Below are 56,792 nucleotides of genomic sequence, written 5' to 3' on the forward strand. Positions count from 1 at the left end.
CTGAACGTCGGCACCGAGGAGGAGCCGGAGTACAGCGAGTTCGCCGGCGTCACCTTCTCGCCCGACGGCAAGACCCTTTACGCCAACATCCAGGACCCGGGCATCCTGCTGGCCATCACCGGTCCCTGGAAGCGCCAGAAGAAGTAATTAATCGCTCGCAGTTCCGGTGCGGCCCCTCCTACAGTGAGATCACAACGTCACGCACCTCCCGGTGCGATGGCAGCGGCTACTTCTCTTCCAAAGAATCCGACGCCGCCGCCGACTTGATCTCGGGAGGCGCAGCATGGGGTGGGTGCCCGGTGCGCAGGCAACGGTTACTTCCTTTGATCGGACGGTTGCGGGTTCGAGTCCCGTCAGCGACTTCGGGTCGCTGTAGCTCAATCGGCAGAGCATCCGGATAAGTCCGTCGCCGAATTCTGTCCTCGGGCACCCACCTTTCTCATGCGCGCTTCCCTCGGAAATCTGCAAAGAATTCGGGGGAATTCACCATGGCGCGATTCAACGGCAAGGCGGCACGGGCGCGTCCCGTCTCGTGGGTGACGTCCACCGGGCGTCTGCTGCGGACGTACGAGGGCGGCCGCGGCCGCGAGCGCGACGCGCGCTCCGAGCTGTTCCTGCTCGCCGTGTCGAACTTCGTCGCGCAGCGGACCCTCTACGAGTCCGGCGCCGACCGCGACGACCGCTTCGCGAAGCTCGTGCGCGAACTCGCCGTCACCGACCCGGAGTGGACGGCCGGCCTCCTCGGCTGGCTGCGCGGCGCGGGCAACCTGCGCACCGCCTCGGTCGTGGGCGCCGCCGAGTACGTCAAGGCCCGCCTGGACGCGGGCGCGACCGGCGGCCCGTCCAACCGGCAGGTCGTCGCCTCCGTGCTCCAGCGGCCCGATGAGCCCGGCGAACTGCTCGCCTACTGGACCGCGACGTACGGCCGCGGCGTGCCCAAGCCGGTCAAGCGCGGCATCGCCGACGCCGTACGCCGTCTCTACCACGGCAAGGCGCTGCTGAAGTACGACAGCGCCACCAGGGGCTACCGCTTCGGCGACGTCCTCAACCTCGTGCACGCGGCACCCGACCCGGACAAGCCGTGGCAGGGCGAGCTGTTCCGGTACGCCCTCGACCGCCGGCACCACCCGGACACCGCGGTACCGCCCGCGTCGGACCGCGTCCTCACCGCGCACCACGCGCTCATGGCGCTGCCGGTCGAACAGCGGCGGGCGGTCGTGACGGGCGCGGACGGTGCCGAGCGGCTGGCCGAGGCCGGGATGACGTGGGAGATGCTGGCGGGCTGGCTCCAGGGGCCGATGGACAAGGCGGCCTGGGAGGCCGTGATCCCGTCCATGGGGGCCATGGCGCTCGGGCGCAACCTGCGGAACTTCGACGAGGCGGGTGTCTCGGACGAGGTCGCCGAGCGGGTCGCCGCGCGGATCAGCGACCCGGCGGAGGTCGCGCGCTCGCGGCAGTTCCCCTTCCGGTACCTCGCCGCGTACCGGCACGCGCCGTCGCTGCGCTGGTCGTACGCCCTAGAGCGGGCCCTCGGTCACTCGCTGGCCAACGTGCCCGCGCTGCCCGGCCGGACGCTGGTGCTTGTGGACCGCTCGGGCTCGATGTTCTGGTCGCGGCTGTCCGACCGCTCGCAGCTCACCTGGGCCGACGCGGCGGCGGTCTTCGGCACGGCGCTCGCGCTGCGGGCCGAACGCGCGGACCTGGTCCAGTTCGGCACGACGAGTGACCGTGTGGCGTTCCGCGAGGGCGAGTCGGTGCTGAAGGTCCTCGACCGCTTCGGCGACCTGGGCGGCACCGACACGACGGAGGCGGTGCGCCGCCACTACCGCAAGCACGACCGGGTGCTGATCGTCACCGACGAGCAGTACACACGCCACCACCGGGGCGATCCCACCGAGCAGATCCCGGCCGACGTGCCGGTCTACACCTGGAACCTCGCCGGACACCGGGCGGGCCACGGCCCGTCGGGCACCGGCAACCGGCACACCTTCGGCGGCCTGTCGGACGCCGCCTTCCGGATGGTCCCGCTGATCGAGGCCTCCCGGGACGCCGACTGGCCCTGGGCGGCCTGAGACACCGTGGCCCGCACCACGTGGGGAGTGCGGGCCACGGTCATGCCCGGACTCTTGTTGAAGGGCGAACTGACATCTAACATTTCAATTCATGGAAGCCATCCGGCCCGTGCCCCGCACCCTGCTCAGGGACCGGGCGTACGCGGCGATCCGGGACGCCATCGTGGCCGGGGAGATCGAACCCGGTGCGGTGGTGCGGGACGCCGAGCTCGCCGAGCGGCTCGGGCTGTCCCGGGCCCCCGTGCGGGAGGCGTTCTCCCGGCTCGTGGACGAGGGGCTGCTGGAGAGCAAGCCGCAGAGCTACACCCGGGTGACCCCGCTCGTGGCCGCCGACGTCCGGGACGCCGCCGCCGTGGTCGGCGCCCTGCACGAACTCGTCACGCGGGTCGCCGTGCCCCGGCTCTCCGCAGCGGACGTCGCGGCGATGAGCGCCGCGAACGAGCGGTTCGCCGCGGCCGTGCGAGCTGGAGACGTGGACACGGCCCTGCGCGCCGACGACGAACTGCACGACGTCCTCGTCCGGGTCAGCGGCAACCGGGCGGCCGCCGCGACCATCGCCCGCTACACCCCGCTCATCCGCCGCCTGGAGCGCCGGCGCTTCGGCGAGGGCGGCAACTGCCGCTCGGCCGGGCTGCACGAGCGGCTGATCGACGCCTGCGCCGCCGGTGACGCGGCCGAGGCGGTCCGCGTCACCGCGGAGATCTGGCGGGGGCTCGAAGAGCTCGCCGACTGAGACGACCCCCGACCCAGGGAGGACCCATGTCCCTTGCCTCGTACGCGCGTTACCCCCTCCTGTTCGGGCCCTCGCCCGTCCACCCCCTGGAGCGCCTGACCGCGCACCTCGGCGGTGCCTCCCTCTGGGCCAAGCGGGAGGACTGCAACTCCGGTGTCGCCTACGGCGGGAACAAGACCCGCAAGCTGGAGTACCTGGTCGCCGACGCGCTCGCCCAGGGCTGCGACACGCTCGTGTCGATCGGCGGGGTGCAGTCCAACCACACCCGCCAGGTCGCGGCGGTCGCCGCCCGCGCCGGGCTCAAGTGTGTGCTGGTCCAGGAGAGTTGGGTGGACTGGCCCGACGCCGTGTACGACAAGGTCGGCAACATCCTGATCAGCCGGCTCGCCGGGGCCGACGTACGGCTGGTGCGGGCCGGGTTCGGGATCGGGTTCAAGGAGAGCTGGGAGCAGGCGCTCCGGGAGGTCGAGGAGGCGGGCGGGAAGCCCTACGCCATCCCGGCCGGGGCCTCCGACCATCCGCTCGGCGGCCTCGGCTTCGCCGGGTGGGCGTACGAAGTGGCCGAGCAGGAGCGGGAGCTGGGCGTCTTCTTCGACACCGTCGTCGTGTGCTCGGTGACCGGGTCGACCCAGGCCGGCATGGTCGCCGGGTTCGCCGCGCTGGAGCAGGCGGGCGGGCGGCCCCGGCGCGTGCTCGGCATCGACGCCTCCGCGAAACCGGCCGCCACCCGGGCCCAGATCGCCCGGATCGCCCACGGCACCGGGCAGCTCATCGGCGTCGAACGCGAGCTGACCGAGGCCGACGTCGAACTCGACGAGCGGTACCACGCGGGCGTGTACGGCATCCCCGACGAGACCACCCTGGCGGCGATGCGGCTCGCGGCCCGCACGGAGGGGATGGTCACCGACCCCGTCTACGAGGGGAAGTCCATGGCCGGGCTCATCGACCTGGTGTCCCGGGGCGAGATCGGCCGGGACGCCACGGTGCTCTACGCCCACCTGGGCGGGCAGCCCGCCCTGAACGCGTACAGCGCGCTGTTCTAGGCCGGTCCGCACAGCGGCTGTGGTAGCCCCTTCGTCAGTAGTACCCCTTCGTCAGTAGTACCCCTTCGTCCCGTCCAGCAGCTCGCGCACGATGTCCGCGTGGCCGGCGTGCCGTCCGGTCTCCTCGATGAGGTGGATGAGCATCCAGCGGAGGTTGGCCTTGCCGGAGGCGTACCCGGGGTGGCGGCCGACGTCGTCCAGGGACGCCGCGGCCACGATCTCGTTGCTGCGGGCGCACTGGGCCTCGTACTCCGCGAGCACCTGCTGCAGGGTGACGGAGTCGGTGCGCCACTCGGCGTCCTCGACCGTCTCGTCGAAGGACGGGTTCCGGGACTCGTCTCCGCCGAGGAACAGCACCTCGAGCCAGGTGTGCTCGACCCACCGCATATGGCTGACGAGCCCGGCCATCGTCATCGCCGGCGAGGTCGGGACGACAGAGCGGTGCGCGTCCGCCTCGCTGAGACCCTCGCACTTCCAGCGCAGGATGTTCCGTTGCAGGTCCAGCCATCCGATGAGCGCGGTGCGTTCGTCTGCCTGGAAGGGGGGATGTTCGAGCGAAGGGGTCATGTCAGCGGACCGTAGCGTGCCCCGCTCCGCGCTGTCGCCGCATTTTCGCTGGCCGCCGCGGCCGGGTCCACGGCGGCCAGCGGCACTGACAGGGCGTCCGGGAATCAACCGCCCGGCCGGCGGGTTGTCAGCCGTGACCCGACGTCAGCGAGGAGCCGCCATGACCGACAAGTCAGCCGTCCGAGAACTCCGCTTGGTGGTGACGGCGGACGACTACGACGCCGCGCTGCACTTCTACCGGGACGTGCTCGGGCTGACCGAGCGGGGCGCGTTCGCCTCGGAGGACGGGCGGGTGACGATCCTGGAGGCGGGACGGGCCACGCTGGAGCTGACCGACCCGAACCACGCCGCGTTCATCGACGACGTCGAGGTGGGGCGGCGAGTGGCCGGGCACGTCCGGGTCGCCTTCCAGGTGGACGACTCCACCGCCACCACGGCGAAGCTGGCCGCCGCCGGAGCCGAGGTGATCGCCGAGCCGACCCGCACTCCCTGGAACTCCCTGAACTCCCGGCTCGAAGCCCCTGGGGCCCTGCAGCTGACCCTGTTCACGGAGCTGGACGGCTGAGGGGCCCCGCCCGGCTGCCCCTGCCGGGCGGCCTCCGGTGCCGGATACAGTGCTCAGCGTGTGGACGGACAATCAGCGCGCGGAGCCGGGTGCCGAGCGGCCCGACGGTGCGCGGCGCCGGGCCACGATCCACGACGTCGCACGACTGGCCGGGGTGTCACGCCAGACGGTCTCCCGCGCGGTCAACGACAAGGGTGAGATCGACCCGGCCACCAAGGAGCGGGTCCTGGAGGCGGCGCGGCTCCTGGACTACCGGCCGAGCCGGTTCGCGCGCGGACTCGTCCAGAAGGGCGCGGTGACGGCGGGCCTGGTCATCCCGGACCTGCGCAACCCCTTCTTCCCCGAGGTGGCCGCGGGCGTACTGGAGGCGGCCGAGCAGCGCGGCTGGCAGGTCGTGGTGTGGGACTCCCGCATCGACGAGGCCAGGGAGCGGCAGGCCCTCGACGTGCTCTCCCACCAGGCGGACGCGGTCGTGGGCTACTTCAAGGACCCGGACGACGTGCTCACCCGGCATCTCGGGGGAGTGCCGCTGGTGCTGCTGGAGCGGGGTCCGCAGCAGACCCGGTTCGCGGCCGTCGGCATCGACGCCGCCACCGGTGTCGAGCAGGGCATGGCCCACCTGTTCCGCGCGGGGCATCGCAGGATCGGCATGCTGGACGGCGTGCACGGCCCCGGCCCCCGCAGGCTGGCCTTCCTGGAGCAGGTGCGGCGGCTCGGCCTGCCGGTCGACGAGGAGTGGGTCGTGATGTGCCCCGAGCACAGCGTGGCGGGCGGCGAGGCCGGCATGGAACGGCTGCTCGAGAAGCGGCCCGGCATGACCGCGGTCTTCGGCTTCAACGACCTGATCGCGGTCGGGGCGATGCGCACGGCCCGCCGCCATGGCCGGCGCGTGCCGGACGACCTGGCCGTACTGGGCTTCGACGGTCTCTCCCTGGGCGAGCTGGTGGAGCCCGGCCTGACCACGCTGCACATCGACAAGCGGCGCCTGGGACGGCTGGCCGTGGAGCAGGTGGCCCGGCTGCGCGCCGGTGAGGAGCCGCTGCGGGGCGCGGACGCGTGGGTGACGCCCGAGCTGGTGGTCCGCGAGTCCGCCTGACCGCCGTATCCGTCGGCGGCGCGACCACCAGCCACCCGCCGACATCCCTCTGGAACGACTACATCTGGCCCCTGGTCGTGATGATCGACCCCGAGGTGGTGTTCCTGATCGGGGCGCGGCACTTCCTGCGGGACCTCGCGGCCGGGGCGATGAAGATGTGAGGGGCCGGGTCCGCGGGGCTCCGTCTCGGTAGGGTGCGGAGAGGGTCCCCGGTTGGTGAGGAGTGGCTGCATGGCCCAGGTCAGGCCCATGCGGGCGGATGCTCGGCGCAACTACGAGCGGTTGCTGAAGGTGGCCGTGGAGGCGTTCGCCGAGCACGGGGAGGGCGCGTCGCTCGACGACATCGCCAAGCGGGCCGGGGTGGGCTCCGGCACGCTGTACCGGCACTTCCCGACGCGGCAGGCGCTGCTGGAGGCGGCCTATCTCGACCGGATCGAGGCGCTCGCGGCGCGGGCCGACACGCTCGCGGCCGAACGGCCGCCGGGTGAGGCGCTGGGGGAGTGGCTGTACGAACTCGGTGTCGGCATGATCCGGATGCGTGGCCTGAGGGCGCTCCTCGGCCCGGCCGTCACCGAGGGCGACGCGGCCGTGGCCACGGCCTGCGGCGACTCGGTGAGGAACGCGGCGGACCGGCTGGTCCGTGCGGCCCGGCAGGAGGGCACGCTACGCCCGGACGTGGAGCCGATGGACGTCCTGCGACTGGCCCACGGCGTGACGACGGCGTCGGAACTGGCGGACGCGGAGGGCCGGCAGATCCGCCGGTATCTGGGACTGCTGATGGAGGGGTTGGGACCGAGGGACCGCTGAGCCGTCTGGGCAGAGGGGGTTGCGGAGGTCTCGACAGGGCGTGCCCCCGGCAGGCGGGTGTGTGGGGCGTGGAGGGTGTGGGCCTGGGCCGGGGGCGGTTTCTGGGGCGGGCGTGTGGGGTCAGAGTGCCTGGGCCGCCGGCTTCACCATGCCCCTCACCGTGCGGGACTTCACGAAGTCGCCCATCGCCGTCATCTCCCACTCGCCGGAGAACTGGCGGATCAGCTTGGCCATCATCACGCCGGTCTGCGGCTCGGCGCTGGTGAGGTCGAAGCGGACAAGTTCCTCGCCGGACGTGCCGTCCAGGAGGCGGCAGTACGCCTTGGCGACCTCCGTGAACTTCTGGCCGGAGAAGGAGTTGACCGTGAAGACCAGGCCGGTGACCTCCTGGGGGAGGCGGCCGAGGTCGACCGTGATGACCTCGTCGTCACCGCCGCCCTCGCCCGTGAGGTTGTCACCGGAGTGCCGGATCGCGCCGCCGATGATCTGCAGCTTGCCGAAGTAGCAGCTGTCGAGGTGGTTGCGCTGCGGCCCGTAGGCGATGACCGAGGCGTCCAGGTCGATGTCCTTGCCGCGGTAGGCCGGCTCCCAGCCGAGGCCCATCTTGACCTGGGAGAGCAGCGGGCGGCCGCCCTTGATCAGGGAGACGGTCTGGTTCTTCTGGAGGCTGACGCGGCCCTTGTCGAGGTTGATCTTCCCGGCGCCGGGCGCGGGCGGCGGGGGCGTGGCCGGGGCGACCGGGGGCGCGGCGGGCGTGGTGACGGGCGGGGCAGGCGGCCGCACGGGAGCGGCAGGCGGCTGCACGGGAGCCGGCGGCGGGGTCATCGGCTGGGCCGGGGCGGCGGCGGCCGGTTCCTCCACCGTGACACCGAAGTCCGTGGCGATGCCCGCGAGGCCGTTGGCGTAGCCCTGGCCGACGGCGCGGGCCTTCCACTGGCCGTTGCGCAGATAGATCTCCACGATCACCAGGGCCGTCTCGCTGCCGAGCTGCGGGGGCGTGAACGTGGCCAGGACGGAGCTGTCGTCCGCGTTGCGGATCGTCGCCGTCGGCTCGATGCCCTGGAAGGTCTGGCCCGCGGCGTCCGGGCTGGCCGTCACGACGATCTTCTCGATGCCCGGGGGGAGGGCGGTCGTGTCGACCGTGATCGCGTCGGGTGCGGTGCCGCCGCCCGAGCGGTACGTCACGCCGGGGCCCGACGGCTGGTTGTAGAAGATGAAGTCGTCGTCGGAGCGCACCTTGCCGTCGGCGGTGAGCAGCAGGCCCGATACGTCGAGCCGCACGGGCGCGGCGACGTCCACCGTCACGCGGGCGGCGGAGAGGGGGATGTTCGAGCCGGGGGTCATAGCTGTCATGCCTGGTGAACGACCGGCACCGCTTTACCGTTCCCTTACCGGACCGCCAATCGGGCGGCCGTCGCCGGAGAGGAACGCACGGCGCCTGTCTTGCGCCGCCGTCCTTGCCTCGTGCAGGCTGACCCCGCAAGCACAGCCCTGGCCTGAACCGAATATCAGGGGGAATCGGTGGCCTTACCGGAGCGGCATGCCTCACGCAGAGCACGAATTGCCCATGCGTACAACACCCTGAACGAACAGGGTTACTTCACGGACGGGATCGGCGGCAACGACGCCTATCTCGGGTCGTTGATGGCCCACTACGTTCCCAGGGACGCGTCCAGCATCCTGGAAGTCGGGGCAGCCACCGGACTGTGGATGCGGCGGGTGCTGCACAAGCGGCCCGCCCTGCGCGAGGTGACCGTCGTGGAGATTTCCGACGCGGCCGAGGAGTGCCGCCGCCGGCTCACCCCGCTGCTGGAGGGAAGGCCCGGCGCGCGCCTCGACGTCGTGCAGGACGACTTTCTCGAAGCGGCCGCCAGGCTGCGGCCCGCACAGGTGGTCGCCAGCAGCTTCGTGGCCGATTACATGGGGAATCCGTCCGACTATCTCAGGCGCCTGCACGACCTCGCCGAACCCGGCGGGCGAGTCATCGCCGTGGAAGTGCTGACCAGCGGCCGGGCCCCCGTGGGAAGCGTTTCTCCGGCAATGCTCGCCGGGAGTTTCCTGCGTCTGTGCCTGGCCCACGCAAAGGTGCGCAAGCTTCCCCCGGTCCGGGGCGTCGCACGGTCCATGGGCCTGTACCGGCTGCCCGAGGAGCCGGCGTTCAAGGACCTCCAGCGCTATACCGCGGACTACACGTTTCCGCGCGGCCTGTGGCGGGCGGAAGCGCGAAAATATCCGGGTGCCGTGTTCCACGACCTGGGAATGGTCGGCATGCTCGTTCTGCCGAAGTGAGCATGGTCAGCACGATCATCTGCCGCTGGGAAATCACGCTGATGATCGTTCTTCAGGCGCTGGCGCTGTACCTCTTCGGTGAATGGGCCGTCGACGCGTCGCCGGCGGTGTCCGAGGTGATCGCGGTCGGGCTCTTCGGCCTGTTCGCGCAGGGCTTCTGCAGCGTTCTGAACGACATCAACGACGTGGAAGCGGACCGGATCAACCACCCGGAGCGGCCGTTCCCCTCCGGCAGGGTCTCGATCGCCCAGGGGTGGGCCGTGGTCGCGGGCTGCTTCGCGGGCTCCGTGCTGTGCGCGCTCGCGCTCGCCCCGCCCGCGTTCGGCGCCGTCATGTTCGCCCTGCACCTGCTGTTCTCCCTGCTGTACTCCTTCCCCGGCGTGCGGTTCGGACGGCAGTGGCTGCTCGGGCCGCTGACCCTCGTCACCTCGACGGTGTGCGGTGTGCTGGCCGTGCTGAGCTGCACGTCGCTCCACGCCTCGGCCGGCGCGGGCAAGGGCGTGATCCTGCTCGTGGGCCTGGTCTGCTTCCTCCACCACCTGTTCGTGATCCCGCTCAAGGACATCAAGGACCTGGCGGGCGACGCGCACGTCGGCGGCAGTTCGCTCGCCATGAAGATCCCGAGGCGGGGGGTGCACGCGATCGGCGTGGCCGGCTACACGGTGCCGTGGATCGTCCTGTACGCGGGGGTGGGCCTGCTCGACGGCAGGGGAGACATTCCCGGTCTGGTGGCGCCGCTGCGGACCCTGGCCGTCCTCTGCCTCGTCATCGGAGCCGTGATGTCCTGGCTCGTGGTCTTCCGGCCCGTGCTGCTGGAGCGCAGCCAGCGGTTCTGCTGGTTCGCCGAACTCGGCCTGCTCTTCCTGTTCCAGCTGTTCCTGCCCGTCGTCGTTCGCGTGGTGAGGGGATGACGCCCGTGGATCCCGCGTCCGTGTCCTCGGTCCGGTCCGGCCTGCTCGCCGCGGTCGAGGAACGCCTGGCAGGAGTCCTCAAGGAGGAGCTGAACCGCTGGTCGGCGCACGGGGAGCGCGCCGTCGTGCCCGTCGGTGAGGTGGCCTCCCTCGTCAGAGCGGGCGGAAAACGCCTCCGGCCCCTGTTCTGCGTGAGCGGCTACCTCGCGGCGGGCGGCGCCCCCGACGCCCCGGAGATCGTCGACGCCGCCGCGGCCCTGGAGTTCCTGCACACCTGCGCCCTGCTCCACGACGACGTGGCCGACGGCGCCCGGCTCCGCCGCGGTCTCCCGACGGCTCACGCACGCCATGCCGAGGAGCACCGGGCGCAGGGCTGGAACGGCGAACCGCGGCGCTTCGGCGAGAGTGTCGCCGTACTCGCCGGTGATCTGGCGCTGGCCTACGCCGACCGCCTCATGGCGGGTCTGCCGCCGGAGGTGAAACCCATCTGGGACGAACTGCGCATAGAGCTGATCGTCGGTGAATACCTGGATGTGGACACGGCGGTCAGAGGCGAGGTGACCCCGGAACTCGCCCGCTGGATCGCCGTGTGGAAGTCCGGGAGCTATACCGTTCGCCGCCCCCTCGAAATAGGCGCGGCCGTGGCCGGCCGGTCCGATCTCGCCCCGGCCTTCGAGACGTACGGCGAGAAACTGGGCGAGGCCTTCCAACTGCGCGACGACCTCATCGGCGTGGCCGACGACAGTGAACGCAGCGGAAAGAGCGCCGGGCACGGCTGGGACGCCGCGGCGCTGCGCGGACGCATGGCGGCGAACGGCGGGGCGGCGGAAGTGGAGCGGCGGATCGAGCAGTTGACCGAGGAAGCCTGCGCGGCGGTCCGGACATCCTCACTGGACCCGGTCTGGCAGCGGGAATTCGCAGACATGGCGTTCCGCGCGGCCTATCGCGACCGCTGACCCACCCATGACTCGCCGAGGAGGGGAAACGGCACATGACGGCCACCGCACTGTCCCTTGTCGCCGGAATCGCCTGGACGACGGCCTATGTCGCCATCATTGTGCGGGGATTCAGGGACCGGACCTACGGAATGCCTTTCGTGGCCCTGGCGCTGAACATCACCTGGGAGTTCACCTACGCCTTTGTGGAACCCAGCCCGTACGCGCTCCAGATCGCGATCAACATCGTCTGGTTCCTCTTCGACATCGCGATCCTGGTCGCGTACTTCAAGTACGGGCGACCGGAGTTCTCACTCCGGTACGACGAGAGGTACTTCGTTCCCTGGAGCGTCGCCTTCCTCGCGGGCTGCCTCGCGGTGAACTACCTGGTCGCGCGGGAATTCGACGGCCATCCGGTCGACGCCTACTCCGCGCTTTTCAGCAACGTGGTCATGTCGCTGGCCTTCCTCGGCATGCTCGGGCAGCGGGGGAACGCGGCGGGCCAGTCCCTGACGATCGCCGTGTCGAAGGGGATCGGTACGGCCGCCGCGACCGTCGTCGTCGTGGAGGACACCAGGAGCGTGCTCGCGCTGGCGCTGGGGGTGTGCGCCGCCGTTCTGGACACGGCCTACGCCCTGCTGCTCCGGCGGCACACCCGGGCCGCTACGGCTGCGGCACCACCACGATCTTCCTCCCCACCCCCGCCGCGAACTGCTCCAGCGCCTGCGGATACCGCTCCAGAGGAATCCGGTCGCTGATGAAGACCCCGGGGTCCAGGACGCCGCCCGCGAACAGCTCCGCCGCCCGTTCGAAGCTGTGCAGCACCGCCATCGACCCGGTGATGGTGATCTCCTGGTTGTAGATGCGGTAGGGGTCGATGGTCACGCGGGTCGCGTAGTCGGCGACGCCGAACTGGAGGAAGGTGCCGGCCTTGGCGACCCGGTCCAGGCCGTCCTGGATCGCCGCCGCGTTGCCGGTGGCGTCGACGACCAGGTCCCAGCCCTGCGGGCGGTCCAGCTCGTCCGGGTTGGCCGCCGTGGCGGAGACGCCCAGGGTGCGGGCCGTTTCCAGGCGGGCCGGGTTCACGTCGACGACGTCCACGCTCGCCGCGCCGGTCCGCTTGGCCAGCTCCAGCATCATCAGACCCATGGTGCCGGAGCCGTAGATCAGCACGTGCGCGCCGAGGCGCGACTGGAGCACGTCGTAACCGCGTACCGCGCAGGACAGCGGCTCCACCAGGGCCGCGTCCTCCGTGCGGACGTGGTCCGGGAGCTTCACGCAGTTCGCCACCGGGGCCACCGCGTACTGCGCCGCGCCGCCGGCCGTCGTCACGCCGATCGCCGCCCAGCGTTCGCAGAGGTTGTTGTGGCCGGTACGGCAGTAGCGGCACTCGTAGCAGTACAGCGACGGGTCGACCGCGACCCGGTCGCCCACCGACACCTCCGTGACCTGGGTGCCGACCCCGACGACCTCGCCCGCGAACTCGTGCCCGGGCACGATCGGCAGCTTCGGGGCGAACTCGCCCTGGAGGATGTGCAGGTCCGTGCCGCACAGCCCGCAGGCCGCGACCTCGACGACGACCTCGCGCGGCCCTGGCGTCGGGTCCGGGACCTCGGCGACGACGGCCCTGCCCACGGACTCGATGACGGCGGCCTTCATTTGACGGCTCCCAACGACAGGCCCTGGACCAGTTTGTCCTGGGCGGCGAACCCCGCGGCGAGCACCGGCAGGGAGATGACGAGCGACGCGGCGCACACCTTCGCCAGGAACAGGCCCTGGCTGGTGATGAAGCCGGTCAGGAAGACGGGGGCGGTCTCGGCGACCACGCCCGTCAGCACCCGGGCGAAGAGCAGTTCGTTCCAGCTGAAGATGAAGCAGATCAGCGCCGTGGCGGCGATGCCCGGCAGGGCGATCGGGGCCACCACCCGGGCCAGGACCGTCGGCAGCCGGGCGCCGTCCACCCGGGCCGCCTCGATCACCGCGACCGGGATCTCGGCGAGGAAGGACTGCATCATCCACACCGCGATCGGCAGGTTCATGGAGGTGTAGAGGAGGACCAGCAACCAGATGTTGTCGAGCATCCCGGCGTTCTTGGCGAACAGGTAGATCGGCAGCAGGCCCGCCACGGCCGGCAGCATCTTCGTGGAGAGGAAGAAGAACAGGACGTCCGTCCACTTGCGGACGCGGTTGATGGACAGCGCGTAGGCCGCCGGGAAGGCCAGCAGGAGGACGAGGAGGGTCGACGCCACGGACGCGACCGTGGAGTTGATCAGGGCGGGCCAGGGGCTCGCGCCGCCGCCCGCGCCGAAGAACTCGCGGTAGCCGTCCAGGGTCAGGGCGGCGGCGAAGGACGGCGGGTTGGTGGCCGCGTCCGCCTCCGAGTGGAAGGACGTCAGCGCCATCCACGCGATGGGCAGGAAGAACGCGATGCCGAGCAGCCAGGCCAGCAGGCCCAGGCCCGCTCCCTTGCCACGGACCCGGCGGGCTCGCAGGGCGGTCGTGCTCATGCGCGGGACACCTCCTCGCGGAACAGGGACGACACCACGCGCAGGGCGAAGGTCGCGATGACGATCGAGCCGATGACGACCAGGACGCCCGCGGCCGAGGCGAGGCCGTTCTCGTGGGCCTGGTAGAAGCTCTGGTAGACGGTGTAGGGGAGGTTGGCGGTGCCGAGGCCGCCGGACGTGATGGTGAAGACCGCGTCGAAGTTCTGCACGATGTAGATCGAGCCCAGCAGGGCGCCGAGTTCGAGGTAGCGGCGCAGGTGCGGCAGCGTCAGGTGCACGAAGATCTGCCAGTCACTCGCGCCGTCGACCCGGGCCGCCTCGATCTGCTCGTGGTCACGGCTCTGCAGTCCGGCGAGCAGGATCAGCATCATGAAGGGCGTCCACTGCCAGACGAGCGCCGCTTCGACCGCGAGCAGCGGGGTGTTGGAGATCCAGTCGGGCTGTGGGCCGCCCACATAGTGCAACAGCCCATTGAACAGGCCGTATTCAGGGTTGTAGAGCACATGCTTCCAGAGCAGGGCCGCCGCGACCGGCACCACCAGGAAGGGCGCGATCAGCAGGGTCCGTACGATGCCCCGGCCGCGGAACCTGCGGTCCAGCAGCAGCGCCAGGACGAGCCCCAGCACCAGGCTGGCCAGCACGACCGCGACCGTCAGCAGCACGGTCGTCCACACCGAGTGGCGCAGGTCCGCGTCGGTGAGGACCTCCTGGTAGTTGGCGAGGCCCGCGAACCGGCGGGCGTCGGGGTAGAGGCTGTTCCAGTCGAAGAAGGAGATCACCAGCGTGGCCACGAAGGGCAGCTGGGTGACGACGATCATGAAGATCAGGGCGGGGAGCAGCGGGGCGCGGGTCGCCCAGGCGCGCAGCCGGGCGGAGGGCCGGCGGACCGGGGTGCGTGTCTCGGAAGCGGCCACGGGGGCCGTGGTCATGGCGGTCATCGTCCCTCGTACTCCTCGGAGATCTTCTCGGCGAGCGCCTGCGACTTCCGCAGGGCCGACTCGACGGACTGGCGTCCGGCGATGGCCGCGCTGATCTCCTGGGAGACCTTGGTGCCGAGGTCGGTGAACTCGGGGATGCCGACGAACTGGATGCCGGGCGCGGGCCGCGGCTGCACGCCGGGGTCATTGGGCCGGGCCTGCTCGATGGCCTCCTTGGTCATCTCCTGGAAGGCGGCGGCCTCCTCGCGGTAGGCGGGGTTGGCGTAGGTGGACGCCCGCTTGCCGGCCGGGACGTTGGACCAGCCGATCCGGTCGCCGACCAGCTGCTCGTACTCCTTGCCGGACGCCCAGGAGACGAACTTCCAGGCGTGGTCGGGGTTGCGGGAGGCCTGCTGGATGCCCCAGGCCCAGGTGTAGAGCCAGCCGGAGGACTCCGTCTTCTCGACGGGGGCGGGGGCGTAGCCGACCTTGCCCTTGACGGGGGAGTTCGCCGCCTCCAGGGATCCGGCCGCGGAGGTGGCGTCGTACCACATGGCGACCTTGCCCTGCGTCATGTTGTTCAGGCACTCGGCGAAGCCGGACTGGGCGGCGCCGGACTCGCCGTGCTCGCGCACCAGGTCGACGTAGAACTTCGTGGCCTTCTCGAACTCGGGGGAGTCGAGCCGTGCCTTCCAGTCCTTGTCGAACCAGGTGCCGCCGAAGGTGTTCACGACGGTGGTCAGGGGGGCCATCACCTCGCCCCAGCCGGGCAGGCCGCGCAGGCAGATGCCCTTCATGCCGGGTTCGGCGCCGTCCGCCTTCGCCGCGAGGTCCGCCACCTGCTGCCAGGTGGGGTGTGCGGGCATCGTCAGGCCCTGCTTCTCGAACACGTCCTTGCGGTACATCAGGAACGACGACTCGCCGTAGAAGGGCTGGCCGTAGAGCTTGCCGTCCTCCGCGGTGAGGGATTGGCGCATCGGCTTGAGGACGTCCTGCTCGTCGTAGCCCGGGTCCTTCGCCACATAGCTGTTCATCTCGTGGAGCCAGCCGTTGCGGGCGTAGATCGGTATCTCGTAGTTGGACAGCGTGGCGACGTCGTACTGGCCGGCCTGGTTGGCGAAGTCCTGGCTGATCTTGTCGCGGACGTCGTTCTCCGGCAGGACGGTGAAGTTGACCTTGATGCCCGTCTCCTTGGTGAAGTGGGCGCGGGTCAGCTTCTGCAACTCGACCATCTGCGGGTTGTTGACCATCAGGACGTTGATGGCGTCGCCGCCTGATCCGGCCCCGCCCGCCCCGACCCAGCAGCCGGAGAGCAGCGGGGCGAGCAGCGTCCCTGCGGCGGCCAGGGCGAGCGTGGCTCGCGGAGGCCGTCGTCGGCTCTGGGTTCGCATGGATCGCTCCTGGAATGAATGGGGAGATTGGGGAGATATGGGGCAGCGTGAGGGTGTGGCTGCGCCCGGTGGGTGCGGAGGGGGGTGGGTCAGACGCGGATGACCTGCGGTCCGAGCAGGGAGTAGCGGTGGGCCTCGGCCGCCGGCAGCAGCGTGCTCGTCACGATCGTCTCCAGCGTGCCGATCTCGGCGAACCGGCAGAAGCTGACCGCTCCGAACTTGGTGTGCACGCCCGCGAACACGGTGCGGCGGGCGGCCCGGATCGCCTGGGTCTTGACCTCGCTGACGGCCGGGTCGGGCGTGGTGAGGCCGTGTTCGCGGGAGATGCCGTTGGCGCCGATGAACGCCAGGTCGACGACGAAGCCGGACAGCATCTTCGTCGTCCAGTGGTCGACGGTGGCGAGGGTGCCGGAGCGGACCCGTCCGCCCAGCAGCAGGACGGAGACGGTGTCGGTCCCGGCGAGGGCGCCCGCGACCGGCAGGGACGCGGTGACCACGGTCAGCGGCCGGTCCCGGGGGAGTGCCTCGGCGATGAGCTGCGGGGTGTAGCCCTCGTCGACGAAGACGGTCTCCGCGTCCCCGAGCAGCTCGGCCGCCGCGGCCGCGATCCGGCGCTTCTCGGGGACGTGGCTGGTGGCGCGGAAGGCGAGCGTCGTCTCGAACCCGGCGCTCTCCACGGGATAGGCGCCGCCGTGGGTGCGGCGGAGCAGGCCGTGGTCCTCCAGGACGCGCAGGTCGCGCCGTACGGTCTCCTTGGCCACGCCCAGGTCGGCGGCGAGGGCGGTGACGTCGACCGAGCCGTCACGCCGTGCGGTCAGCACGATCTCGCGCTGGCGTTCTTCCGCGGTTCTGTTCATGGCCGTCACCCGCCTTCCTGCTGTGCTGCCCGTTCGGGCCCTCGGTCGGGCCATGGGGGAAGTTCTACAGCGGGTGCATCGCGGTGGCCAGGTCTGTTGCGGGCGGGATCCTGCCCGTGTGTGCCCGTTCGGTCTTGCGGATGTGGACGGGGTGGCGGGGGTGCCATGCCCGTATGCGGCTGCGTTGTGGCTGGTCGCGCAGTTCCCCGCGCCCCTGAGGGCGCTGCCCTGCCGCTTCGGAGACGTGCCCGAATGCCCGAGCGGGCGGGTCCGTTCTCTGCCCGCCCGCTCTTGTGGGTGATGTGTTTTCGGTCAGTACGGCCAGATCGGCGGGTCCGTCGGGAAGTGGCCGCCGAGGTAGGCGTGTGCCTCGTTCTCCGGGTCCAGCTCGCCCTGCTCGGCGATGAGCTTCTCGGCCCAGGGCTCGGAGTCGTCCTGCGGCTCGTAGCCGAGCGCCCGGGCGGAGGTGAGGTCCCACCACAGGCGGGTGTTGGCGGAGGAGCCGTAGACGACGGTGTGGCCGACGTGCTCGGCGGTCAGGGCCGCGTGGAAGAGCCGGGCGCCGTCGGCGGGGCTCATCCACACCGAGAGCATGCGCACGCTGGTCGGCTCCGGGAAGCAGGAGCCGATCCGCACCGACACCGTCTCCAGACCGTGCTTGTCCCAGTAGAGCTGCGCCAGGTCCTCGCCGAAGCACTTGGACAGGCCGTAGAAGGTGTCCGGGCGGCGCGGGGTGTCGATCGGGATCAGGGGGTCGTCGCCCTGGGGGCGCGGGGTGTAGCCGACGGCGTGGTTGGAGGAGGCGAAGACGATCCGGCCGACGCCCTCCTCGCGGGCGGCCTCGTACAGGTGGTAGGTGCCCTCGATGTTCGCCTTGAGGATCTTCTCGAAGGGGGCTTCCAGGGAGATGCCCGCGAGGTGGATGATCGCGTCGACGCCCCGGACCGCCTCGCGCACGGCGTCCCGGTCGGCGAGGTCGGCGGTGATCGCGTCGGGCGCGCCCTCGACCGGGCGCAGGTCGAACAGGCGCAGCTCGTAGCCGTACTGGGGGAGCAGGTCCCGCATCAGGGTGCCGAGGCCGCCGGCGGCGCCGGTGAGCAGGACGGTGCGGGGAGCGGGCATCCTCGGGTCTCCTTGATCGCCAACCGTGCACATGGGCGCACGGCATTCATATGCGTGGACACGCTAGGGAGGTGAGGCGGAACCCGTCAAGTGTGCCGCGGAGGGGGTGAATCCGCTGGTGCGACGCGCGTGCGCGCGCTTGACCGGCACCAAGGCTGCACCCTAGCGTGGAGGTGTTCAGAAATATAGACGCCAATCATGAATATGGAACCGGGAGAGCTCGTGACGTCAGCCCCTCTCGCCGCTCGACTCAACGTCCCCAGCGGGCCGCTGTTCTTCCCGGTCACCGCCTACGGACCCGACGGCTCCGTGGACCTCGACGCCTACCGCACGCATGTCCGTCGCGGGGTGGAGGCCGGAGCCGCCGCCGTGTTCGCCTGCTGCGGCACCGGCGAGTTCCACGCGCTGACGCCCGAGGAGTTCGAGGCCTGCGTACGGGTCGCCGTCGAGGCAGCCGAGGGACGGGTGCCGGTCGTCGCGGGCGCCGGGTACGGCACCGCCCTCGCCGTGCGCTACGCCCGGCTCGCGGAGGCGGCCGGGGCGGACGGGCTGCTCGCCATGCCGCCGTACCTCGTCGTCGCCGGGCAGGAGGGGCTGCTGCGGCACTACCGGGAGGTCGCCGCCGCGACCGCCCTGCCGGTCGTCGTCTACCAGCGCGACAACGCCGTCTTCACCCCGGAGACGGTCGTCGAACTGGCCCGCACCGACGGCATCATCGGCCTGAAGGACGGGCTCGGCGACCTCGACCTCATGCAGCGCGTCATCAGCGCCGTCCGCTCCGAGGTCCCGGGCGACTTCCTCTACTTCAACGGCCTGCCGACGGCCGAGCAGACCCAGCTCGCCTACCGCGCCCTCGGCGTCACGCTCTACTCGTCCGCCGTGTTCTGCTTCGCGCCCGAACTCGCCCTCGCCTTCCACCAGGCCCTCAGGAGCGGCGACGACGCCACCGTGCGGAAGCTGCTGGACGGCTTCTTCCGCCCGTTCGTCGAACTCCGCGCCCGGGGCCGGGGCTACGCCGTCGCCCTGGTCAAGGCCGGCGTACGGCTGCGCGGACTGGACGTGGGGGAGGTCCGGCCCCCGCTGCACGAGCCGACGGAGGATCATGTCAAGCAGCTCGCCGAACTGATCGAACGCGGCTACGCGCTGCTGGAGGAGGCCAAGTGAAGGCGTCGGCATTCGTCTACCCCTGGGACGTCAACGGCGACCCGGAGGCGCCCGCGCGGATCGCCGCGCTCGGCGTGGCACAGGTGACCCTCGCCGCGGCCTACCACTCCACCCGCGCGCTCACGCCCCGCCACCCGCGCCACCGCATCGTCACCGCCGAACACGCCGCCGTGCTCTACCCGGCGGGCGACCGCTGGCACGGGCGGGAACTGCGCCCCTACGCGGCCGGCGACTGGGCCCCCGGCGACGCCTTCGGCCAGGCCGCCGCCGCGCTCGCCGACGCCGGCCTGGAGGTGCACACCTGGGTCGTCCTCGCCCACAACTCCCGCATGGGCGCCGAACATCCGGACACCTCGGTGGTCAACGCCTACGGCGACCGCTACCCCTGGGCACCCTGCATCGCGCAGCCCGCCACGCGCGCGTACCTGACCGACCTGGCGGCGGAGGCGGCCGTCCGGCCCGGGGCGCGCGGCACCGAGCTGGAGTCCCTCGGCTGGTACGGGCTCCAGCATCTGCACGCCCACGACAAGACCGGCGGCGTCGGCCTCGGGGACGCCGGGCAGTACCTGATGGCGCTCTGCTTCTGCCGGTCCTGCCGGGAGGGCTACGGCCGGCACGGCCTGGACGCGGACCGGCTGGCCGCCGCCGTCCGGACCGCGCTGGAGCCGGTCTGGCAGGGGGCGCCGTCCGACGGGGGCTGGCCGGGTGTCGAGAAGCTCCTCGGGGAGACGCTCGCGAACACCACGCGCGCGTACCGCGACGAAACCGCCCGCACGCTCCAGGAGGAGGCCGTCGCGGCGGTCCGGGCGGCCGCGCCCGAGGACTTCCAGGTGCTGCTGCACGCGGACCCGGTGTCGTACCACGTGGGCGCCAACCCGGGCGTGGACCCGGCGCACATCCTGTCCGTCGCGGACGGTGTGGTCGTCCCCTGCGCGGGCGGCACCGGCACGCTGACGCCGTTCGCGGAGCAGGGCCGGGAGGGCGCCGTCATCGCCGCCAACTTCACCGTCGTCTCCGGCATGGGCGGCAGCCCCGGCACCCTCGCCGCCGACGCCGCCCGGGCACGGCGCCTCGGCGCCACCGAACTGCGGCTGTATCACGCCGGGTTGGCGTCCGACGGCGACCTGGAGACGGTGCGCTCCGCCCTCGCCGGGCTCTGAAACAGCCAGGCCGCCGTCACCAGCAGGCCCACGCCCAGGGCCACCAGCACCAGCCGGTGATCCACCAGCTCGACCAGGGCCGCCCCGGCGGCCAGCCCCACCACGTTCGGCGCGTACACGAGGGTGTGGGCCGTGGCGGTGACCCGGCCCAGCAGCGGGCCGGGCGTCTCGCGCTGCACCGACGTCAGCGTGGCGATCAGCACGGCCGGCAGCCCCGCCCCGATCGCCGCGCTGCACACCAGCGCTGACGGGTCGTACGGCACCGTCCGCAGGGCCACCGCGCACGCCAGCAGGGCGATGCCGTACGCCGCGAAGCGCCGCTCACCCAGGCGGCGCAGGGCGGGGCCGGAGAGCAGGCCGACGGCGACCGAACCGGCGCCCTGCACGGTGTACAGCACACCGGCGTACGCGGGGGAGTGACCGAGGTCGTCGACGACGGCGTACACCATCGCCCCGTTCAGGCCGGCGCACAGCATGGTGGCGCCGCCCGCCAGGACCAGGGGCCGCAGTACGGGGTGCGCCCACAGGTGACGGGCGCCCTCGGCGGTCCGCCGCCGACGGCCGCCGCTGGGCGGCGCGGGCTTCTCCTCCCGGCCGCGCAGCAGGGCGTACAACGCCGTGGCCAGTACGAACGTCGCCGCGTCCAGCAGCGCGACGCTCGCTCCGCCGTACGCCGCGTACAGGCCCGCGCCCGCCAGAGGGGCCAGCAGCTTCATGCCCTCGCCGGCGGTCATGCGCAGGCCGTTGAAGTCACCGAGCAGGGACGGGTCGACGGCGCTCGCGACGAGGGCCGACTCGGCCGCGTCGTGGACGACACCCGCCGCCCCGTACACGAACAGCACCGCGTAGAGCAGCCACAGATCGCCCGGCGAGTCGACGCTCAGGAGGGTGAGCAGCAGGGCGCCCAGGAGCAGGTTCACGCCGATCAGCAGCGGCTTGCGGCGGACCCGGTCGGCGAGCGTCCCCAGCAGCGGTCCGGCCAGGGTCGGCAGCCACAGGGCGAGCAGGCACAGCGCGGCCAGGCCGTCCGAGCCGGTGAGGTCCTTCACCCACACACCGGACGTCAGCCACAGGGCCGAGGTGCCGAAGCCGGAGACCACCACCGCGGAGAGGAAGAGCCCGGAGTCGCGGTCGCGCAGCACGCGCCCCAGGGGCCAGGTCGTCTTGGTCGTCATGCCTGGTCATCGTGGGACTAAGCACCGGCGGCCGGGATCGGGCAGGTGCCCTAGATGCAGTCCGGGCGGGCGATGAGTTCCGGGGTCGGCGTCGGTCTACCTCCCGAGACCTCACGCAGAAGGAGCAGCGCATGACCGACACCACCGGGACGACCGGAGAGCCCCTCGACCTCGGACCGCAGACGGAGGTCCTGGCGCGGCTCGCCGCCGGCGTCACCGACGAGCAGCTGGCCGGCCCGACGCCCTGCCCCGCGTACGAGGTGCGCCACCTGCTGGGTCACCTGGCGGGGCTCGCCGCCGCCTTCCGTGACGCCGGCCGCAAGGACCTCGGCGTCACGACCGACACCAGCCCGGACTCCGCGCTTCCGGACCTCGCCCCCGGCTGGCGCGAGGAACTGCCCAAGGTCCTCGCCGAACTGGCCGAGGCCTGGCGCGACCCGGCCGCCTGGACCGGCATGACCCGCGCCGGGGGCGTCGACCTGCCCGGCGAGGTCGCGGGCCTGGTCGCCGTGGACGAACTGGTCGTCCACGGCTGGGACCTGGCCCGTGCGACGGGCCAGGCCTACGACCCCGACCCGGCCGCGCTCCGGACCTGCCACGACTTCCTCGCCGCGGCCGTCGACGACCCCGGCCGCGACGCCATCTTCGGCCCCGTCGTCCCCGTGGGGCCGGACGCGCCGCTGCTGGACCGGGCGGTGGGGCTGAGCGGGCGCGACCCGGGGTGGACGCCCAAGCCGTAGGGAACGCGTCACCGCCCAGGCCGAAGGGGCGGTGACGGCCGTGTCCCCGCCCCGTCCGCGCGGCAGAATGATCCCGGGCGACGGCACACGCGCAGTGGTCGGAACGGGGTGGGGCATGGCGGGTTCGGGGCGTCGCCTCTTCCACGTGCGCGGGGTGGGCGGCGTGGGCAAGTCCACGCTGCTGCGCCAGTGGCAGGAGACCGCCCGGCGCGCGGGCGCGGTGACGGCGGTGGTGGACGAGGGCGACGTCCACGGCGTCCAGCAGGCCCTGACGGACCTGGCGCGGCAACTGGCCGGGCAGGCGGGGCCGCTCAAGGAGTACGACCGGGCGGCCGAGCAGTACCGCCGGGAGCAGGAGACCGCCGCCGAGTCGGTGCCGGCGGAGGGCGAGGCCTCGGTGTCCAGCAGGGTCGTGGCGCAGGCCGCCCTGGGAGCGGTGTCGCTCATACCGGGCGCCGGCCCGGTCGCCGCGATGGCCGGCCCCGACGCCGCGGCCCAGGGACTGGACCGGCTCCGCTCCGGTGCCCGGGTGCGCGGCCGCCGGGCCCGCGCGAGCGACGCGGTCGAGGTGAGCCGGGCGTTCGTCTCCGAGCTCTACCGGCTCTGCGGCCGGTACCCGTGGGTCGTCCTGTTCCTCGACACCTGGGAGGTGACCGGCCGCTACCTCGACGGATGGCTGCGCGACCTGCTGGAGGACGCGTTCGGGCCGCTGCCCGCCCACGTGATGGTGGTCCTGGCCGGACGCGACGAACTCGCGGAACGGGAGTGGGCTCCGCTGCGGGCCCTCGCGGCCGACGTCCCGCTGGACGTGTTCACCGCAGCGGAGACCAGGGATCTCCTCGCCACCCGGGGCGTGACGGAACCCGACGCGGTGGAGAGGCATGCCGTGACCGGTGGACGGAACTCCTCGCCCGCCCGGCGGAGTCCGGCGACGAGGACGCCACCCGGTTCTTCAGCCTGTTCCGGGCGCTCCTCCTCGACGAGGAGGACAGGGCCGCGGAGGCCACCGAGGCGTTCCTCGACAGCGGCCCGGACCGCGACGCCGTGACGGACCTGCTGCACTACCTGGCCGAACTGTCCGACGTGGACGGCACACCCGCCCGACGGGCCGCACGGAGCCGCCGACTGGTCCGGGAACCCACCCGCGGGTGAGGCCCGACGGCAACTTCCTCTGTCGAAAGCATTGACGAACCCCAGCCGCCCTCCTACCGTCATCGCGTCGTACTTCGTACGTCATATATGAGACGCGATACGCGAGATCCGATACGCGATCCACCGAGACGCGAGATCCGAGAGGCGCGCATGACCTCTGTGCCCACGCCGATCCCCTCCCGCACGCAGTACGTGCTGGAGGGGATCAAACACCGCATCCTCACCGGGCAGTTGACGCCGGGTCAGGCGCTGGTCGAGACGGAGCTCGCCGCGCAGTTCGGGGTGTCCAAGACCCCGGTGCGCGAGGCGCTCAAGACCCTCGCCGGGACCGGGCTGGTCGTGATGAGCCAGTACAAGGGCGTCACGGTGCGCATGGTGGACGCGGACATGGCGCGCGAGGTCTACGACGTGCGGCTGCTGCTGGAGCCCGAGGCGCTGAAGCGGGCCGTGCAGCGCGGCGCCTCCCTGGACGCCGCCCGGGACGCGCTGACCCGGGCCGCCGCCGCCACCGACACCGCCGAACGCTCCCTCGCCAACCGGGAGTTCCACCGCGCCCTGTACCTGCCCTGCGGCAACCCGCTGCTCGGCCGGATGCTCGACGAGGTCCGCGACCAGGCCGCCCTGGTCTCCGCCGTCGCCTGGGCCGCCTCGCCCTCCTGGGAGCGGGAGGCCGGCGAACACCACGAGATCCTGCGGCTCGCCCTCGACGGCGACGCAGACGGCGCGGCCCGCGCCCTCCACTCCCACATCGCGTCGTTCGTGCAGCGCGCTTTCCCCCAGGCAGCACTGGAACAGGAAGGTCAGGAATGAGCAGCGTGGCGTTCGAGACCCAGCGGGCGGCCCTGGCCGACGTGGTGGCGATCCCGGTGACCCCCTTCGCCGAGGACGGCTCCGTCGCGCCGGACACCTACCGGGCCCTGCTGCGCCGTCTGCTCGACGGTGGCATCACCACCCTCACCCCGAACGGCAACACCGGCGAGTTCTACGCCCTCACGCCCGAGGAACGCCGCCTGGTCACCGAGCTGACCATCGACGAGGCCGGGGACCGCGCCGCGATCCTCGTCGGCGTCGGGCACGACATCCCGACCGCCGTCGCCTCCGCCCGGCACGCCCGGGAGCTCGGCGCCCAGATGGTGATGGTCCACCAGCCCGTCCACCCGTACGTCTCCCAGGCCGGCTGGGTCGACTACCACCGCGCCGTCGCCGAGGCCGTGCCCGAGCTGGGCGTCGTGCCGTACATCCGCAACCCGCAGCTCACCGGCGCCCGCCTCGCCGAACTCGCCGACGCCTGCCCGAACGTCATCGGCGTGAAGTACGCCGTGCCGGACGCCGCCAAGTTCGCCGCCTTCGCCCGGGACGCGGGCCTGGAGCGGTTCGTGTGGGTGGCCGGACTCGCCGAGCCGTACGCCCCCTCCTACTTCTCCGCGGGCGCCACCGGCTTCACCTCCGGGCTGGTGAACGTCGCCCCGGCCGTCTCCCTGAACATGATCGAGGCGCTGCGCTCCGGCGACTACCCGGCCGCCATGAAGGTCTGGGAGCAGATCCGCCGCTTCGAGGAACTGCGCGCGGCCAACGGCTCCGCCAACAACGTCACCGTCGTCAAGGAGGCCCTCGCCTCCCTCGGCCTGTGCCGCCGCGAGGTCCGCCCGCCGAGCCGGACCCTCCGGGAGGACGAGCGCGCCGAGGTCGCCGCGATCGCCGCGGGGTGGTCGATATGACCGGCAGACTGCGTCCCGAGGACCTCAGGAGCCACCAGTGGTACGGCGTCGAGGGCCAGCTGCGCACCTGGTCGCACAACGCCCGCATGCGCCAGCTCGGTTACGAGGCGGAGGAGTACCAGGGCCGCCCGGTGATCGCCGTCCTGAACACCTGGTCCGACATCAACCCCTGCCACGTCCATCTGCGCGAGCGCGCCGAGGCGGTCAAGCGGGGGGTGTGGCAGGCCGGCGGCTTCCCGCTGGAGTTCCCCGTCGCCACGCTCTCCGAGACGTACCAGAAGCCGACCCCGATGCTCTACCGCAACCTCCTCTCCATGGAGACAGAGGAGCTGCTGCGGTCGTATCCGGTCGACGCGGCGGTGCTGCTCGGCGGCTGCGACAAGTCGACGCCCGCGCTGCTCATGGGCGCCGCCTCCGCCGACGTACCGGCGCTGTTCGTGCCCGCCGGGCCGATGCTGCCGGGCCACTGGCGCGGCGAGACCCTCGGGTCCGGCACCGACATGTGGAAGTACTGGGACGAGCACCGCGCGGGCAACCTGACCGACTGCGAACTGCGGGAGCTGCAGGGCGGGCTGGCGCGTTCCCCCGGTCACTGCATGACCATGGGGACCGCGTCGACGATGACCGCGGCGGCGGAAGCCCTCGGTATGACGCTGCCCGGCGCCTCCTCGATCCCGGCCGTCGACTCCGGGCACGAGCGGATGGCCGCCGCCTCCGGGCGCCGTGCCGTGGAACTCGCCTGGACCGCGCTCAAGCCGTCCCGGATCCTCACCCGCGAGGCCTTCGAGGACGCCGTCACCACGGTGCTCGGACTCGGCGGCTCCACCAACGCCGTCATCCACCTGATCGCCATGGCGGGCCGCGCCGGCGTCCGGCTCACCCTCGACGACTTCGACCGCATTGCCCGCACCGTGCCGGTGCTCGCCAACGTCCGGCCCGGCGGACAGACCTACCTCATGGAGGACTTCCACTTCGCCGGAGGCCTGCCCGCCTTCCTCTCGCGGATCACCGACCTGCTCCACCTGGACCGGCCCACCGTCAACGGCACCCTGGGAGAGCAGCTCGCCGGCGCCGTCGTCCACGACGACGACGTCATCCGCACCCGCGAGAACCCGGTCGCCGCCGAGGGCGGGGTCGCCGTGCTGCGCGGCAACCTCTGCCCCGACGGCGCCGTCATCAAGCACATCGCCGCCGAGCCGCACCTGCTCAAGCACACCGGTCCCGCGGTCGTCTTCGACGACTACAAGACCATGCAACGCACGATCAACGACCCCGAACTGAACATCACCGCCGACAGCGTGCTCGTGCTGCGCAACGCCGGACCCAAGGGCGGCCCCGGCATGCCCGAGTACGGCATGCTGCCGATCCCCGACCGCCTGCTCAAGCAGGGCGTACGGGACATGGTCCGGATCTCCGACGCCCGGATGAGCGGCACCAGCTACGGCGCGTGCGCGCTGCACATCGCGCCCGAGTCGTACGTCGGTGGGCCGCTGGCCCTGGTCCGCACCGGTGACCCGATCACCCTGGACGTCGAGGCCAGGACCCTCCAGCTCAACGTGGACGACGAGGAGCTGGAGCGCCGGAGGGCGGAGTGGACGCCGCCGCCCGCCCGGTACGAGCGCGGCTACGGCGCGCTCTACAACGAGCAGATCACGCAGGCCGACACCGGCTGCGACTTCGAGTTCCTCGCCCGTCCGGGCCGGGTCGCCGACCCGTACGCGAGCTGAACGGCCGCACCACCCTCGCACCTCAGCACCACCCACGCACCTCAGCACCACCCACGCACCTCAGCACGACCCGGCACGACCCTGCCCAGGAAGAAAGCGCTTCCCGCGCACGCACCGAGCACGACGTACCACGACGTACTGAGAACGGAGAACAGTCATGGCCCAAGCCGCAGCCGTGGCGAAACCGCCCGCGCCACCCCGGCGGCGCCGTGCCTCCGCCACCCCGCGCAGGCTCCCGTACCTGCTGATCGGGCCGGCCGCCCTGCTCATGCTGGGCTTCATCGCCTACCCGGTCATCAGCGTCTTCTACTACAGCCTGCAGAACTACAACCCCACCAAGCCGTGGCGGAACGGATTCGCGGGCTTCGACAACTTCGTCCACGCCTTCACCAAGGACCCGGTCTTCTGGGACACCCTGGTCTTCAGCGCCAAGTGGGTCTTCGTCGAGGTCGGACTCCAGCTGCTGTTCGGTCTCGCGCTGGCCCTCATCGTCAACCAGACCTTCGTGGGCCGGGGCCTGGGACGCGCCCTGGTCTTCTCCCCCTGGGCCGTCTCCGGCGTGCTCACCTCCGCGATCTGGGTGCTCCTCTACAACTCCCAGACCGGCATCACCCGCTACCTCGCGGACATCGGCATCGGCTCCTACGGCACGAGCTGGCTCTCGGACACCTCCACCGTCTTCCCGGCGGCGATCGTGGCCGACCTGTGGCGCGGGGTGCCGTTCTTCGCGATCCTCATCCTCGCCGACCTCCAGTCCGTGTCCAAGGACCTCTACGAGGCCGCCGAGGTCGACGGGGCCAGCCGCCTCAAGCAGTTCTGGCACATCACGCTGCCGCACCTGAAGGACGCCATCATCCTGTCCACGCTGCTGCGCGCGGTGTGGGAGTTCAACAACGTCGACCTGCTCTACACCCTGACCGGCGGCGGCCCCGCGGGCGAGACGACCACCCTGCCGCTCTACATCGCCAACACATCCGTCGACGCCCACAACTTCGGCTACGCGTCGGCCCTGACCACGGTGGCGTTCGTGATCCTGCTCTTCTGCTCGATGGTCTACCTGCGGCTGAGCAAGTTCGGAGGCGAGAGCAAGTGAGCGTCAAGGAAGCGACCAAGACGGCGCCCGCCCCCGTGCGCGCCACCCCCGCACCGCCGCGTCCGGCGAAGCGCAACCGGGCCTGGGACGAGGCACCCCGCTGGCAGATCTACCTGCCCCTGGGGATCTACCTGGTCTTCACCCTCATCCCCTTCTACTGGATCCTGCTGTTCGCCCTGCGCCCGGCCGGCTCCACGTCGCTGGTGCCCTGGCCCATGACCTTCGACCACTTCGAGAAGGTGTGGACGGAGCGGAGCTTCGGCACCTACTTCACCAACAGCGTGCTCGTCGGCATCGCCACCCTGGTCATGACGACCCTCGTCGCCCTGGCCGGCGGCTACGCCCTCGCCCGGTTCGACTTCAAGATCAAGCGGGCGTTCATGCTCGCGCTGCTCTGCTCCCAGTTCGTACCGGGCGCGCTGCTGCTGGTCCCGCTGTTCGAGATCTTCGCCGAACTCCAGATGATCAACAGCCTCGGCAGTGTCATCCTCGCCGAGACGGTCTTCCAGCTGCCGCTGTCGATGATCCTGATCAGCAACTTCATCAAGAACGTGCCGTACTCCCTGGAGGAGGCGGCCTGGGTGGACGGCTGCAACCGCATGACGGCCTTCCGGATCGTGGTGCTGCCGCTGCTGCGGCCCGGCCTGATCGCCGTCGGCTCCTTCGCCTTCGTCCACTCCTGGAACCACTTCCTGTTCGCCCTGATGTTCCTCAACAACCAGGACAAGCAGACCATCCCGGTCGGCCTGAACACCCTGATGAGCGCGGACAGCGTCGACCTGGGCGCCCTGGCGGCGGGCGGCATCATCGCGGCCGTGCCGGTCGTGGTCGTCTTCGCCTTCATTCAGAAGTGGCTGATCACCGGCTTCAGCGCGGGGGCGGTGAAGGGATGAGACCCGGACGACTGGCCGTCACGGCGGGCCTGCTGGGGGTGCTCTGCGTCCCCGCGCACGCGGAGGCCCGCGACCTCGGCCGCGACACCCTCCCCGCGAACGACGGCTGGGCCTCCGAAGGACGGGGCACCACCGGAGGCGCGGCCGCCGACGCCCACCACGTCCACACGGTGACCGACCGCGCCGGGCTCGTCCGCGCCCTGGACGGCGGCAGCGACACCCCGAAGATCATCCAGATCGCCGGGACCATCGACGCCAACACCGACGACGACGGCGACCGCCTGGACTGCGCCGACTACGCCACCGGCGGCTACAGCCTGAAGAAGTACCTCGCCGCCTACCACCCGCGCACCTGGGGCGCCGCCAAGCCCAGCGGGCCGCAGGAGGAGGCCCGCCAGGCCTCCGCCGCGCGGCAGGCCGAGCGGATCGTGCTGCCCGTCGGCTCCAACACCACGATCGTCGGCCTCGGCGACTCGGCGGTCCTGAAGGGTGCGAGCCTCCAGGTGCGCGACGCGGACAACGTGATCATCCGCAACCTCGAACTGCGCGACGCCTACGACTGCTTCCCCGTGTGGCAGCCCAACACCGGCGGCCTCGGCGACTGGAAGGCCGCCTACGACAACCTCTGGCTGGCCGGCGCCACCCATGTGTGGGTCGACCACATCACCGCCTCCGACCGGGGCCACCCCGACGCGAAGGAACCCACCCACTTCGCCCGCAACTACCTCCGCCACGACGGCCTGCTCGACATCACCAACGGCTCCGACCTCGTGACCGTCTCCTGGAGCCGGTTCGCCGACCACGACAAGGCGATGCTCATCGGCAACGGCGACACCGCCACCGGCGACCGCGGGAAACTCCGCGTCACCCTGCACCACAACGCCTTCGAGTCGGTCGTCCAGCGCGCCCCGCGCGTCCGCTTCGGCCAGGTCCACGTCTACAACAACCGCTACGACATCACCGGCGACGACTACCGCTACTCCCTGGGCGTCTCCACCGAGTCCAGGATCCACGCCGAGAACAACGCATTCCACGCGCCCGGCCACGTGGAGGTCGCCGACCTCGTCAAGAGCTGGAACGGCAGCGCCCTGCAGCAGAGCGGCACGCTCTTCAACGGCTTCCCGGTTGACCTGCTCATGATCTACAACGCCTACAACTCCGGCAGCGAGCGCGACCTGACGGCCGATGTCGGCTGGACGCCCGTCCTGCACGGCCCGATCGACAGCGCCGCCACGGCCGACCGGGCGGTGGCCCGCGGCGCGGGAGCGGGGAGGATCCCATGACCGGTCGCATGATCGACGCCATGAACACACCTGTGCCCGTCGTCCTCGCCGGTGCCCGCGGTCACGGCCGCTGGCACGTGGAGAACATCCGCCGGCTCCAGAAGAAGGGCCTCGTCCGGCTGGTCGGGGTCTGCGAGCTGACACCGCTGACCGAGGACGAACTCGGCGACCTCGGCACCCCCGAGCAGTCCGCCGACTTCGGTGCCCTGCTGGACTCCACCGGCGCCCGGATCGCGGTGATCTGCACGCCGATCCCGACCCACACCGACCTCGCGCTCACCGCGGCCGAACGGGGCGTGCACCTCCTCCTGGAAAAGCCGCCCGCGCCCTCGTACGCGGAGTTCCGCCGGATGGCCGACGGGGTCGCCGCGGCCGGAGTCGTCTGCCAGATCGGCTTCCAGTCACTGGGCTCGCACGCCCTGCCCGCCATCCGCGAACTGGTCGACCAGGGCGCGATCGGGCAGCTCGTCGGGCTCGGCGGAGCCGGTGCCTGGGTGCGGGACGAGGACTACTTCCGGCGGGCCCCCTGGGCGGGCAAGCGGCGGATGAACGGCGTCGACGTGATCGACGGGGCCCTGACCAACCCCCTCGCGCACGCCGTCGCCACGGCGCTCGCCCTCGGCGGCAGCACCCGCGCCGAGGACGTCACCGACATCGAGACCGAACTGCTGCGCGCCAACGACATCGAGTCCGACGACACCTCCTGCGTGCGGATCACCACCGCGCAGGGCCACCCGGTCACCGTCGCCGCGACCCTGTGCGCCGAGCGGGCGGACGAGCCGTACGTGCTGGTGCACGGCAGCAGCGGCCGCATCACCTTCTGGTACAAGCAGGACCGCGTGCTGCTCCAGCGCGCCGGGCACGGTCCGGAGGAGTTCGAGCACGGCCGCACCGACCTGCTGGAGAACCTCGTCGACCACCTCACCACCGGCGCCGACCTGCTCGTCCCGCCGGACCGGACCGGCGCCTTCATGAAGGTCGTGGAGGCCATCCGCACCGCTCCCGACCCGGCGCCGCTGCCGGACGGCGGCTGGCACCGGATCCCCGGCGAGAACCGCCGGGTGGTGCCCGGCATCGACGGGCTCGTCGCGGCCGCCGCAGACACCCTCTCCCTCTACTCCGAGCTCGGCGCCCCCTGGGCACTGAACGCGGAGCACCTGTCGAAAGAGGTGAGCACCCGATGACCAGCAGCGACACCGCGGTCCTGCGCGTCGCGGGCCGACCGGTCGGCCGGTACGTCACCCGGCCCGAGCTGCCGGACCGGCTCTCCCCACGGCCCTATCTGCACCCCGTCACCACCCTGGCCGGCACGGCGGTCACCGAACTGAGCCCCGCCGACCACGCACACCACCTCGGCGTCGGTGTCGCCGTTCCCGACGTCGAGGGGTTCAACTTCTGGGGCGGACGCACCTACGTCCGCGACCAGGGCCCGACCGAGCTGGACAACCACGGCTCCCAGCGGCACATCGCCTTCCAGCTGCGCGACCCGGACGGCTTCGTGGAGGAGCTGCGCTGGGTCGCCGCGGGCGGCGAGCTGCTGCGCGAGCGCCGCACGGTCGCGGCCACCGAACTCACCGACCAGGCCTGGGCGCTGGACCTCACCTTCTCCCTCACCAACGTCACGAAGGCACCACTGTCGATCGGCAGCCCCGCGACCAACGGCCGCCCGGGCGCGGCCTACGGCGGCTTCTTCTGGCGGGCCCGCAAGGAGGCCGCCGCGCCGGAGGTCTTCACGGCCGACACCGAGGGCGAGGCCGGGGCGCACGGCGGGCGCGCCGACTGGCTCGCCCTGGCCGGGGCGGGCTGGACGCTGGTCTTCGCCGGGGCCACCGAACAGACCCGGCGCGACCCGTGGTTCGTGCGCACCGAGGAGTACCCCGGCGTCGGCTCCTCGCTGGCGTACGACGAGCGGCTGCCGATCCCGCCGGGCGAGACCGTCGCCCGCCGGATCGTCACCGTCGTCGCCGACGGCCGCCTCGGCCGGGACGCCGCCGCGGCCCTCGTACGGAAGGCGGTGAGCCCGTGACCGCCGAGACGTCCCCGGGCACCTACACCAACCCCGTCCTCGACGCCGACTGGTCCGACCCGGACGTCGTGCGCGTCGGCGACGACTTCTACCTGACCGCCTCCAGCTTCGGCCGCGCCCCCGGCCTGCCCCTGCTGCACTCCCGGGACCTGGTCCACTGGACCCTGGTCGGCCACGCCCTCGAACGCCTCGAACCGGCGGCGGCGTTCGCCACGCCCCGGCACGACTGCGGCGTCTGGGCCCCGTCCCTCCGCTACCACGACGAACGCTTCTGGATCTTCTGGGGCGACCCCGACCAGGGCATCTTCCAGGTCAACGCCCCCCGGATCAGGGGCCCCTGGACCCGCCCGCACCTGCTGAAGGCGGGCAAGGGCCTGATCGACCCCTGCCCCCTGTGGGACGAGGAGACCGGCGAGGCCTACCTGGTCCACGCCTGGGCCAAGTCCCGCTCCGGCGTCAAGAACCGGCTCACCGGCCACCGGATGCGCCCCGACGGCACCGAACTCCTCGACGAGGGCAAGGTGATCGTCGACGCCGACCGCATACCCGGCTGGTTCACCCTCGAAGGACCCAAGCTCTACCGGCACGACGGCTGGTTCTGGATCTTCGCCCCGGCCGGGGGAGTGGAGACCGGCTGGCAGGGCGCCTTCCGCTCGCGCGGCTTCTTCGGGCCGTACGAGGAGCGGATCGTCCTGGAGCAGAAGGACACCGACGTCAACGGCCCTCACCAGGGCGGCTGGGTGCGGACCCCGTCCGGCGAGGACTGGTTCCTGCACTTCCAGCAGCGCGGCCCCTACGGCCGGGTCGTCCTCCTCCAGCCGATGCGCTGGGGCCAGGACGGCTGGCCCGTGCTCGGGAACGACGGCGCCCCCGTCACCGAACACCGCCGCCCCGCCCTGCCGCCGCAGCCGCCCGCCGCGCCGGCCACCGACGACGACTTCCCCGGCGGACGGTTCGGCCGCCAGTGGCAGTGGACGGCCAACCCCGGCGACGGCTGGGCCACCCAGCACTCCGGGGACGGACTCCGGCTGACCTGCGTCCGCTCGGCCGACGCCCACGACCTGCGCAGACTCCCGAACGTCCTCACCCAGCGGCTGCCCGGCAAGCCCTGCGCGGTCGAGGTGGAGCTGCGGCTCGACAGCGACGAGCCCGGGGCACGGGCGGGGCTCGCGGTGCTCGGGGACGCGTTCTCCTGGATCGGGCTCCAGCGGGGCGCCGACGGGGCCGTGCACCTCGTGCACCGGTTCGCGGAGGGCGTCGCCGAACGGGAGCGGGACGCCGACCACGCCCGGCTCGCCCCCGACGGCCGGGCCCGGCTGCGGATCGAGATCGGCGCGGGAGCGCGCTGCCGCTTCTCGGCCGACACCGGCGACGGCTTCCGGCCGTCCGGCCCGGTCTTCGCCGCCACCCCCTGGCGCTGGGTCGGCGCCCTGCTCGGCCTGTTCGCCCTCGCGCCCGCCGGAGGCGGGCACGCCGGAGCCGCGACCTTCACGCGGTTCAGAGTCACGCCCGCATAAGTCACCCTCGTACGCCTGTGGGGAGCCGCAATGACGCACTTCCGGAGCAAGCGCTTGCCGGGGCCGGGGCACGGCAAGGTCGTGGCCACCGTGCTCGGCCTCGTCGCCGCGCTGGGGCTCGGGGCGATCGGTGACGCGCAGGCGGCGGCGCCCGCACCGCAGGCCGCGCCCGCCGCCGACCGCTGGACCGACCGGCCCCACGGCTTCGCCTCCCTCGCCGGCGGCACCACCGGCGGGGCGGGCGGCAAGGTCGTCACCGTCACCGACCAGGCCGCGCTGGCGAAGTACGCGGCGGCCGAGGAGCCGTACGTCATCCGCGTCAAGGGATCGCTGGACATGGACCCCTTCGGCACGGAGATACCCGTCGCCTCGGACAAGACCATCATCGGCGTGAGCGACACCGCCGAGATCGTCCACGGCGGCTTCACCCTCGATGCCGGCACGCACAACGTCATCATCCGCAACCTCACCATCCGCGACACGGCCATCGAGGGCAACTGGGACTGCAAGGACACCGACTACGACGGCATCCGCCTCGACACCGCCCACCACGTGTGGATCGACCACATACGGTTCTCGCGGATCTGCGACGGCCAGCTCGACATCCGCAAGGACAGCGAGTACGTCACCGTCTCCTCCAACCAGTTCACCGACAACAACAAGACCTTCGGCATCGGCTGGACCCCGAACGTCAAGACCCAGATCACCGTCGACCACAACTGGTTCCGGAACACCAAGCAGCGCAACCCGTCCGCCGACAACTGCGCCTACGCGCACCTCTACAACAACTACCTGTCCTCGCAGCTGTCCGACGGCGACCCCGTGTGGACGTACGGGAACTGGGCGCGCGGCCGGACGAAGATGGTCGTCGAGAACAGCTACTACGACGGCGTCCAGCATCCCTACCAGGCCGACGCCACCGCCGAGCTGGTGCAGCGCGGGTCGGTCCTGAGGAACACGACGGGCCGGCACGACGCCTGGGGCACGGCGTTCGACCCGCGCGCGTTCTACGCCTACCGGCTCGACCCGGCCGCGGCCGTGCCCGCGCTGGTGAAGCGGTTCTCCGGACCGCAGAAGCGGATCGGCGGACCGGTCACGCTCCACGTCCCGGGCGACTACCCGACCGTGCAGGCCGCCGTGGACGCCGCGCCCGACGGCAACGACGTGCCGGTGCGGATCGCCGTCGCGCCGGGCACCTACCGCGAGAAGGTGCTCATCCCGGCGGGCAAGCCGCACATCGAGCTGCGCGGCACCGGACGGCACCGCTCCGACACCGTCATCGTCTTCGACACGCCCGCCGAGTACGGGGGCTCGACGGGGAGCGCCACCGTCCGGATCGCCGCGAACGACATCACGGCACGCCACCTCACCTTCAGCAACGACTTCGACGAGGCCGCGCACGAGCTGAAGGGCGAGCAGGCGCTTGCCATGAAGACGACCGGCGACCGGATCGTCTTCGACGACACGGCGTTCCTCGGCAACCAGGACACGCTGATGACCGACAGCCCCAAGCTGACCACCGTCAGCCGGGTCTACGTCCGCGACTCCTACATCGAGGGCGACGTCGACTTCGTCTACGGACGGGCCACCACCGTGATCGAGCGGTCGGTGATCCGGGCGCTGAGCCGGGGCTCGGACACGAACAACGGCTACATCACCGCCGCTTCGACCTGGAAGGGCAACCCGTACGGGTTCCTGATCACCAGGTCGAGGATCGTCAGTGACGCCCCCGCCGGGACGTTCCACCTCGGCAGGCCCTGGCACCCGGGCGGTGAACCGGACGCGATCGGCCAGGTGCTGATCCGGGACACCGAACTGCCCGCCGCGATCAAGAGCTCTCCGTGGACCGACATGAGCGGGTTCTCGTGGAAGGACGCGAGGTTCGCCGAGTACCGCAACCACGGAGCGGGCGCGACGGTCACCGCCGACCGTCCGCAGCTGAGCCACCAGGAGGCGCGGTCCCACACCGTCGCCGCCTACCTGAAGGGCACGGACGACTGGGCGCCCCACGCCCACCACTGACCCCCCACACCCACACAGTTCGCTGGATCCAGAAGAAGAGAGCCGACCAATGAAGATCAGCAATCGAACCAGCAGCAGAGGCGGGCGCCGGACCTCGGCCGCCGTCGCCCTGGGGGCCGTGCTCGCGCTGACCGCGACCGCATGCGGCGACGACGGCAGCGGGGCGGGCGGCGACAAGGGCTCCGAGGGAAGCGGCAAGGGCAAGATCGTCTTCTGGGACAACAACGGCGGTGTCCGCACCGAGATCTGGAAGGAGGTCATCGCCGACTTCGAGAAGGCCCACCCGGACATCAAGGTCGAGTACGTCGGGATCGCCTCCACCGAGTACCAGTCCAAGGTCGACACCGCCCTCCAGGGCGGCGGCCTGCCGGACGTCGGCGGCGTGGGCGCGGCGATGCTCGCCGGGTTCGCCGCGCAGGGCGCGCTGGAGCCGCTCGACGACCGGCTCGCCAAGTCGTCGCTGAACGGCAAGCTCAACAAGGACATGGTCGAGTCGCTGAAGGCCGCCGGCGGCGGTGACGACAAGCTGTACTCGATCCCGACCTCCGCGAACAACGGTGTGCTGTACTACCGCACCGACCTGTTCAAGAAGGCCGGCCTGGAGGAGCCGACCACCTGGGACCGGTTCTTCACGGCCGCCGACAAGCTCACGAACAAGGGCAAGAACGAGTTCGGCTACACCATCCGGGGTGGCGCGGGCTCCATCGCCCAGGCGCTGGACGCGATGTACGGGCAGTCCGGTATCACCTCGTTCTGGGATTCCAGTGGTGAGAAGACCACGGTCAACGACCCGAAGAACGTGGCCGCGCTGGAGAAGTACGCGAAGCTGTACAAGAGGGTCACTCCGGCCGCCGACCTCAACAACGACTTCACGAAGATGGTCGCGCAGTGGGACTCCGGCACGATCGGGATGCTGAACCACAATCTCGGGTCGTACCAGGACCATGTGAAGGCGCTCGGGGTCGACAAGTTCCGCGGTATTCCGCAGCCGACCGGGCCCGGCGGGAAGCGGGTGCAGGTCTCCAACCCGGTGGACGGGCTCGGACTGTTCAAGAGCTCGAAGAACAAGGAGGCCGCCTGGAAGTTCATCGAGTTCGCCACGTCCAAGGCGGAGAACTCGAAGTTCAACGAGGCGGCGGGGCAGGTGCCGTCGAACACGGACGCGGCGCAGGACGCGTGGATCGCGAAGGCCGAGCCCACGAAGCTGGCGGCGCAGGCGTTGTCGGACGGGACGACGACGATCGTGCAGCTGCCGTACTACCTGCCCGACTGGAACACCATTTCCAAGGCCGACAATGAGCCGAACTTCCAGAAGGTGCTGCTCGGGAAGATGAGTGCGAAGGAATTCCTGGACACGATGGCTGAGCAGTTGAACACCGCGCAGGAGGAGTGGAACCAGCAGAACGGTTGATTGCCGGGTCTCGCCGTGGGACGGCCTGTGGTGTGCGGGCTGCGGGCCGTCCCTGGCTGGTCGCGCAGTTCCCCGCGCCCCTCAGGGCGTGGAACCAACCCCTTCCTGAAAGGAACTCTGCGTGTCTCTCAGTCGTAGACAAGTGGCTGTCGCCGGAATGGCCGCTGTGCCTCTCGCACTGTCCGTCGGCGGTACCGCGCACGCGCGTGGTCGCCGCACCCTCCACATCGCCGGTGACTCCACCGCCGCCCAGAAATACGCCAACGCCGCGCCCGAGACCGGGTGGGGAATGGCGCTGCCGTTCTTTCTCCGCAAGGATCTCTTCGTCGCCAATCATGCGGTGAACGGGCGGAGTTCGAAGAGCTTCGTCGACGAGGGGCGGCTCGATGCCGTTTTCTCCGTGATACGGCCCGGGGATTTCCTTCTCATCCAGTTCGGTCACAACGACGAGAAGAAGGAGGACCCCACCCGCTACACCGAGCCCTGGTCGACGTATCAGCAGTATCTGCGGAGGTACGTCGAGGGGGCCCGGGCCCGGGGGGCGCGGCCGGTGCTGGCCACGTCCGTGGAGCGGCGCAGGTTCGACGCCGCCGGAAAGGCCCTGCCCACGCACGGGGAGTACCCGGCGGCCATGCGGGCGCTCGCCGCCGAGGAGGGGGTGGCGCTGCTCGACCTCCAGACGCTGTCGCTCGCCCGGTGGCAGGAGCTGGGGCCCGAGGCGACGAAGACGTACTTCAACTGGACCGCGACCGAGCAGGACAACACGCACTTCAATCCGCCGGGAGCCATCGAGGTGGCCCGGCTCGTGGCGCGGGAGCTGCTGCGGACCAGGGTGCTCGGGCCGCGCGATGTGCGGCGGCTGGACGAGCGGATCCCCGAGTCCTGGATCACCTGGCCGGAAGCCGCCGCGTAACGGAGAGCACCGTCCCCGACGAGAGAAGAGAGCCGCACCATGAACGTTCGGAAGTGTCATGATCATGTCATTGTGAGAGCCGTCGTGCTGGCCGGCTGCACCGCGCTCGTGCTGTCCCTGACCGGCACCGGCGCGCAGGCCCAGCCGCGGGACGTGGCCCGGCAGACGCTCGGGGCCACCGACGGGTGGGGCGCGTACGGCACCGGGACCACGGGCGGCGCCCGGGCCGACGCCGAGCACGTCTACACCGTCACCACCTGGGAGCAGTTCAGGGCCGCCCTGAAGGACGGCGGGTCCGCGCCCAAGATCATCAAGGTGAAGGGGATGATCGACGCCGTCTCCGAGGGCTGCGACGCGTTCGCGGCCGAGGGGTACGACTTCCGGAAGTACCTCGCCGCCTACGACCCCGCCGTGTGGGGCCACGACAAGCCGGTCAGCGGTGAGCAGGAGGACCTGCGGGCCGCGTCCGCCGCCAACCAGGACAAGACCATCAAGGCGAACGTGCCCGCCAACACCACGATCATCGGCGTGGGCAAGGGATCGGGCATCCTCGGCGGCAGCCTGCAGATCAAGGGCGTCGACAACGTCATCGTCCGCAACCTCACCTTCGAGGCGCCGGTCGACTGCTTCCCGCAGTGGGACCCGACCGACGACAACAAGACCGGCGCCTGGAACTCCGAGTACGACGGCATGGTCGTCTACGGCTCCACCCACGTGTGGATCGACCACAACACGCTCACCGACGGCCGCTACCCGGACAGCTCCCTGCCGTCGTACTTCGGCAAGACCTACCAACAGCACGACGGGCTCCTCGACATCGTGCGCGGCTCCAACCACGTGACCGTGTCTTGGAACTCCTTCAACGACCACGACAAGACCATGCTGATCGGCAACAGCGACAGCGCCACCGCCGACGACACGGGCAAACTGAAGGTCACGCTGCACCACAACCGCTTCGAGGGCATCGTCGAGCGGGCCCCGCGGGTGCGGTTCGGGCAGGTCGACTCGTACAACAACCACTTCGTGGTCACCAAGGCCCAGAAGTGGGGCTACGTCTACGGCATCGGCAAGGAGTCCCGGCTCGTCGCCGAGCACAACGCGTTCACGCTGGCCGAGGGCATCAGCCCGGCGAAGATCCTCAAGAAGTGGAGCGAGGCGCCCGTCACCGCGAACGGCAACGTCGTGGGCGGCAAGGCCGTCGACCTGATCGCCGTGCACAACGCGGAGATCCCCGGGGAGACGCTCCAGTCCGGTGCCGGCTGGACCCCGACCCTGCGGGCGGGCGTCGATCCCGCGAAGGCCGTCCCGGGCATCGTCGGCGCCCGGGCGGGCGCCGGACGCGTGTGCTGACCTGACCCGCTCGCGAAACGGGCCGGGGCGGCCCGCATCGCACCTCCCGCCCCGGGGGTGCGCCCGCCCCGGCCCTTCCCCACCCCGTTCCCCACCCCGTATCAGCCGCACCGCGAAGGAGCAGCCGCATGCCCTCGCAGCACCGTCGTTCCCTCACCCGCCGCGGGTTCCTCGGCGCGGGCGCCGCGGCCGGCGCCGCCCTCGGCCTCGCCCCCGGCCCCGCGCGGGCCGCCGCCCGCCCCCACCCGTTCGGCCGCCACGGCTCACCGGCCGCCCGACTGAACCCCAAGACGCTCTACGTCCACCCCGGCGGCGCCGGTGACGTCACCACGGTCCGGGACGCCGTGGCAGCGGCGAACGGCAGCGGGTACACCCTCGTCATCGCCCCGGGCGTCTACCGGCAGACCGTCGCCGTCGACCGGGCCCGCACGGAGATGACCTGGATCGGGGCGAGCGAGGACCCCCGGGACGTCGTGATCGTCTACGACAACGCGGCCGGGACCCCCAAGCCCGGCGGCGGCACCTACGGCACCACCGGCTCCGCCACCACCACCCTGCAGGCCGACGGCTTCACCGCCCACCGGATCACCTTCGCCAACGACTGGCTGCGCGCCGACCACCCCGGCATCACAGGCACCCAGGCCGTCGCCCTCAAGGTCCAGGGCGACCGGTCCGCCTTCCACCACTGCCGGTTCCTCGGCCACCAGGACACCCTGTACGCCGACTCGATGGCCCTCGGCACCTTCGCCCGCCAGTACTTCGCGCACTGCTACGCCGAGGGCGACGTCGACTTCGTCTTCGGCCGGGGCACCGCCGTCTTCGAGCACTGCCACTTCCGGACCCTGGACCGGACCGACCTGTCCGGCGCCCCGTACGGTTTCGTCTTCGCGCCGTCGACCGCCGGGGCCAATCCGCTCGGCTACCTGGTGACCAGGAGCCGCGTCAGCAGCGAGGCCCCCGACGGCTTCTACAAGCTGGCCCGGCCCTGGGTGCCCAGCTCCGACACCACCGCCCGGCCCATGCTCACCGTCCGGGACTCCTGGCTCGGCCCGGGCATCGACGCGGTCGCGCCCTACGCCACCATGTCGAACTCCCACCCCTGGCAGTCGATGCGGTTCGCCGAGTACCGCAACACCGGCCCCGGCGCCCGCATCACGGTTCCCGAGAACCGGCCCCAACTCACCGCCGAACAGGCCCGGTCCGCCACCCGCGCCGCCCACCTCGGCGACTGGGAGCCGTGGAAGGAGACCTGCTGATGCACCGGCGCACCCTGCTCACCGGATTCGCCGGCGGACTGGTCGCCGCCGGTGCCGCACCCGCCTTCGCCGCGGCCGACCGCCGCATCCTGCACGTCCGGCCCGGCGACTCCGTCCAGGCCGCGGTGGACGCGGTGGACGGGCCGGGCTGGACGATCGTCGTGCACCCGGGGACGTACCGCGAGGTGGTGAAGGTCCCGGCCCGGGCGGTCGGGCTCTCCCTCCGGGGTCTCACCCGGGACCCCCGCGACACCGTCATCGTGTACGACAACGCCAACGGCACGCCCAAGCCGGACGGTTCGGGCACCTACGGCACGGCCGGCTCCGCCACCTTCACCTCGGCGGCCCCCGGGCTGACCGTCCGCGACCTGACCCTGGCCAACGACTGGCTGCGCGCCGACCACCCCGAGATCACGGGCACGCAGGCCGTGGCGGCGTACACGTACGGCGACCGGACCCGCTTCGAGAACGTCCGGCTCCTGGCCCACCAGGACACCCTCTTCGTGGACACCACCGCCCTGGACGCCTTCGACCGGCAGTACTTCCGGCACTGCCACATCGAGGGCGACGTCGACTTCGTCTTCGGACGGGCGACGGCCGTGTTCGAGGAGTGCCACTTCCGCACCCTCGCGCGGGACGTGGACTTCACGCCCAAGGGCATGGTGTTCGCCCCCTCCACGGCCCGGGCGAACCCGTACGGCATCCTCGCCGTCCGCTGCCGCATCACCTCCGGCGCCGAGGACGGGGCGTACAAGCTGGCCCGGCCCTGGGTGCCGTCGTACGAGACCACGGCCCGGCCGTCGCTGGTCGTGCGCGAGACCCGGATCGGGCCGGGCATCGACGCGGTGGCCCCCTACACCAACATGCGGGAGGCCCACCCCTGGCAGTCCATGCGGTTCGCCGAGTACCGGAACACGGGCCCGGGAGCCGCCGTCTCCGTGCCGGAGAACCGGCCGCAGCTCACCCGTGACCAGGTTCGGTCGCACACCAAGGAGACCTACCTCGGCGACTGGCGGCCCGGTGCGTAGGGCCGCCGCCGCCCTGCTGGGCGTGTGCCTGCTCTGGCCGGCCCCGCCGGCCTCCGCCGCCGAACGCGCCCCCGTCGGCTGGGCCTCGACGGGCTCCGGCACCACCGGCGGGGCGGGCGGTCGGACCTGGACGGTGGACACCCGCGCCGAACTCGAGGAGGCCCTCGCGAACGGCGGCGAACCCACCGCGCCCAAGGTGATCCGGGTCGTCGGCGACATCGACGGCCACGAGAGCGACGACGGCTCCCTGCTCGGCGAGCAGGACTACGCACCCGGATACGACCTCCACAAGTACATGTCCTGCTTCGGGGAGGACGGCTCCGCCTGGTCCGACACCCGCTTCGACCACTGCAAACAGCAGCGGCAACTGCGCCAGACCGGATCGAACAGACAGAAGGCGCAGATCCAGCTGACCGTGCCGAGCAACACCACGCTCGTCGGCGCCGGCCGCGACGCCCGGCTGCTCGGGGTGTTCCTGACCGTCAACACCGGCCGGAACATCATCGTGCGCAACCTGCACCTGGAGGCACCCGTCGACCACTTCACCAGCTGGTCCCCGGACGACGGCACGCACGGCAGCTGGAACGCCCGCTTCGACGCGCTCACCGTCATCACCGGCAAGCACCTCTGGATCGACCACTGCACCTTCACCGACGGCCGGTTCCCCGACCGCGAGGCGCCCCTCGGCTTTCATGGCGAGCGCGTGCAGCGGCACGACGGGCTGCTGGACATCGAGGACGGCTCCGACTTCGTCACCGTCTCCGACAGCCGGTTCGAGGACCACGACAAGGCGATCCTGGTCGGCTCCGGCGACGGGCGCGGCGACCGGGACCGGGGACACCTCAAGGTGACCTTCGCCCGCAACCTCTTCGACGGCCTCACGCAGCGCGCCCCACGCGTCCGCTTCGGGCAGGTGCACGTCGTCAACAACGTCCACCGGGGACGGCCCCCGCTCTACGCCCTGGGCGTCGGCGTGGAGTCCGCGCTCTTCTCCGAGCGCAACGTCTTCCGGTACCCGGGAGCCGGACCGTCCGTCGCGCTCGCCGCGTACGGGGGCGAGCGGTTCCACGACACCGGCTCCTGGTTCAACGGCCGGCCCGCCCGCCTGGACGCCGTGGCGAGCGGACTGGGCCTGGACAGCGACGTCGGCTGGGACCCCGCCGACGTGTACGACCACCGTGCCCTGACGTCGCCGTCGGCGGTCGAGCGGTACGTGCTGCGGCACGCCGGAGCGGGGAGGCCGGATGGACGCCCATGAGCCGCTGGGGCGGCGCGGGTTCGTGGTCGGGGCCGGTGCGGCCCTGCTGGCGGGGGGAGCGGTGAGCGGGGCGGAGGCGGCGGTCGTCGACGGCCCGCTGCCCGACTTCCACCCGGCGCTGAAGGACGCCCTGACCTTCCCGCTCGCCTGGGGCCGGTCCCCGATCCGCGACTTCCGCGCCTGGCGGCGTGCCGCCCGGGCCACGGTCGAGGAGCACCTCCTCGTCGAGCGGCAGGACCGCACGCCGTACGCGCCCGAGTTCGGCGACCGCTCCCCGGGGGACGGCTTCACCCGGGAGTCGGTGACCGTCTCCCTCACCCGCTACGAGCGCGTACGGGGCGCCCTGCTCACCCCGCACGGCCGCGGTCCCTTCCCGGCCGTGCTGCTCCTGCACGACCACGGCGCCCGGTTCGACATCGGCAAGGAGAAACTCATCCGGCCCTGGTACGACGACACCCGCCTCGCCTCCGCCTCGGCCTGGGCCGACAAGTACTTCAGCGGGCGGTTCGTCGGCGACGAGCTGGCCCGGCGGGGCTATGTGGTGCTGTGCCTGGACGCGCTCGGCTGGGGCGACCGCGGGCCCCTCGCCTACGAGCAGCAGCAGGCCCTGGCGTCCAACTTCCTCAACCTCGGCTCCTCGCTTGCCGGGCTCATGGCCCGGGAGGACGAGCGGGCCGCCGCCTTCCTGGCGGGGCTCGACCGGGTGGACGCCCGGCGGGTCGCGGCCGTCGGCTTCTCCATGGGCGCCTACCGCGCCTGGCAGACCGCCGCCCTCAGCGACCACGTAGCGGCCGCCGCGAGCGTCTGCTGGATGACCGGCCTGAAGGAGATGATGGTGCCCGGCAACAACACGCTGCGCGGGCAGTCGGCGTACTACATGCTCCACCCCGGGCTCGCCCGGCACCTCGACATCCCCGACGTGGCGAGCATCGCGGCCCCCCGGCCGATGCTGTTCTTCCACGGCGGACTCGACACGCTGTTCCCGGCCGAGGGCGTACGGGTCGCCGAGGACAAGCTGCGTGCCGTCTGGCGGGCGCGGAACGCCGAGGACCGGATACGGACGAAGACGTGGCCGGAGTTCGGCCACGTCTTCACCGACCGGATGCATGACGAGGTCTTCAGGTGGCTCGACGACGTCCTGTGAGGCTCACCGCCGTACCGGCTTGATCCCCTCCAGCGTCGGGGTCACCGGCTTGATGGTGCCGTCGGCCGCGAACTCCATGCGGTCGATGGTCGTCTCGCGGTGCATGCCGTCGCCGCCCGGGCGGCCGGGCCCGTTGAGGGCGAAGCGGTGGTAGACGGCGTACCAGTCGTCGGTGCCGGGGGCGTTCACCACCGAGTGGTGACCGGTGCCGAGGATGCCGTACTCGGGCCGCTTCTCCAGGATCGTGCCGCGCTTGGTCCACGGGCCGAGCGGGGACGGTCCCGTCGCGTACGCCACGTGGTAGTTCTCGCTGCGCGTGTCGTCCTCCGACCACATGAAGTAGTACGTGCCCTTCCGCTTGATCACGAAGGAGCCCTCGCGGAAGTTGGCCGGGGTGATGTCCTTCACCTGCGAGGCGTCGTACGACACCATGTCGTCGTTCAGCTGGACGACGTACCCGTGGCCGTTGCCCCAGTACAGGTACGCCTTGCCGTCGTCGTCCGTGAAGACCGACGGGTCGATCATCTGGCCCTTCAGGGCACCGCCCTTGGCGACCAGCGGCTTGCCGAGCGCGTCCTTGAAGGGGCCGGCGGGGGAGTCGGCCACCGCCACGCCGATCTGCTGCTCGGCGCAGAAGTAGAAGTAGTACTTGCCGTTCCGCTCGGCGATCGCGGGCGCCCAGGCGTACTTGTCGGCCCAGGTCACGTCCGGCCCGAGGTCGAGGATGACGCCGTGGTCCTTCCAGTGGACCAGGTCCTTCGACGAGTACGCCTTGAACTTCGTGCCGCTCCAGCCCTGGAAGCCGTCCGTCGTCGGGTAGATCCAGTACCTGCCGTTGAGGTAGTGGACGTCGGGGTCGGCGTTCAGGCCGGGCAGCATGGGGCTGCGGGTGCGGACCGCCTCGACCGTCCAGGTGCGCTTGGTGCCGTCGGCCGCCGTCACGCTGTACTTCTGCGGTGTGCGGAAGTCGCGCCGGGTGCCGGACTTCGGGCTCAACGTCGCGCCCTTGCCCACCCACAGCTTCGGGGCGAGGCCGCGCAGATCGGCGTCGGGCTCCATCGGCAGGACGACCTTCGAGGCGCTGTCCGTGACGATCGCGTAGCCCTTCTGGTGCTTCGCCGTCGCGTCCACCACCGAGGTGGGCGTAGACGGGTACGCGGCCAGCAGGCGGTCGTACTCCTCCTGCGTCACCGGCAGGACCGTGCCGTGCCGCGGGCTCGCCGGGAGCTGGTAGTTCGTCGACGGGGTCCACTTGCCGGAGGCGAGGTCGGTGGTCTCGAAGGGGAGGTAGCCGCGGCCGCCGTACTCGTCGATGAACAGGTACCACTTCTTCTCGGTGTTCGACTTGAACACCGTCGGGCCCTCACCGCGGTCCATGGCGCCCTTGCCGATGCAGTCCGCCACGAAGTCGTACTTCGTCGAGGTCAGGGAGGTCGACTTCTCCCCGGTGATGAACTTCGAGCAGGGGCTGGAGGAGCTGGGGTCCCGCTCGTCCTTGGTGTAGCGGTAGTACTCGTCCTTGTACTTCACGACCGTGGAGTCGATCACCGAGTAGCCCGGGTCGTTCCAGATCTTCGGCTCGCTGAAGGTGCGGAAGTCCTTCGTGGTCGCGTACAGCATCTTGTTGTACGTGTTGCCCTTGTGCTCCGGGTCGTCGTCCGCGTACAGCTTCGACGCCCAGAAGACGACGTACGCGTCGAGTTCGTCGTCCCAGTAGGCCTCCGGGGCCCAGGTGTTGCCCGCGTTGTCCGGGGAGACCTTCACCAGGCGCTGGTCGGTCCAGTTGACCAGGTCGGTGGACTCCCACACCATGATCGACTTGCTGCCGTGCCGCTGGACCTGGTCCCAGCTGCCGCTGGAGTTCTGGTACATCCGCAGGTCGGTGGCGATCAGGTAGAACTTGTCGCCCTCGGGGGAGCGGATCACGAACGGGTCCCGCAGGCCCTTCTCGCCGATCGTCGAGGTCAGGACCGGCTTGCCGGCGTTCAGCTCACGCCAGTGCAGCGGGTCGTTGCCGCGGCTGAGGGCGTAGCGGATCTGCTCGCCGTCGGCGGTGCCCTCGCCCGTGAAGTAGGCGAAGAGATAGCCGGCGTACTTGGAGTGCTTCACGGGTGGTGCTCCGGGATCTGCGGTGCTCGGTGGTGCCGTGAGGAGGCTCAGGAAGAGGCCGGTCAGGGCCAGGAACGGAAGCAGAAGCGTGCGGGGGCGCATGACACTTCCTGTCGGAGTCTGGGGGATTCTGTTGGATGGCGGCCCTCGGAGTGTCACCGGAGGGAAGCGGGGCGTCAACGGGTGTGCATGAGGCCGGTGGTTCCGAAACTTTCGGAACATCGAGGGCGCGGCGGCAACCCTTTCCCCGCGCGGCGGCGACTGGTGGTCGAAACGTGCCGGAGCGGGCCCCTCCGAGCCGTTTCCTCCTCGAATCCCAACGAAAGGATCGCTCCGTGCTGCTCAGCACCGGACGCCACCGCAGCACCCGTACGCTCTCCATCGCCGCCGCGGTGGCCTGTGCCGCGGGGGCGGGCGGCGTCTACCTCGGGCTGACGACGGGCGGTGCGCGGGCCGCCTCCACGACCGTCACCGTCTCCACCACGGCCCAGCTCGAAGCCGCCGTGCGGAACGCCGGCGCCGGCACCACCATCCAGGTCCGCGGTGGCACCTACCACCCGACCGCGACCCTCAGGGGCACCGCGAACGGCACGAGTTCCGCACGCGTCACCCTGCGGGCGCACCCCGGCGAGAAGGTGCGGATCGACGGCTCCGAGCTGCCCGCCGGCTCCTGGCTGGCCGCCGTGGACGGCGACTACTGGACCGTCCAGGACCTCACCTTCGCCGACTCCCCGGCCCAGGGCTTCGTCGCCACCTCCTCGGTCGGCGGGATCTTCGAGAACCTCGTCACCGCCGACAACGGCGACTCCGGCTTCACCCTGCGCGGCGACGGCACCACCGGCAACCTCGTGCGGAACCTGGACAGCCACGGCAACTACGACCCGGCCGGACACGGCCGGAACGCCGACGGCATCGCCGTGAAGTTCGGCTCCGGCACGGGCAACCGGATCACCGGCGCCCGGCTGTACGACAACTCCGACGACGGCCTCGACCTGTGGCAGTTCTCCTCGCCGGTCACCATCGAGCACTCCTGGGCCTTCGGCAACGGCGAGAACCGCTGGAAGGACCCGGCCTTCGAGGGCAACGGCAACGGCTTCGAACTGGGCGGCGGGGGCGCCTCGGTCGCCCACGTCGTCGACGACAACGCGGCCTGGGACAACACGCTGCACGGCTTCACCGAGAACTCCAACACCGGCGCCATCGCCCTGAACCGCAACACCGCGTACGCCAACGCCGGGAACGGCTTCCACTTCGCCACCGGCACGGCCCGCCTGCGCCGGAACCTCGCCGTGAGCGACGAGGGCGGCCGCGCCGAGCTGGGCTCCTCCACGGTCTCCGCGGGCAACAACTGGGACAGCGGCGTCGCGACCCCGCCCTTCACCTCCACGGACGCGACCGGCGCGCACGGGCCGCGCGGGGCGGACGGCTCCCTCCCCGCCACGGTGTTCCTGACGACCGGCTCCACCACCATGGGCTCGACGATGAACTAGGCGCGCCGCCGTACGACGACGCCCCCGCCGGTGGGAACCGGCGGGGGCGTCCTGCCGACCGGCCGAGGGGGGCTCGGCCAGGGCTGCTCGACCGTCCGGAGGGGGGCTCCGGAGGGTCGGGGGTGCCGGGAGTCCGACTGGGGGCCCGGACATCCGGCATCCGGCCGTACCGAGGGGGGTTTCGGTCCGGCCGGAGCTCACACGTGCCGCGGCGTCACTGGTAGCTGATGTCCGAGGCCTTGAACTTGCAGGTCTTGCCGTCCGGGCCGGCCGGCTTCAGCTCCTTGGGCTCCTTGCCGGTGTTGTTGCCCTCGAAGCGCACGCACGTCTTGATCTTCTTCTTGCTGTCGCCGTGTATGCGGATCTTCGACAGCGTGGCCGTGTCGCCGTAGTTGGCGTTCACGCCGACGATCGAGTTCATCGGCGCCGTGACGTCGATGTCGCTGAGCACGATCGTGCGCTTGTGCTGCGTCTTGCAGTTGCCGCAGGAGCGGACCAGCTTGCCAGCGTTCTGCACCTGGAAGCCCGACACGTTCAGCGTGCCGGCGCCGTTGAACTGCAGCACCTTGTCGTCGGCGTTCCTCGCGCCGCCGCCGATCACCTTGTACACCGCCGACGACGACTTGCCCTTGAAGCTGGCCGCGTCCTCGCCGACGTCCGTCCACCAGACGTTCTGCAGCGTGCAGCTGCCCTTGCAGTGCACGCCGTCGGCGGCCGGGGTGCCGATGATGACGTTCTTGAGGATGGCGCCGTCGGCCAGCTCGAAGATGGGGTCCTGGCCCTCGTCCTGGCCGTCGCCGCCGAGCGCGCCGGTGCCGTAGAACATCTTCATCCCGCCGTCGCGGACACCGGAGACCGGGATGGTCTTCGACACGGGCGTCTTGCCCTTGTCCGTGGGCCAGGAGGACGCGGCGCCCGCGGTGGAGAGCATCGACGTGGTGACGACCGCCGCTCCCGTGATACCGAACGCGGATAACCCGGCGATCAGGGCCCGCCGCTTGGTGACCCGGCGGCGGTGGCGGACGCGCTGTTCTGCTGGTGCAGTCATGTACGGATTCCTCAATGGGGTGGTGACTCTTGCGCCTGGTGGTCGCCACCGGTGAGGAAAGGGTTGCCGTGCCTTCAGGAATTTTTCACGAGTCGTCTTCCGCGTCGTCCACAGCCGCGAAACCGCCGCCCACGGACAGCCGCTCCGCACCGGCGGCGGCGGTCACCGCGTAGCGGTCGGCGCCGGCGTCACGGCCACCGCGCTCGTGGTCGAACTGCCCCGCGAACACCCACTCGCCCGCCGGGACCTTACGGCCCTCCTTGAGCGTCCACGTGTAGACGAGGAAGCCGTCCCGCTCGCTGACCGTGAGCGTGAAGTCCTGCTCGGGCAGCGACCGCCAGGCACCCGCGTCGGAGACGCCGCCGGTCTGGGCGACGCTCAACCGCACGGTCAGCGCAGTCAGTTCCTCGCGCGCCTTGATCGTGATGTTGCTCTGCGCCCAGAAGTCGTTGCTGTGCGGGTCGACCGAGCCGTCCGACCACAGCGGTCCGTCCTCGGTCGCGGCGGGCGACCGCCCGGGGGTGGAGGGGCTGGGCGTCCTGGAGGGCGGCGGGGCGGACTCGCGCCGCTCCGGCGGGCTGCTCGGCGTCGGATCCACCGGCGGCGCGGGCGGCCGGCTCGTCGCCTCCGGTGACGGCGTGGGGGTCGGCGGCGTCGCCACCTCCTGCTGCCGTGGGGCCGCCTCCTCCTTCACCGCGGACGCGACCGCGTAACCGCCCACCGCCAGCACGCTCGCCACCGCGGCCGTCGCACCGGCCACCCGCATCCAGCCGAACACCGGCGGACGCGTCGCCCGGTGGCCGGATGTGGCCGGACCGGCCATGCCGCGCTCGACCCGGGCCAGGATGCGCTCCCGGTCGGGCTCGTGGCCCCCGGCCGCCGCGTGCAGCCGGGCGCGCAGCTCCTCGTGCACGTCCCGCCGCATGGTCATCGGTCCCTCCCTCCGCCCTCACCGGTGCGCAAGCCTTCCACGGCGGGTGCGCAGCGGGGTGCGCCCACCGCCGCGTGCATCCGCTGCGGCACACCCTGTGTGCCCAGCAACCGCTGGAGTTCGGCCATTCCCTTCGAGGTCTGGCTCTTCACCGTACCCACCGAGACGCCCAGGGCGAGCGCGGTGTCCTTCTCCGACAGGTCGAACGCGTGCCGCAGCACCACGCAGGCGCGCTTGCGGAACGGCAGCCTGCGCAGGGCCTCCTGGACGTCGACCACGCCGGCGACGTCCGGGTTCTCGGTGTTCTCCTCGCGCTGCGACCAGAACAGGGCGATGCGCCGCCGTTCCCGCACGGCGCTGCGGATCCGGGTACGGGCCAGGTTGGCGACCACACCGCGGGCGTAGGCGGCCGGATGGTCGGCCGCGCGCACCCGGTCCCAGCGGTGCCACAGCGCCAGTAACGCGTCCGCCGCCAGGTCGTCGGCGGTGTCCGACTCGCCCGTCAACAGATAGGCCAGACGGGACAGTTCGGCGTAATGGCGCTCGAAGAAGGCGTGGAACTCCACGGAGGCGGCGTCGTCGACGACTGTGCCCACGGGCGACCTCTCCTCGCGGCGGCTTCGGGCACTCCCGGCCGGGGTGCCTGTGAGTGTCATGTAGGTGACATGTGATCATCCGGGGGAGGCCCGGACGAGATCCGGAAGCGTAGCAGCGATCTCGGGATGGTTCGTACGGAGCTTCGAACGGCGTATGGCGGGCCGGACTCTGATTCCGTAACACGGAGAAAACCTGAACGGGGTTCAACGCGGGAACAATCCAGCCAGCATCCGCACACCGATCACCCAGGCATCAAGGAGCACGCGCCATGTCCGAACCGCAACAGGTGGCCGACCGGCCGACCGCGGCACCACCCCCGGTGAACAGCGTCGACCGGTTCTTCCGCATCTCCGAGCGGGGATCCACCTTCGGCCGTGAGATACGCGGCGGCTTCGCCACCTTCTTCACGATGGCCTACATCCTTGTCCTGAATCCCATCATCCTGGGCAGCGCCAAGGACAAGTTCGGGCACCAGCTGGACGCCGTCCAACTCACCACCGCCACCGCCCTGGTGGCCGCCGTGATGACGATCATCATGGGCGTCGCCGGCAACCTGCCGCTCGCGCTCGCCGCCGGACTCGGCCTGAACGCCGTGGTCGCCTTCCAGATCGCCCCGCTGATGAGCTGGGACGACGCGATGGGCCTGATCGTCCTGGAGGGCCTGCTGATCTGCGTGCTGGTGGTGACCGGCCTGCGCGAGGCCGTCATGCACGCCATCCCCCAGCCGCTCAAGCAGGCGATCAGCGTCGGCATCGGTCTGTTCATCGCCTTCATCGGCTTCGTCGACGCCGGGTTCGTCAGCCGCATCCCGGACGCCGCGAACACCACCGTCCCCGTTCAGCTGGGCGGCACCGGAACCCTCACCGGCTGGCCGATGCTCGTCTTCTGCCTCGGCGTGCTGCTGACGATCGGCCTGCTCGCCCGCAAGGTCAAGGGCGCCATCCTGATCAGCATCGTCACCATGACCGTGCTGGCCGTAGTGATCAACTCCCTGGCCGACATCAAGAGCTGGGGCCTGACCACACCCTCCTGGCCCGACAAGCTCGTCGACGCCCCCGACTTCGGACTCATCGGCGACTTCGACCTGTTCGGCGCCTTCAGCGCCCCCGGCGTCGGTGTCATCACCGTCGTCCTGCTGGTCTTCACCCTGATCCTGTCCGACTTCTTCGACACCATGGGCACGGTCGTCGGCGTCAGCGCCGAGGCGGGCCTGCTCGACGAGGAGGGCAAGGTCCCGAACCTCGGCCGGGTCCTGCTCATCGACGGTGCCGCCGCGGTCGCCGGCGGCGCGGCCTCGGCCTCCTCCGCGACCTCCTACATCGAGTCGGCGGCCGGCGTCGGCGAGGGCTCGCGCACCGGCTTCTCCAACCTCGTCACCGGCGGCCTGTTCGCCCTCGCCCTGTTCCTGACCCCGCTGCTCACCATCGTCCCGCTCCAGGCGGCCGCCCCGGCCCTGGTCGCCGTCGGCTTCCTGATGATGACCCAGGTCAAGCACATCGACTGGGACCGCTACGACATCGCCATCCCCGCGTTCCTCACCATCGCCGTGATGCCGTTCACCTACTCCATCACCAACGGCATCGGCGCCGGTTTCCTCGCCTACGTCCTCATCAAGGCCGTGCTCGGCAAGGCCAAGGAGGTGCACTGGCTGCTGTGGGCCACCTCGGCCCTGTTCCTGGTGTACTTCGCGATCGACCCGATCGAGCAGCTTCTCGGGGCCAAGTAACGCCGAAGGGCCGCCCCCGGGGGGAAGGGGGCGGCCCATCTGTACAGACGCCATGTCGACGTCGGAGGTTCAGTCCTTCAGCGCGGCTTCCATCATCGCCTTGGCGACCGGCGCCGCCAGGCCGTTGCCGCTGACCTCCGAGCGGGCCGCGTCGGACTGCTCCACCACGACCGCCACCGCGACCTCCTTGCCCGACGAGTCGGACTTGCCGTAGGAGGTGAACCAGGCGTACGGCACCTGGCTGTTGTTCTCGCCGTGCTGGGCCGTGCCCGTCTTGCCGCCCACGGTCGCGCCCGGGACCTGGGCGTTCGTGCCGGTGCCCTTCTCCACGACCGTCTGCATCGCCGACTGGAGCTGCTCGGCGGTCGAGGAGGAGACGATCTCCTTCGTGCCCGCCTCGTCGTCGTAGTTCTGCAGCACATCACCGCCGCTGTTGGTGATCTGCGAAACCATATGCGACGAGACCAGCTTGCCGCCGTTGGCTATGGCCGCCGACACCATGGCGATCTGGAGTGGGGTCGCGGTGACGTCGAACTGGCCGATGCCCGTCAGCGCGGTCTCCGAGGGGTACATGTCCGAGGGGTACACGCTCGTGTAGGCCCGGACCGGCACATCCAGTTTGTCGTCGTTGAAGCCGAACTTGTCGGCCATCGCCTTGACCTTGTCCTGGCCCAGGTCGACGGCCATCTTCCCGAAGACGTTGTTGCAGGAGTACTGCAACGCGACCCGGATGGAGGCGTTGGCGCACGGGGCGCTCGGGTTCTCGTTGTCCAGTGTCCGGCTCGTGCCCGGCAGCGGGTACGGGTTCGGGCTGTCGGTCCTCTCGTCGACCGACGAGTACAGCCCGTCCTCCAGGGCGGCCGCCGCCACGACCAGCTTGAACGTCGAGCCGGGCGGCAGCGGCTGCCGCAGCGCACGGTTGACCAGCGGCTTCTCCGGGTCGGTGGTGAGCTTCTTCCACGCCGTCCCCGCCGTGTTGGCGTCCGTCAGCGCCGAGGGGTCGTACGACGGCGTCGACACGACCGCCAGGATCCTCCCGGTCTTCGGGTCGATGGCGACGGCCCCGCCCTTCTTGTCGCCGAGCGCGTCGTACGCCGCCTTCTGCACGTCCGGGTCGATCGTCGTGACCACGTTGCCCGGGTCGGCCCGCTGGTTGGTGAGGGTGTCCATCACGGACTTGAGCCGGTTGTCCGTGCCGTTGAGGAGGTCGGTGTAGATGCCCTCCAGCTGGGTCGGCGCGTACGCCTGCGACGCGTATCCCGTCACCGCCGCGTACAGCTCGCCGTCCGTGTACGTGCGCTTGTACTTCAGGTCGCTGTTCTTGGTCGGCGCCGAGCCGGTGATCGACCGGCCGGCCACGATGATGTTCCCGAGCGGCGCCGAGTACGTCTCTATGGCGTTCCGCCGGTTGTCCTTGTCGTCTGCGAGCGCCTGGCCCTCGTAGAACTGCACCCAGGTCGCCCTGCCCAGCAGGGCCAACACCAGCAGCAGCGTGAAGACCGATGCGCGCCTGATCGTCTTGTTCATTCCGAACAGGAGGACGAGCGAGGTCGGGTGGATCGTTCCCACCCGTCCGGTTTTCTCATCCGCCGTTCAGAAAGCGCGCTTCGTACGCCGCGATGACCGCCTGCGTGCGGTCCCGGGTCCCCGTCTTCGCCAGCACCGCCGCCACGTGCGACTTCACCGTGGCCGGGCCGACCCCCATCCGGCGCGCGATCTCCGCGTTGGTCAGGCCCCGCGCCATGTGCCGCAGCACCTCGCCCTCGCGCTCCGTGAGCTTCGCCACCCACGCGGGCGGCGCGGGGGTGCGCGCGGGCGTGCTCGGCCGCGAGCGTGCGGACGGCCGCCGGGAACAGCAGGCTGTCGCTGCGCGCCACCAGCCGGACCGCCTGCACAAGCGCGTCGGCGTCCGCCCGCTTCAGCAGGAACCCGGCGGCTCCCGCGCGCAGCGCGTCGTACACGTAGGAGTCGTTCTCGAACGTCGTCACGACGACGATCCGGGGCGGCTCGTCCAGGGTGGCGAGGATCTGCTCGGTGGCGCGGATGCCGTCGATCTCCGGCATCCGGACGTCCATGAGGACGACGTCCGGCCGCACGTCCCGGACGACCGACAGGGCCTCGGCACCGGTGGCCGCCTCGCCCACCACCTCCAGGTCCGGCTCGGCGGAGAGGATGGCGCGCAGCGCGGTGCGCACCATGCGCTCGTCGTCGGCGAGGACGACACGGATCGGCGTCGGGCTGGTCATGCGGGTCCCTTCATCGGCAGGCGTACGTGCAGACGCCAGAGGTCTCCGGCCGGTCCGGCGGTTCCCGCCGTCGTGGTGCCGCCCAGCAGCCGTGCCCGGTCGGCGATGCCCCGCAGCCCGTGGCCGCCGCCGGGGCGGGAGGGCGCGGGGCCGGTCACCGGATTCTCCACGGTGATCTCCAGGTCCCCGCCCGCCACCGCGATCCGCACCGTCACGGCGACCCGCTCCCCGGCGTGCTTGAGCGCGTTGCTCAGCCCCTCCTGCACGATGCGGTAGGCCTCGCGCGACAGCAGCGGCGGCAGCGCCTCCGGGTCGGCGTCGACCGTGGCGGACACCCGCGCGCCACCCGCCCGGGTCCGGGACAGCAGGCCGTCGAGGTCGGCGGCGAGGGTGGGCGCCGGGGCCGTGCCGGGGGCGTCGCCCTCGCGCAGCACGCCCAGGACGGCGTCGAGTTCGCCGACGGTACGCCGGGTCGTGTCCTCGATGGCGGCGAGGGCCTCGCGGACGAACTCCGGGTCGGAGTCGAGGACGCGGCGCGCCGCGCTCGCCTGGAGGGTGACCGCGCTCAGGGCGTGACCCACGGAGTCGTGCAGCTCCCGGGCCAGCCGGTTGCGTACGGCCAGGTCGGCGGCGCGTGCCTCGGCGGCGGCGAGCCGGTCCTCGGGCGACGGACCGAGCAGGACGGGCGCCCAGCGGGCCAGCAGCGCTCCGCAGCCGGCCGCGCAGCCGGCGAGGGCGAGGAGCGACGCCACCCCCACGACCGGGGCGAGCGCCAGGGCCCAGGTGTGGTCGAGGACCTCGGGCAGCCCGAGCCGGGTGCCGCGCAGCCCCGCGACGAGGGGCAGCGCGATGAGCACGGCGGCGAACGGCGGCAGGGCCAGCGACATCCCCGCGATGATCCCGCCGAGCCCGAGGTGCAGCGTGAACCAGGCCGCCGTGCGGCGCTTCTCGTCCCGCGTCCGGGCCGGTCCCGGGGCGAGCCGGTCCGCGTCGACCCCGCACAGCCAGCGCGCGGCGGCGGACTCCAGCGGCCGGGTCAGCGGGAACAGGGAGGTGACGGCGGCGATCGGCAGGCCCACGCCGAACGAGGCGAGCTGGAGGGGGAAGGAGCCGAAGACGTCGGTGGAGCCGGTGACCGGGCCGAGGATCACCGAGCCGACCAGGAAGTACGGCATGGCGAGCGCGCCGCCGAGGACGAGGTGGATCCAGCGCTGCCGTGCTCGCCGCCCGAGCAGGAACCGGGCGAAATCCCTCACGCCGCCCGCCGCACGGCCCCGGCCGAACGTTCCGCGAAGGAGTAGGCGCCGATGGCGGCGACCAGGAAGCCCACGAGCATCTGGACAGCGTAGGCGAGGCTCATCAGCGGCGTGGGGCGGTCGGCGATGTTCTCGACACCGCCCAGCGAGGCGAGCGACAGCCAGCCGCCCCAGCAGGCCACCGCACCGGACCCGACCCAGGCGAGACCGAGCGGCACCGACACAGGCAGGGCCCGCCCGCGCCGGAAGGCCAGCAGACCGCCGCCGGCGACGGCCGCGAGGAGGAACACCACGTAGACGGCTTCCAGGACGTGGAAGTCACCGCCCCGGTCCGCCGCCCGGCCCTCGCTGAGCCCCGCGGTCACGCCGCAGGCCCACAGCGCGTGCAGGGTGAGGGGCAGCAGGGCGAGCACGGCCGCCGCGACGGCCAGGGCCCGGTGCGCCGGCCCGAGGACACCGACGGGCAGGTCCCCCACCCGGCCGCGCCACAGGTGCCCCCAGCGGTCGCGGGCGTAGAGCACGAAGAGACCGCCGAGCGCGAGACCCTGGACGATGAACCCGCCGTACACGACGGCGAACACCCACTCGTCCAGGAAGGCGTCCCGCCCCGGGGGCTCCGCCCCGGCGAACGCCCGTACCACCAGCTGCGCAGGGAACCCGGCCATGATCGGCGCGAGCAGCCCGGTCGCCACCCACACGGGGAACGCCAGCAGCCACGCGGGCACCCGCAGCCCCCACGGCCGGGTCAGCACCAGCGCCAGCACGATCACCGCGCTGTCCAGCAGCACGGAGACGCCGTTGATCACGGCCACGGCGAGGCGGTCGTCGAGCAGCGGACTCCCCTCGGGGATGCCGACGCTGCTCCCGGCGATCCAGGCGGCCTTGAGACCGAGGTACGGCCCGCAGGCGAGGACGGCGACGGCCCGCAGGAGCCGCCGGGGACGGCTGAGGCGGGTGGCGGGAGACGGAGCGATGCGAGGAGCGATCGTCTGAGGCATGCGCTCAGGCTCCCGCGGGGGAGACCGACGGCACCTCCTGCGAGACGACGATCCGCCTCCGCCGAACGGGGGAGACGCCGGGACGGGGGAGGTGGATCAGCCCTCCAGGAGCAGGACCGTCTCGTCGATCTCGGCGTCCCGGGCCCGCGCGTACCCCCTGGCCGTGGCCACGGCCCGGAACCCGCACTTCTCCAGCACCCGCAGCGACCCCGCGTTGTCCGAGGCCGCCCGGGCGTACAGGGGACGCTCGGGCACCTCGGCCAGCAGCGCCCGCAGGGCCGCCGTGGCGATGCCCTTCCCCCAGTAGGCGCGGTCGACCCAGTACGTCACCTCGCGCTCGCCCGGCACCCCGTACACCGCCGCGTGGCCGACCACGTCCCCGTCGGCCAGGACGGTCCGCACCACGTCGGACGAGGAGCGGATCCTCGCCCAGTGCGCGTCGAAGGCGGCCCGGTCGGCGGGGTCCTTGGCGGTGAAGGCCGCCAGGTGCAGGGACTCGGGGTCGTTCATCTGCCGGAAGAAGACCGGCAGGTCGCTGTCGTGGACGGG

Annotated in this window: 52 protein-coding genes and 1 pseudogene (2 of these 53 only partly in view); 35 read left to right on the forward strand and 18 right to left on the reverse strand. The window is 71.5% G+C overall.

Going from position 1 to position 56,792, the window contains the following annotated elements; genetic code table 11:
- The 4 genes from ACSUPV_RS31310 to ACSUPV_RS31325 form a co-directional block, all read left to right on the forward strand.
- A protein-coding gene (locus tag ACSUPV_RS31310; RefSeq protein ID WP_436948998.1) for an alkaline phosphatase PhoX crosses the window boundary here: on the forward strand, positions 1-147 show its end. It extends 1,302 nt beyond the left edge of the window; the window shows 147 of its 1,449 coding nt (coding positions 1,303-1,449); its start codon lies off the left edge, out of view; it ends in the stop codon at positions 145-147.
- Positions 148-488: 341 nt separating this feature from the next.
- Positions 489-2,072, forward strand: coding sequence for a TROVE domain-containing protein (locus tag ACSUPV_RS31315; protein ID WP_436948999.1), 1,584 nt, complete (start codon positions 489-491; stop codon positions 2,070-2,072).
- A gap of 91 nt (positions 2,073-2,163) precedes the next feature.
- Positions 2,164-2,805, forward strand: coding sequence for a GntR family transcriptional regulator (locus ACSUPV_RS31320; RefSeq protein WP_037756999.1), 642 nt, complete (start codon positions 2,164-2,166; stop codon positions 2,803-2,805).
- Between the two features lie 26 nt (positions 2,806-2,831).
- On the forward strand, positions 2,832-3,848 hold the full coding sequence (locus ACSUPV_RS31325) for a 1-aminocyclopropane-1-carboxylate deaminase (RefSeq protein ID WP_359792649.1): 1,017 nt from the start codon (positions 2,832-2,834) through the stop codon (positions 3,846-3,848).
- A 51-nt stretch (positions 3,849-3,899) separates the two neighbouring features.
- Here the strand turns inward: ACSUPV_RS31325 and ACSUPV_RS31330 are convergent, their stop codons facing one another.
- Positions 3,900-4,415 carry a DinB family protein gene (locus ACSUPV_RS31330; protein WP_436949000.1) on the reverse strand — a complete coding sequence of 172 codons (516 nt, stop codon included), beginning with the start codon at positions 4,413-4,415 and terminating at the stop codon, positions 3,900-3,902.
- A 160-nt stretch (positions 4,416-4,575) separates the two neighbouring features.
- Here ACSUPV_RS31330 and ACSUPV_RS31335 point away from each other — a divergent pair, with 160 nt between their 5' ends.
- The 4 genes from ACSUPV_RS31335 (at position 4,576) to ACSUPV_RS31350 (ending at position 6,883) form a co-directional block, all read left to right on the forward strand.
- Complete coding sequence (locus ACSUPV_RS31335) at positions 4,576-4,980, forward strand: VOC family protein (protein ID WP_031117349.1); 405 nt, start codon at positions 4,576-4,578, stop codon at positions 4,978-4,980.
- A gap of 58 nt (positions 4,981-5,038) precedes the next feature.
- Positions 5,039-6,076 (forward strand): LacI family DNA-binding transcriptional regulator, encoded by a 1,038-nt coding sequence (locus tag ACSUPV_RS31340; protein WP_031117348.1) that lies wholly within the window; start codon positions 5,039-5,041, stop codon positions 6,074-6,076.
- A complete protein-coding gene (locus ACSUPV_RS31345) occupies positions 6,037-6,237 on the forward strand; it encodes a hypothetical protein (RefSeq protein WP_359792646.1) in 201 nt (66 codons plus the stop codon). The genes ACSUPV_RS31340 and ACSUPV_RS31345 overlap by 40 nt, the downstream gene beginning before the upstream one ends.
- A gap of 70 nt (positions 6,238-6,307) precedes the next feature.
- Positions 6,308-6,883: a TetR/AcrR family transcriptional regulator gene (locus ACSUPV_RS31350; RefSeq protein WP_037756994.1), complete on the forward strand. Its 576-nt coding sequence runs from the start codon at positions 6,308-6,310 to the stop codon at positions 6,881-6,883.
- 120 nt (positions 6,884-7,003) lie between these two features.
- Here the strand turns inward: ACSUPV_RS31350 and ACSUPV_RS31355 are convergent, their stop codons facing one another.
- Positions 7,004-8,227 carry a TerD family protein gene (locus ACSUPV_RS31355; protein WP_436949961.1) on the reverse strand — a complete coding sequence of 408 codons (1,224 nt, stop codon included), beginning with the start codon at positions 8,225-8,227 and terminating at the stop codon, positions 7,004-7,006.
- 177 nt (positions 8,228-8,404) lie between these two features.
- On the opposite strand from ACSUPV_RS31355, the gene ACSUPV_RS31360 reads away from it, so the two are divergent.
- Genes ACSUPV_RS31360 through ACSUPV_RS31375 form a run of 4 tightly spaced genes read left to right on the forward strand, consistent with a single transcriptional unit; the run spans position 8,405 to position 11,776 of the window.
- Positions 8,405-9,172, forward strand: a complete 768-nt coding sequence (locus ACSUPV_RS31360; RefSeq protein WP_382615215.1) for a class I SAM-dependent methyltransferase — start codon at positions 8,405-8,407, stop codon at positions 9,170-9,172.
- 2 nt (positions 9,173-9,174) lie between these two features.
- Positions 9,175-10,083: a UbiA prenyltransferase family protein gene (locus ACSUPV_RS31365; protein ID WP_031117343.1), complete on the forward strand. Its 909-nt coding sequence runs from the start codon at positions 9,175-9,177 to the stop codon at positions 10,081-10,083.
- Between the two features lie 5 nt (positions 10,084-10,088).
- Positions 10,089-11,039 (forward strand): polyprenyl synthetase family protein, encoded by a 951-nt coding sequence (locus ACSUPV_RS31370; RefSeq protein WP_382615214.1) that lies wholly within the window; start codon positions 10,089-10,091, stop codon positions 11,037-11,039.
- Between the two features lie 35 nt (positions 11,040-11,074).
- Positions 11,075-11,776 carry a hypothetical protein gene (locus tag ACSUPV_RS31375; RefSeq protein ID WP_051648180.1) on the forward strand — a complete coding sequence of 234 codons (702 nt, stop codon included), beginning with the start codon at positions 11,075-11,077 and terminating at the stop codon, positions 11,774-11,776.
- Here ACSUPV_RS31375 and ACSUPV_RS31380 read toward each other — a convergent pair.
- From ACSUPV_RS31380 to ACSUPV_RS31405, 6 genes are all read right to left on the reverse strand, one after another.
- On the reverse strand, positions 11,682-12,677 hold the full coding sequence (locus ACSUPV_RS31380) for a zinc-dependent alcohol dehydrogenase family protein (RefSeq protein WP_037756991.1): 996 nt from the start codon (positions 12,675-12,677) through the stop codon (positions 11,682-11,684). The two genes, ACSUPV_RS31375 and ACSUPV_RS31380, sit on opposite strands and share 95 nt — an antisense overlap.
- Positions 12,674-13,525: a carbohydrate ABC transporter permease gene (locus tag ACSUPV_RS31385; protein WP_031117339.1), complete on the reverse strand. Its 852-nt coding sequence runs from the start codon at positions 13,523-13,525 to the stop codon at positions 12,674-12,676. Before ACSUPV_RS31385 ends, ACSUPV_RS31380 begins: the two co-directional genes overlap by 4 nt.
- Entirely contained in the window at positions 13,522-14,463 is a 942-nt protein-coding gene (locus ACSUPV_RS31390) for a carbohydrate ABC transporter permease (RefSeq protein WP_031117338.1), read from the reverse strand. The genes ACSUPV_RS31385 and ACSUPV_RS31390 overlap by 4 nt, the downstream gene beginning before the upstream one ends.
- Positions 14,460-15,833, reverse strand: a complete 1,374-nt coding sequence (locus ACSUPV_RS31395; protein WP_436949001.1) for an ABC transporter substrate-binding protein — start codon at positions 15,831-15,833, stop codon at positions 14,460-14,462. The genes ACSUPV_RS31390 and ACSUPV_RS31395 overlap by 4 nt, the downstream gene beginning before the upstream one ends.
- An 89-nt stretch (positions 15,834-15,922) precedes the next feature.
- Positions 15,923-16,690 (reverse strand): DeoR/GlpR family DNA-binding transcription regulator, encoded by a 768-nt coding sequence (locus ACSUPV_RS31400; protein WP_037757249.1) that lies wholly within the window; start codon positions 16,688-16,690, stop codon positions 15,923-15,925.
- 312 nt (positions 16,691-17,002) lie between these two features.
- Positions 17,003-17,812 (reverse strand): NAD-dependent epimerase/dehydratase family protein, encoded by an 810-nt coding sequence (locus ACSUPV_RS31405; RefSeq protein WP_436949002.1) that lies wholly within the window; start codon positions 17,810-17,812, stop codon positions 17,003-17,005.
- Between the two features lie 222 nt (positions 17,813-18,034).
- Between ACSUPV_RS31405 and ACSUPV_RS31410 the strand changes: the two genes are divergently transcribed.
- Together ACSUPV_RS31410 and ACSUPV_RS31415 are read left to right on the forward strand one after the other, a co-directional pair.
- Positions 18,035-18,976 (forward strand): 5-dehydro-4-deoxyglucarate dehydratase, encoded by a 942-nt coding sequence (locus ACSUPV_RS31410; protein ID WP_031117334.1) that lies wholly within the window; start codon positions 18,035-18,037, stop codon positions 18,974-18,976.
- A complete protein-coding gene (locus ACSUPV_RS31415) occupies positions 18,973-20,136 on the forward strand; it encodes a hypothetical protein (RefSeq protein WP_037756987.1) in 1,164 nt (387 codons plus the stop codon). The genes ACSUPV_RS31410 and ACSUPV_RS31415 overlap by 4 nt, the downstream gene beginning before the upstream one ends.
- On the opposite strand, the gene ACSUPV_RS31420 is transcribed toward ACSUPV_RS31415, so the two are convergent.
- Complete coding sequence (locus tag ACSUPV_RS31420; RefSeq protein WP_436949003.1) at positions 20,073-21,311, reverse strand: MFS transporter; 1,239 nt, start codon at positions 21,309-21,311, stop codon at positions 20,073-20,075. The genes ACSUPV_RS31415 and ACSUPV_RS31420 overlap by 64 nt on opposite strands.
- Before the next feature lie 131 nt (positions 21,312-21,442).
- On the opposite strand from ACSUPV_RS31420, the gene ACSUPV_RS31425 reads away from it, so the two are divergent.
- The 19 genes from ACSUPV_RS31425 (at position 21,443) to ACSUPV_RS31515 (ending at position 43,842) form a co-directional block, all read left to right on the forward strand.
- On the forward strand, positions 21,443-22,051 hold the full coding sequence (locus ACSUPV_RS31425; protein WP_031117330.1) for a TIGR03086 family metal-binding protein: 609 nt from the start codon (positions 21,443-21,445) through the stop codon (positions 22,049-22,051).
- Positions 22,052-22,166: 115 nt separating this feature from the next.
- Entirely contained in the window at positions 22,167-23,099 is a 933-nt protein-coding gene (locus ACSUPV_RS31430; protein ID WP_436949004.1) for a hypothetical protein, read from the forward strand.
- Between the two features lie 254 nt (positions 23,100-23,353).
- Entirely contained in the window at positions 23,354-24,013 is a 660-nt protein-coding gene (locus ACSUPV_RS31435; RefSeq protein ID WP_031117328.1) for a GntR family transcriptional regulator, read from the forward strand.
- Positions 24,010-24,921 (forward strand): dihydrodipicolinate synthase family protein, encoded by a 912-nt coding sequence (locus tag ACSUPV_RS31440; protein ID WP_436949005.1) that lies wholly within the window; start codon positions 24,010-24,012, stop codon positions 24,919-24,921. The genes ACSUPV_RS31435 and ACSUPV_RS31440 overlap by 4 nt, the downstream gene beginning before the upstream one ends.
- The gene (gene araD, locus ACSUPV_RS31445; RefSeq protein ID WP_436949006.1) at positions 24,918-26,648 is read left to right on the forward strand and encodes an L-arabinonate dehydratase; all 1,731 of its coding nucleotides are present in this window, start codon (positions 24,918-24,920) and stop codon (positions 26,646-26,648) included. The genes ACSUPV_RS31440 and araD overlap by 4 nt, the downstream gene beginning before the upstream one ends.
- A 157-nt stretch (positions 26,649-26,805) precedes the next feature.
- Positions 26,806-27,741, forward strand: coding sequence for a carbohydrate ABC transporter permease (locus ACSUPV_RS31450; RefSeq protein ID WP_031117325.1), 936 nt, complete (start codon positions 26,806-26,808; stop codon positions 27,739-27,741).
- Positions 27,738-28,634, forward strand: a complete 897-nt coding sequence (locus ACSUPV_RS31455) for a carbohydrate ABC transporter permease (RefSeq protein ID WP_031117324.1) — start codon at positions 27,738-27,740, stop codon at positions 28,632-28,634. Before ACSUPV_RS31450 ends, ACSUPV_RS31455 begins: the two co-directional genes overlap by 4 nt.
- On the forward strand, positions 28,631-29,917 hold the full coding sequence (locus tag ACSUPV_RS31460; RefSeq protein WP_436949007.1) for a pectate lyase family protein: 1,287 nt from the start codon (positions 28,631-28,633) through the stop codon (positions 29,915-29,917). Before ACSUPV_RS31455 ends, ACSUPV_RS31460 begins: the two co-directional genes overlap by 4 nt.
- Positions 29,914-31,101: a Gfo/Idh/MocA family protein gene (locus ACSUPV_RS31465; RefSeq protein ID WP_436949008.1), complete on the forward strand. Its 1,188-nt coding sequence runs from the start codon at positions 29,914-29,916 to the stop codon at positions 31,099-31,101. The genes ACSUPV_RS31460 and ACSUPV_RS31465 overlap by 4 nt, the downstream gene beginning before the upstream one ends.
- Positions 31,098-31,943, forward strand: a complete 846-nt coding sequence (locus ACSUPV_RS31470) for a PmoA family protein (RefSeq protein WP_436949009.1) — start codon at positions 31,098-31,100, stop codon at positions 31,941-31,943. The genes ACSUPV_RS31465 and ACSUPV_RS31470 overlap by 4 nt, the downstream gene beginning before the upstream one ends.
- Complete coding sequence (locus ACSUPV_RS31475; protein WP_436949010.1) at positions 31,940-33,460, forward strand: family 43 glycosylhydrolase; 1,521 nt, start codon at positions 31,940-31,942, stop codon at positions 33,458-33,460. Before ACSUPV_RS31470 ends, ACSUPV_RS31475 begins: the two co-directional genes overlap by 4 nt.
- A 30-nt stretch (positions 33,461-33,490) precedes the next feature.
- Positions 33,491-35,482: a pectinesterase family protein gene (locus ACSUPV_RS31480; protein WP_436949011.1), complete on the forward strand. Its 1,992-nt coding sequence runs from the start codon at positions 33,491-33,493 to the stop codon at positions 35,480-35,482.
- A gap of 49 nt (positions 35,483-35,531) precedes the next feature.
- Positions 35,532-36,893, forward strand: a complete 1,362-nt coding sequence (locus tag ACSUPV_RS31485; protein WP_037756969.1) for an ABC transporter substrate-binding protein — start codon at positions 35,532-35,534, stop codon at positions 36,891-36,893.
- 121 nt (positions 36,894-37,014) lie between these two features.
- The gene (locus ACSUPV_RS31490; protein ID WP_037756968.1) at positions 37,015-37,806 is read left to right on the forward strand and encodes a rhamnogalacturonan acetylesterase; all 792 of its coding nucleotides are present in this window, start codon (positions 37,015-37,017) and stop codon (positions 37,804-37,806) included.
- Between the two features lie 39 nt (positions 37,807-37,845).
- Positions 37,846-39,156, forward strand: a complete 1,311-nt coding sequence (locus ACSUPV_RS31495) for a pectate lyase family protein (RefSeq protein WP_031117314.1) — start codon at positions 37,846-37,848, stop codon at positions 39,154-39,156.
- 128 nt (positions 39,157-39,284) lie between these two features.
- Positions 39,285-40,412, forward strand: coding sequence for a pectinesterase family protein (locus ACSUPV_RS31500; RefSeq protein WP_436949012.1), 1,128 nt, complete (start codon positions 39,285-39,287; stop codon positions 40,410-40,412).
- Positions 40,412-41,440, forward strand: coding sequence for a pectinesterase family protein (locus ACSUPV_RS31505; protein ID WP_031117312.1), 1,029 nt, complete (start codon positions 40,412-40,414; stop codon positions 41,438-41,440). The genes ACSUPV_RS31500 and ACSUPV_RS31505 overlap by 1 nt, the downstream gene beginning before the upstream one ends.
- A complete protein-coding gene (locus ACSUPV_RS31510) occupies positions 41,433-42,698 on the forward strand; it encodes a pectate lyase family protein (RefSeq protein WP_436949013.1) in 1,266 nt (421 codons plus the stop codon). The genes ACSUPV_RS31505 and ACSUPV_RS31510 overlap by 8 nt, the downstream gene beginning before the upstream one ends.
- Positions 42,685-43,842, forward strand: a complete 1,158-nt coding sequence (locus ACSUPV_RS31515) for a dienelactone hydrolase family protein (protein WP_436949014.1) — start codon at positions 42,685-42,687, stop codon at positions 43,840-43,842. The genes ACSUPV_RS31510 and ACSUPV_RS31515 overlap by 14 nt, the downstream gene beginning before the upstream one ends.
- 3 nt (positions 43,843-43,845) lie before the next feature.
- Here the strand turns inward: ACSUPV_RS31515 and ACSUPV_RS31520 are convergent, their stop codons facing one another.
- Entirely contained in the window at positions 43,846-46,053 is a 2,208-nt protein-coding gene (locus ACSUPV_RS31520) for a family 43 glycosylhydrolase (protein ID WP_436949015.1), read from the reverse strand.
- A gap of 233 nt (positions 46,054-46,286) precedes the next feature.
- On the opposite strand from ACSUPV_RS31520, the gene ACSUPV_RS31525 reads away from it, so the two are divergent.
- Positions 46,287-47,441, forward strand: a complete 1,155-nt coding sequence (locus ACSUPV_RS31525) for a right-handed parallel beta-helix repeat-containing protein (protein ID WP_382616380.1) — start codon at positions 46,287-46,289, stop codon at positions 47,439-47,441.
- Between the two features lie 214 nt (positions 47,442-47,655).
- On the opposite strand, the gene ACSUPV_RS31530 is transcribed toward ACSUPV_RS31525, so the two are convergent.
- The 3 genes from ACSUPV_RS31530 to ACSUPV_RS31540 all read right to left on the reverse strand — a co-directional run bounded on the left by ACSUPV_RS31530 (position 47,656) and on the right by ACSUPV_RS31540 (position 50,016).
- Positions 47,656-48,489: a pectate lyase gene (locus ACSUPV_RS31530; protein WP_436949016.1), complete on the reverse strand. Its 834-nt coding sequence runs from the start codon at positions 48,487-48,489 to the stop codon at positions 47,656-47,658.
- Positions 48,490-48,574: 85 nt separating this feature from the next.
- Entirely contained in the window at positions 48,575-49,420 is an 846-nt protein-coding gene (locus ACSUPV_RS31535; protein WP_031117306.1) for a hypothetical protein, read from the reverse strand.
- Positions 49,417-50,016, reverse strand: coding sequence for a SigE family RNA polymerase sigma factor (locus ACSUPV_RS31540; RefSeq protein ID WP_031117305.1), 600 nt, complete (start codon positions 50,014-50,016; stop codon positions 49,417-49,419). The genes ACSUPV_RS31535 and ACSUPV_RS31540 overlap by 4 nt, the downstream gene beginning before the upstream one ends.
- Positions 50,017-50,285: 269 nt before the next feature.
- Between ACSUPV_RS31540 and ACSUPV_RS31545 the strand changes: the two genes are divergently transcribed.
- Positions 50,286-51,743: an NCS2 family permease gene (locus ACSUPV_RS31545; RefSeq protein WP_031117304.1), complete on the forward strand. Its 1,458-nt coding sequence runs from the start codon at positions 50,286-50,288 to the stop codon at positions 51,741-51,743.
- A 69-nt stretch (positions 51,744-51,812) separates the two neighbouring features.
- Here ACSUPV_RS31545 and ACSUPV_RS31550 read toward each other — a convergent pair whose 3' ends face one another.
- From ACSUPV_RS31550 to ACSUPV_RS31570, 5 genes and pseudogenes are all read right to left on the reverse strand, one after another.
- Entirely contained in the window at positions 51,813-53,270 is a 1,458-nt protein-coding gene (locus tag ACSUPV_RS31550; RefSeq protein ID WP_436949017.1) for a peptidoglycan D,D-transpeptidase FtsI family protein, read from the reverse strand.
- Positions 53,271-53,325: 55 nt separating this feature from the next.
- A pseudogene (locus tag ACSUPV_RS31555) lies at positions 53,326-53,989 on the reverse strand (response regulator).
- Positions 53,986-55,245 carry a sensor histidine kinase gene (locus ACSUPV_RS31560; protein ID WP_037756956.1) on the reverse strand — a complete coding sequence of 420 codons (1,260 nt, stop codon included), beginning with the start codon at positions 55,243-55,245 and terminating at the stop codon, positions 53,986-53,988. The pseudogene ACSUPV_RS31555 and the gene ACSUPV_RS31560 overlap by 4 nt, the downstream one beginning before the upstream one ends.
- Entirely contained in the window at positions 55,242-56,243 is a 1,002-nt protein-coding gene (locus ACSUPV_RS31565) for a hypothetical protein (RefSeq protein WP_382616387.1), read from the reverse strand. Before ACSUPV_RS31565 ends, ACSUPV_RS31560 begins: the two co-directional genes overlap by 4 nt.
- A 96-nt stretch (positions 56,244-56,339) precedes the next feature.
- Positions 56,340-56,792: the 3' portion of a GNAT family N-acetyltransferase gene (locus ACSUPV_RS31570; RefSeq protein ID WP_031117297.1), read on the reverse strand. 18 nt of this gene lie beyond the right edge of the window; the window shows 453 of its 471 coding nt (coding positions 19-471); its start codon lies beyond the right edge, outside the window; its stop codon occupies positions 56,340-56,342.

The sequence above is a fragment of the Streptomyces sp. SudanB52_2052 genome, from assembly GCF_964272415.1.
In the GTDB taxonomy this organism is placed as follows: domain Bacteria; phylum Actinomycetota; class Actinomycetes; order Streptomycetales; family Streptomycetaceae; genus Streptomyces; species Streptomyces olindensis.

Bases quoted from the DNA above. Each gene is read 5' to 3' on its own strand.
- ACSUPV_RS31315 (WP_436948999.1), top strand. From the start codon at position 489: ATGGCGCGATTCAACGGCAAGGCGGCACGGGCGCGTCCCGTCTCGTGG.
- ACSUPV_RS31320 (WP_037756999.1), top strand. From the start codon at position 2,164: ATGGAAGCCATCCGGCCCGTGCCCCGCACCCTGCTCAGGGACCGGGCG.
- ACSUPV_RS31325 (WP_359792649.1), top strand. From the start codon at position 2,832: ATGTCCCTTGCCTCGTACGCGCGTTACCCCCTCCTGTTCGGGCCCTCG.
- ACSUPV_RS31330 (WP_436949000.1), bottom strand. From the start codon at position 4,415: ATGACCCCTTCGCTCGAACATCCCCCCTTCCAGGCAGACGAACGCACC.
- ACSUPV_RS31335 (WP_031117349.1), top strand. From the start codon at position 4,576: ATGACCGACAAGTCAGCCGTCCGAGAACTCCGCTTGGTGGTGACGGCG.
- ACSUPV_RS31350 (WP_037756994.1), top strand. From the start codon at position 6,308: ATGGCCCAGGTCAGGCCCATGCGGGCGGATGCTCGGCGCAACTACGAG.
- ACSUPV_RS31355 (WP_436949961.1), bottom strand. From the start codon at position 8,227: ATGACCCCCGGCTCGAACATCCCCCTCTCCGCCGCCCGCGTGACGGTG.
- ACSUPV_RS31365 (WP_031117343.1), top strand. From the start codon at position 9,175: ATGGTCAGCACGATCATCTGCCGCTGGGAAATCACGCTGATGATCGTT.
- ACSUPV_RS31375 (WP_051648180.1), top strand. From the start codon at position 11,075: ATGACGGCCACCGCACTGTCCCTTGTCGCCGGAATCGCCTGGACGACG.
- ACSUPV_RS31380 (WP_037756991.1), bottom strand. From the start codon at position 12,677: ATGAAGGCCGCCGTCATCGAGTCCGTGGGCAGGGCCGTCGTCGCCGAG.
- ACSUPV_RS31385 (WP_031117339.1), bottom strand. From the start codon at position 13,525: ATGAGCACGACCGCCCTGCGAGCCCGCCGGGTCCGTGGCAAGGGAGCG.
- ACSUPV_RS31390 (WP_031117338.1), bottom strand. From the start codon at position 14,463: ATGACCGCCATGACCACGGCCCCCGTGGCCGCTTCCGAGACACGCACC.
- ACSUPV_RS31395 (WP_436949001.1), bottom strand. From the start codon at position 15,833: ATGCGAACCCAGAGCCGACGACGGCCTCCGCGAGCCACGCTCGCCCTG.
- ACSUPV_RS31400 (WP_037757249.1), bottom strand. From the start codon at position 16,690: ATGAACAGAACCGCGGAAGAACGCCAGCGCGAGATCGTGCTGACCGCA.
- ACSUPV_RS31405 (WP_436949002.1), bottom strand. From the start codon at position 17,812: ATGCCCGCTCCCCGCACCGTCCTGCTCACCGGCGCCGCCGGCGGCCTC.
- ACSUPV_RS31420 (WP_436949003.1), bottom strand. From the start codon at position 21,311: ATGACGACCAAGACGACCTGGCCCCTGGGGCGCGTGCTGCGCGACCGC.
- ACSUPV_RS31425 (WP_031117330.1), top strand. From the start codon at position 21,443: ATGACCGACACCACCGGGACGACCGGAGAGCCCCTCGACCTCGGACCG.
- ACSUPV_RS31430 (WP_436949004.1), top strand. From the start codon at position 22,167: ATGGCGGGTTCGGGGCGTCGCCTCTTCCACGTGCGCGGGGTGGGCGGC.
- ACSUPV_RS31435 (WP_031117328.1), top strand. From the start codon at position 23,354: ATGACCTCTGTGCCCACGCCGATCCCCTCCCGCACGCAGTACGTGCTG.
- ACSUPV_RS31440 (WP_436949005.1), top strand. From the start codon at position 24,010: ATGAGCAGCGTGGCGTTCGAGACCCAGCGGGCGGCCCTGGCCGACGTG.
- araD (WP_436949006.1), top strand. From the start codon at position 24,918: ATGACCGGCAGACTGCGTCCCGAGGACCTCAGGAGCCACCAGTGGTAC.
- ACSUPV_RS31450 (WP_031117325.1), top strand. From the start codon at position 26,806: ATGGCCCAAGCCGCAGCCGTGGCGAAACCGCCCGCGCCACCCCGGCGG.
- ACSUPV_RS31460 (WP_436949007.1), top strand. From the start codon at position 28,631: ATGAGACCCGGACGACTGGCCGTCACGGCGGGCCTGCTGGGGGTGCTC.
- ACSUPV_RS31465 (WP_436949008.1), top strand. From the start codon at position 29,914: ATGACCGGTCGCATGATCGACGCCATGAACACACCTGTGCCCGTCGTC.
- ACSUPV_RS31470 (WP_436949009.1), top strand. From the start codon at position 31,098: ATGACCAGCAGCGACACCGCGGTCCTGCGCGTCGCGGGCCGACCGGTC.
- ACSUPV_RS31480 (WP_436949011.1), top strand. From the start codon at position 33,491: ATGACGCACTTCCGGAGCAAGCGCTTGCCGGGGCCGGGGCACGGCAAG.
- ACSUPV_RS31485 (WP_037756969.1), top strand. From the start codon at position 35,532: ATGAAGATCAGCAATCGAACCAGCAGCAGAGGCGGGCGCCGGACCTCG.
- ACSUPV_RS31495 (WP_031117314.1), top strand. From the start codon at position 37,846: ATGAACGTTCGGAAGTGTCATGATCATGTCATTGTGAGAGCCGTCGTG.
- ACSUPV_RS31500 (WP_436949012.1), top strand. From the start codon at position 39,285: ATGCCCTCGCAGCACCGTCGTTCCCTCACCCGCCGCGGGTTCCTCGGC.
- ACSUPV_RS31505 (WP_031117312.1), top strand. From the start codon at position 40,412: ATGCACCGGCGCACCCTGCTCACCGGATTCGCCGGCGGACTGGTCGCC.
- ACSUPV_RS31515 (WP_436949014.1), top strand. From the start codon at position 42,685: ATGGACGCCCATGAGCCGCTGGGGCGGCGCGGGTTCGTGGTCGGGGCC.
- ACSUPV_RS31520 (WP_436949015.1), bottom strand. From the start codon at position 46,053: ATGCGCCCCCGCACGCTTCTGCTTCCGTTCCTGGCCCTGACCGGCCTC.
- ACSUPV_RS31530 (WP_436949016.1), bottom strand. From the start codon at position 48,489: ATGACTGCACCAGCAGAACAGCGCGTCCGCCACCGCCGCCGGGTCACC.
- ACSUPV_RS31535 (WP_031117306.1), bottom strand. From the start codon at position 49,420: ATGACCATGCGGCGGGACGTGCACGAGGAGCTGCGCGCCCGGCTGCAC.
- ACSUPV_RS31545 (WP_031117304.1), top strand. From the start codon at position 50,286: ATGTCCGAACCGCAACAGGTGGCCGACCGGCCGACCGCGGCACCACCC.
- ACSUPV_RS31550 (WP_436949017.1), bottom strand. From the start codon at position 53,270: ATGAACAAGACGATCAGGCGCGCATCGGTCTTCACGCTGCTGCTGGTG.
- ACSUPV_RS31565 (WP_382616387.1), bottom strand. From the start codon at position 56,243: ATGCCTCAGACGATCGCTCCTCGCATCGCTCCGTCTCCCGCCACCCGC.